The sequence below is a fragment of the Companilactobacillus sp. HBUAS59699 genome, from assembly GCF_036913575.1.
Classification (GTDB): Bacteria; Bacillota; Bacilli; order Lactobacillales; family Lactobacillaceae; genus Companilactobacillus.
This window is the reverse complement of the sequence record NZ_JAYKTV010000002.1, coordinates 173,015-230,685: the sequence shown is the minus strand read 5'-3', so window position 1 is coordinate 230,685 and position 57,671 is coordinate 173,015. Positions and strand designations below refer to the sequence as shown.

The 57,671-nt window shown below is 38.8% G+C and carries 55 protein-coding genes and 5 tRNA genes (2 of these 60 running past the window's edge); 56 read left to right on the top strand and 4 right to left on the bottom strand.

The annotated features are described in order from the left end of the window. The 4 genes from U8519_RS04790 to U8519_RS04775 form a co-directional block, all read left to right on the top strand. Positions 1-1,163, top strand: the 3' portion of a protein-coding gene (locus tag U8519_RS04790) for a CTP synthase (protein WP_334329169.1). The gene continues 451 nt to the left of window position 1, outside the view; only the last 1,163 of its 1,614 coding nucleotides appear in the window; its start codon lies off the left edge, out of view; it ends in the stop codon at positions 1,161-1,163. Between the two features lie 37 nt (positions 1,164-1,200). Next, positions 1,201-2,478, top strand: coding sequence for a UDP-N-acetylglucosamine 1-carboxyvinyltransferase (locus U8519_RS04785; protein WP_334329168.1), 1,278 nt, complete (start codon positions 1,201-1,203; stop codon positions 2,476-2,478). A gap of 264 nt (positions 2,479-2,742) precedes the next feature. Beyond that, complete coding sequence (abc-f, locus tag U8519_RS04780; RefSeq protein ID WP_334329167.1) at positions 2,743-4,236, top strand: ribosomal protection-like ABC-F family protein; 1,494 nt, start codon at positions 2,743-2,745, stop codon at positions 4,234-4,236. 100 nt (positions 4,237-4,336) lie between these two features. After that, entirely contained in the window at positions 4,337-4,585 is a 249-nt protein-coding gene (locus tag U8519_RS04775; RefSeq protein WP_334329166.1) for a type B 50S ribosomal protein L31, read from the top strand. A gap of 14 nt (positions 4,586-4,599) precedes the next feature. On the opposite strand, the gene U8519_RS04770 is transcribed toward U8519_RS04775, so the two are convergent. Then, positions 4,600-5,838 (bottom strand): multidrug efflux MFS transporter, encoded by a 1,239-nt coding sequence (locus U8519_RS04770; RefSeq protein ID WP_334329165.1) that lies wholly within the window; start codon positions 5,836-5,838, stop codon positions 4,600-4,602. Positions 5,839-5,927: 89 nt separating this feature from the next. Between U8519_RS04770 and U8519_RS04765 the strand changes: the two genes are divergently transcribed. From U8519_RS04765 to U8519_RS04740, 6 genes are all read left to right on the top strand, one after another. Continuing rightward, positions 5,928-7,292 (top strand): UDP-N-acetylmuramoyl-tripeptide--D-alanyl-D-alanine ligase, encoded by a 1,365-nt coding sequence (locus U8519_RS04765; protein WP_334329164.1) that lies wholly within the window; start codon positions 5,928-5,930, stop codon positions 7,290-7,292. 81 nt (positions 7,293-7,373) lie between these two features. Next, positions 7,374-8,915, top strand: a complete 1,542-nt coding sequence (locus U8519_RS04760) for a DEAD/DEAH box helicase (RefSeq protein ID WP_334329163.1) — start codon at positions 7,374-7,376, stop codon at positions 8,913-8,915. Between the two features lie 115 nt (positions 8,916-9,030). Next, a complete protein-coding gene (gene acpS / locus U8519_RS04755) occupies positions 9,031-9,399 on the top strand; it encodes a holo-ACP synthase (RefSeq protein ID WP_334329162.1) in 369 nt (122 codons plus the stop codon). Positions 9,400-9,427: 28 nt separating this feature from the next. Continuing rightward, complete coding sequence (gene alr, locus U8519_RS04750; RefSeq protein ID WP_334329161.1) at positions 9,428-10,540, top strand: alanine racemase; 1,113 nt, start codon at positions 9,428-9,430, stop codon at positions 10,538-10,540. Positions 10,541-10,990: 450 nt separating this feature from the next. Beyond that, positions 10,991-12,751: an ABC transporter ATP-binding protein gene (locus U8519_RS04745; protein WP_334329160.1), complete on the top strand. Its 1,761-nt coding sequence runs from the start codon at positions 10,991-10,993 to the stop codon at positions 12,749-12,751. Then, complete coding sequence (locus tag U8519_RS04740) at positions 12,744-14,531, top strand: ABC transporter ATP-binding protein (protein WP_334329159.1); 1,788 nt, start codon at positions 12,744-12,746, stop codon at positions 14,529-14,531. The genes U8519_RS04745 and U8519_RS04740 overlap by 8 nt, the downstream gene beginning before the upstream one ends. A gap of 56 nt (positions 14,532-14,587) precedes the next feature. Here U8519_RS04740 and cbpA read toward each other — a convergent pair whose 3' ends face one another. Continuing rightward, positions 14,588-15,250, bottom strand: coding sequence for a cyclic di-AMP binding protein CbpA (gene cbpA / locus U8519_RS04735; RefSeq protein WP_334329158.1), 663 nt, complete (start codon positions 15,248-15,250; stop codon positions 14,588-14,590). 106 nt (positions 15,251-15,356) lie between these two features. Beyond that, positions 15,357-16,340 carry an L-lactate dehydrogenase gene (locus tag U8519_RS04730; protein WP_334329157.1) on the bottom strand — a complete coding sequence of 328 codons (984 nt, stop codon included), beginning with the start codon at positions 16,338-16,340 and terminating at the stop codon, positions 15,357-15,359. Between the two features lie 145 nt (positions 16,341-16,485). Here U8519_RS04730 and pth point away from each other — a divergent pair, with 145 nt between their 5' ends. The 22 genes from pth to U8519_RS04620 all read left to right on the top strand — a co-directional run bounded on the left by pth (position 16,486) and on the right by U8519_RS04620 (position 44,609). After that, a complete protein-coding gene (pth, locus tag U8519_RS04725) occupies positions 16,486-17,043 on the top strand; it encodes an aminoacyl-tRNA hydrolase (RefSeq protein ID WP_334329156.1) in 558 nt (185 codons plus the stop codon). Between the two features lie 277 nt (positions 17,044-17,320). Further along, the gene (gene mfd, locus U8519_RS04720) at positions 17,321-20,848 is read left to right on the top strand and encodes a transcription-repair coupling factor (protein WP_334329155.1); all 3,528 of its coding nucleotides are present in this window, start codon (positions 17,321-17,323) and stop codon (positions 20,846-20,848) included. Positions 20,849-20,850: 2 nt separating this feature from the next. Continuing rightward, positions 20,851-22,407 (top strand): putative polysaccharide biosynthesis protein, encoded by a 1,557-nt coding sequence (locus U8519_RS04715; RefSeq protein WP_334329154.1) that lies wholly within the window; start codon positions 20,851-20,853, stop codon positions 22,405-22,407. Positions 22,408-22,409: 2 nt separating this feature from the next. Continuing rightward, positions 22,410-22,652, top strand: coding sequence for an RNA-binding S4 domain-containing protein (locus U8519_RS04710; protein ID WP_334329153.1), 243 nt, complete (start codon positions 22,410-22,412; stop codon positions 22,650-22,652). Between the two features lie 94 nt (positions 22,653-22,746). After that, positions 22,747-23,139, top strand: a complete 393-nt coding sequence (locus U8519_RS04705) for an FtsB family cell division protein (RefSeq protein WP_334329152.1) — start codon at positions 22,747-22,749, stop codon at positions 23,137-23,139. 22 nt (positions 23,140-23,161) lie between these two features. Beyond that, a complete protein-coding gene (locus tag U8519_RS04700; protein WP_334329151.1) occupies positions 23,162-23,563 on the top strand; it encodes a S1 domain-containing RNA-binding protein in 402 nt (133 codons plus the stop codon). Between the two features lie 79 nt (positions 23,564-23,642). Then, positions 23,643-24,977, top strand: a complete 1,335-nt coding sequence (gene tilS / locus U8519_RS04695; RefSeq protein ID WP_334329150.1) for a tRNA lysidine(34) synthetase TilS — start codon at positions 23,643-23,645, stop codon at positions 24,975-24,977. Beyond that, the gene (gene hpt, locus U8519_RS04690) at positions 24,974-25,519 is read left to right on the top strand and encodes a hypoxanthine phosphoribosyltransferase (protein ID WP_334329149.1); all 546 of its coding nucleotides are present in this window, start codon (positions 24,974-24,976) and stop codon (positions 25,517-25,519) included. The genes tilS and hpt overlap by 4 nt, the downstream gene beginning before the upstream one ends. A gap of 82 nt (positions 25,520-25,601) precedes the next feature. Then, positions 25,602-27,767: an ATP-dependent zinc metalloprotease FtsH gene (gene ftsH / locus U8519_RS04685; protein WP_334329148.1), complete on the top strand. Its 2,166-nt coding sequence runs from the start codon at positions 25,602-25,604 to the stop codon at positions 27,765-27,767. Positions 27,768-27,834: 67 nt separating this feature from the next. Beyond that, positions 27,835-28,716, top strand: a complete 882-nt coding sequence (gene hslO, locus U8519_RS04680; protein ID WP_334329147.1) for an Hsp33 family molecular chaperone HslO — start codon at positions 27,835-27,837, stop codon at positions 28,714-28,716. Positions 28,717-28,794: 78 nt separating this feature from the next. Beyond that, complete coding sequence (gene dusB, locus U8519_RS04675) at positions 28,795-29,799, top strand: tRNA dihydrouridine synthase DusB (RefSeq protein WP_334329146.1); 1,005 nt, start codon at positions 28,795-28,797, stop codon at positions 29,797-29,799. 49 nt (positions 29,800-29,848) lie between these two features. After that, positions 29,849-31,339, top strand: coding sequence for a lysine--tRNA ligase (gene lysS / locus U8519_RS04670; protein ID WP_334329505.1), 1,491 nt, complete (start codon positions 29,849-29,851; stop codon positions 31,337-31,339). A gap of 611 nt (positions 31,340-31,950) precedes the next feature. Next, a tRNA-Val gene (locus U8519_RS04665) sits at positions 31,951-32,023 on the top strand. 48 nt (positions 32,024-32,071) lie between these two features. After that, positions 32,072-32,154, top strand: a tRNA-Leu gene (locus tag U8519_RS04660). Between the two features lie 50 nt (positions 32,155-32,204). Beyond that, positions 32,205-32,277 (top strand) — tRNA-Thr (locus U8519_RS04655). A 4-nt stretch (positions 32,278-32,281) separates the two neighbouring features. Then, positions 32,282-32,353 (top strand) — tRNA-Gly (locus tag U8519_RS04650). Positions 32,354-32,375: 22 nt separating this feature from the next. Further along, a tRNA-Pro gene (locus U8519_RS04645) sits at positions 32,376-32,449 on the top strand. Between the two features lie 292 nt (positions 32,450-32,741). Then, positions 32,742-35,225, top strand: coding sequence for an ATP-dependent Clp protease ATP-binding subunit (locus tag U8519_RS04640; RefSeq protein ID WP_334329145.1), 2,484 nt, complete (start codon positions 32,742-32,744; stop codon positions 35,223-35,225). A 256-nt stretch (positions 35,226-35,481) separates the two neighbouring features. Further along, a complete protein-coding gene (gene rpoB, locus U8519_RS04635; protein WP_334329144.1) occupies positions 35,482-39,087 on the top strand; it encodes a DNA-directed RNA polymerase subunit beta in 3,606 nt (1,201 codons plus the stop codon). A 29-nt stretch (positions 39,088-39,116) separates the two neighbouring features. Next, positions 39,117-42,785 (top strand): DNA-directed RNA polymerase subunit beta', encoded by a 3,669-nt coding sequence (gene rpoC, locus U8519_RS04630; protein WP_334329143.1) that lies wholly within the window; start codon positions 39,117-39,119, stop codon positions 42,783-42,785. Positions 42,786-42,948: 163 nt separating this feature from the next. Continuing rightward, positions 42,949-43,761 (top strand): alpha/beta hydrolase, encoded by an 813-nt coding sequence (locus U8519_RS04625; RefSeq protein WP_334329142.1) that lies wholly within the window; start codon positions 42,949-42,951, stop codon positions 43,759-43,761. 29 nt (positions 43,762-43,790) lie between these two features. Continuing rightward, positions 43,791-44,609 carry an alpha/beta hydrolase gene (locus U8519_RS04620; RefSeq protein ID WP_334329141.1) on the top strand — a complete coding sequence of 273 codons (819 nt, stop codon included), beginning with the start codon at positions 43,791-43,793 and terminating at the stop codon, positions 44,607-44,609. Between the two features lie 4 nt (positions 44,610-44,613). Here U8519_RS04620 and U8519_RS04615 read toward each other — a convergent pair whose 3' ends face one another. After that, on the bottom strand, positions 44,614-45,282 hold the full coding sequence (locus tag U8519_RS04615) for a prepilin peptidase (RefSeq protein ID WP_334329140.1): 669 nt from the start codon (positions 45,280-45,282) through the stop codon (positions 44,614-44,616). A 223-nt stretch (positions 45,283-45,505) separates the two neighbouring features. Here U8519_RS04615 and rpsL point away from each other — a divergent pair, with 223 nt between their 5' ends. The 24 genes from rpsL to rplO form a co-directional block, all read left to right on the top strand. Further along, positions 45,506-45,919: a 30S ribosomal protein S12 gene (rpsL, locus tag U8519_RS04610; protein WP_025023861.1), complete on the top strand. Its 414-nt coding sequence runs from the start codon at positions 45,506-45,508 to the stop codon at positions 45,917-45,919. Between the two features lie 44 nt (positions 45,920-45,963). After that, positions 45,964-46,431, top strand: coding sequence for a 30S ribosomal protein S7 (gene rpsG, locus U8519_RS04605; protein ID WP_334329139.1), 468 nt, complete (start codon positions 45,964-45,966; stop codon positions 46,429-46,431). Positions 46,432-46,465: 34 nt separating this feature from the next. Then, positions 46,466-48,559, top strand: a complete 2,094-nt coding sequence (gene fusA, locus U8519_RS04600) for an elongation factor G (protein WP_334329138.1) — start codon at positions 46,466-46,468, stop codon at positions 48,557-48,559. A gap of 307 nt (positions 48,560-48,866) precedes the next feature. After that, complete coding sequence (rpsJ, locus tag U8519_RS04595; RefSeq protein ID WP_025023858.1) at positions 48,867-49,175, top strand: 30S ribosomal protein S10; 309 nt, start codon at positions 48,867-48,869, stop codon at positions 49,173-49,175. A gap of 31 nt (positions 49,176-49,206) precedes the next feature. Further along, positions 49,207-49,842 (top strand): 50S ribosomal protein L3, encoded by a 636-nt coding sequence (gene rplC, locus U8519_RS04590; protein ID WP_125568039.1) that lies wholly within the window; start codon positions 49,207-49,209, stop codon positions 49,840-49,842. A gap of 17 nt (positions 49,843-49,859) precedes the next feature. Beyond that, positions 49,860-50,480 (top strand): 50S ribosomal protein L4, encoded by a 621-nt coding sequence (rplD, locus tag U8519_RS04585; RefSeq protein WP_334329137.1) that lies wholly within the window; start codon positions 49,860-49,862, stop codon positions 50,478-50,480. After that, the gene (gene rplW, locus U8519_RS04580) at positions 50,480-50,767 is read left to right on the top strand and encodes a 50S ribosomal protein L23 (protein ID WP_125568042.1); all 288 of its coding nucleotides are present in this window, start codon (positions 50,480-50,482) and stop codon (positions 50,765-50,767) included. Before rplD ends, rplW begins: the two co-directional genes overlap by 1 nt. 16 nt (positions 50,768-50,783) lie before the next feature. Next, entirely contained in the window at positions 50,784-51,617 is an 834-nt protein-coding gene (gene rplB, locus U8519_RS04575) for a 50S ribosomal protein L2 (RefSeq protein ID WP_334329136.1), read from the top strand. Between the two features lie 34 nt (positions 51,618-51,651). Next, entirely contained in the window at positions 51,652-51,930 is a 279-nt protein-coding gene (rpsS, locus tag U8519_RS04570; protein WP_125568046.1) for a 30S ribosomal protein S19, read from the top strand. Positions 51,931-51,950: 20 nt separating this feature from the next. Next, on the top strand, positions 51,951-52,304 hold the full coding sequence (gene rplV, locus U8519_RS04565; RefSeq protein WP_334329135.1) for a 50S ribosomal protein L22: 354 nt from the start codon (positions 51,951-51,953) through the stop codon (positions 52,302-52,304). Between the two features lie 17 nt (positions 52,305-52,321). Then, complete coding sequence (rpsC, locus tag U8519_RS04560; protein ID WP_334329134.1) at positions 52,322-52,993, top strand: 30S ribosomal protein S3; 672 nt, start codon at positions 52,322-52,324, stop codon at positions 52,991-52,993. A 3-nt stretch (positions 52,994-52,996) separates the two neighbouring features. After that, the gene (gene rplP, locus U8519_RS04555; RefSeq protein ID WP_025023850.1) at positions 52,997-53,428 is read left to right on the top strand and encodes a 50S ribosomal protein L16; all 432 of its coding nucleotides are present in this window, start codon (positions 52,997-52,999) and stop codon (positions 53,426-53,428) included. Then, the gene (rpmC, locus tag U8519_RS04550; protein WP_025023849.1) at positions 53,418-53,612 is read left to right on the top strand and encodes a 50S ribosomal protein L29; all 195 of its coding nucleotides are present in this window, start codon (positions 53,418-53,420) and stop codon (positions 53,610-53,612) included. Before rplP ends, rpmC begins: the two co-directional genes overlap by 11 nt. A 23-nt stretch (positions 53,613-53,635) precedes the next feature. Further along, positions 53,636-53,911 (top strand): 30S ribosomal protein S17, encoded by a 276-nt coding sequence (rpsQ, locus tag U8519_RS04545; protein ID WP_334329133.1) that lies wholly within the window; start codon positions 53,636-53,638, stop codon positions 53,909-53,911. 31 nt (positions 53,912-53,942) lie between these two features. Further along, the gene (rplN, locus tag U8519_RS04540) at positions 53,943-54,311 is read left to right on the top strand and encodes a 50S ribosomal protein L14 (RefSeq protein ID WP_125568055.1); all 369 of its coding nucleotides are present in this window, start codon (positions 53,943-53,945) and stop codon (positions 54,309-54,311) included. A gap of 31 nt (positions 54,312-54,342) precedes the next feature. Then, the gene (gene rplX, locus U8519_RS04535) at positions 54,343-54,588 is read left to right on the top strand and encodes a 50S ribosomal protein L24 (protein ID WP_334329132.1); all 246 of its coding nucleotides are present in this window, start codon (positions 54,343-54,345) and stop codon (positions 54,586-54,588) included. A gap of 16 nt (positions 54,589-54,604) precedes the next feature. After that, positions 54,605-55,147, top strand: coding sequence for a 50S ribosomal protein L5 (gene rplE / locus U8519_RS04530; RefSeq protein ID WP_334329131.1), 543 nt, complete (start codon positions 54,605-54,607; stop codon positions 55,145-55,147). 18 nt (positions 55,148-55,165) lie between these two features. Beyond that, positions 55,166-55,351 carry a type Z 30S ribosomal protein S14 gene (locus U8519_RS04525; protein WP_076613683.1) on the top strand — a complete coding sequence of 62 codons (186 nt, stop codon included), beginning with the start codon at positions 55,166-55,168 and terminating at the stop codon, positions 55,349-55,351. 27 nt (positions 55,352-55,378) lie between these two features. After that, positions 55,379-55,777, top strand: a complete 399-nt coding sequence (gene rpsH / locus U8519_RS04520) for a 30S ribosomal protein S8 (protein WP_125587935.1) — start codon at positions 55,379-55,381, stop codon at positions 55,775-55,777. 30 nt (positions 55,778-55,807) lie between these two features. Next, positions 55,808-56,338: a 50S ribosomal protein L6 gene (gene rplF, locus U8519_RS04515; RefSeq protein WP_334329130.1), complete on the top strand. Its 531-nt coding sequence runs from the start codon at positions 55,808-55,810 to the stop codon at positions 56,336-56,338. A 19-nt stretch (positions 56,339-56,357) separates the two neighbouring features. Continuing rightward, a complete protein-coding gene (rplR, locus tag U8519_RS04510) occupies positions 56,358-56,723 on the top strand; it encodes a 50S ribosomal protein L18 (RefSeq protein ID WP_034542556.1) in 366 nt (121 codons plus the stop codon). Positions 56,724-56,741: 18 nt separating this feature from the next. Continuing rightward, positions 56,742-57,242, top strand: coding sequence for a 30S ribosomal protein S5 (rpsE, locus tag U8519_RS04505; protein WP_334329129.1), 501 nt, complete (start codon positions 56,742-56,744; stop codon positions 57,240-57,242). 17 nt (positions 57,243-57,259) lie between these two features. Beyond that, positions 57,260-57,445, top strand: coding sequence for a 50S ribosomal protein L30 (rpmD, locus tag U8519_RS04500; protein WP_057766328.1), 186 nt, complete (start codon positions 57,260-57,262; stop codon positions 57,443-57,445). Between the two features lie 28 nt (positions 57,446-57,473). Next, positions 57,474-57,671, top strand: partial view of a 50S ribosomal protein L15 gene (rplO, locus tag U8519_RS04495; protein WP_125568069.1) — the beginning only. It continues 243 nt past the right edge of the window; 198 of the gene's 441 nt are visible here — the first part of the coding sequence; its start codon is at positions 57,474-57,476; its stop codon lies off the right edge, out of view.

Below are 57,671 nucleotides of genomic sequence, written 5' to 3'. Positions count from 1 at the left end.
CACTTCCATATCTAGAAGCACTTCGTCAAATGAAGTCAGAAGTTGGTTCTGAGAATGTTGTCTACATTCATACTTCACTAGTACCTTACTTGAAGGCTGCTGGCGAAATGAAGACAAAACCAACACAACACAGTGTTAAGGAATTACGTGGAATTGGTATTCAACCAAATATCTTGGTTGTTCGTACAGAAAAACCTATGCCACAAAACATGAAAGACAAAATTGCATCGTTCTGTGATGTTGATTCAGAAGCTGTTATCGAATCACGTGATGCCAAATCATTGTATGATATTCCATTGAACTTACAAGCTCAAAGCTTTGATGATATCGTATGCCGTTACTTACATCTTGATACTCCAGAAGCTGATATGACAGACTGGAACAAGCTAGTTGATCGTGTTAATAACTTGAAGCACACAACAAAGATCACACTTGTTGGTAAGTATACTAAGTTACAAGATGCTTATATTTCTGTTACAGAAGCACTTCATGCTGCAGGTTATGCTTATAATACTGATATTGAATTGAAGAAGATCTCTGCCGACCTTATTACTGAAGACAACGTTGAAGAAATGTTGGGCGATGCTGATGGTATCCTTGTTCCTGGTGGTTTTGGTAGCCGTGGACTTGAAGGTATGATCACAACTATCAAGTATGCTCGTGAACATGACGTGCCATACTTCGGTATTTGTTTAGGTATGCAAATGGCAAGTATTGAATTTGCTAGAAATGTTGCTGGTATCAAAGATGCAACAACTGGTGAAGTTGATCCAGATGCAGAAAACAAGATCATCGATATTATGGCAGATAAGAAGGATGTTGAGGACCGTGGTGGTACACTACGTTTGGGTGCATATCCATGCAAGTTGAAACCAGGTTCAAAGACTGCTGCTGCTTATGGCAATCAATCAGTAATTCAAGAAAGACACAGACACAGATACGAATTCAACAATGAATATCGTAAACAATTCGAAGATTTAGGATTAGTATTCTCTGGTGTTTCTCCAGATAATCATTTGGTTGAGATTATTGAAGTACCAAGCAATAAGTTCCACATTGCTGTTCAATATCACCCAGAGTTCTTATCAAGACCAACAAAACCAGAAGGTCTATTCAAAGCATTTATTGGTGCAGCTTCAGGGTTAGACGAAGACAATATGTAATTTCCTGAAGTAGTCAAAAATAGTTAGGGAAAAGCTTATGCAAAAACTTGTAATCAATGGTGGAAAAAAGTTATCAGGTGAAGTGACGATTGGCGGCGCTAAGAATAGCACTGTGGCGCTAATTCCAGCCGCTATATTATCTGATACACCTGTAGTGTTAGATTCAGTTCCACAAATTAGAGATGTAAAAAATTTACGTTCTATTTTGAAAGATATGAACGTTTCTTCAGAAATGAAGGATGATGTATTAAAGATTGATCCGACAAAGATTCAATTTGCCGAACTACCTAGTGGTAAGGTAAGTAGCTTACGTGCTTCATATTACTTTATGGGAGCCATGCTGGGCCGTTTTGGTAAAGCTGTTGTTGGGTTCCCAGGTGGCGATGACATTGGACCACGTCCAATTGACCAACATATCAAGGGATTCGAAGCGCTAGGTGCACAAGTTGAAAACAAGCACGGTCAGATCATTATCACAACCCCAAATGGCGGTCTAAAGGGAGCAAAAATCTTTTTAGACATGGTTTCAGTTGGGGCTACTATTAATGTTATCTTGGCTGCTGTTAAAGCCAAAGGTACGACCATCATTGAAAATGCGGCTAAGGAACCAGAGATTATTGACTTAGCTACATTCCTTAACAATATGGGAGCTGTTATTCGTGGCGTGGGTACGGAGACGATCCGTATCGAAGGTGTTGATAGTCTGCGTTCTAATAATGCGCACACTATTATCCCTGATCGTATCGAAGCAGGAACATATTTGAGCTTGGCCGCTGCTAATGGTGGCGGAATCTTAGTTAAGAATATTATCAGTGAACATTTGGATGCATTCTTAGCTAAGTTGGATGAAATGGGTGTTAATCTAGAAATCGGTGAAGACAGTATCTATGTCAAGAATTCTCCGAAATTAAAAGCCGTAAATATCAAGACTATGCCATATCCAGGTTTTGCAACTGATCTGCAACAACCGATCACACCGTTGCTGATGAAGGCAGACGGTGAAGCAATGGTGATTGATACGATTTATCCAAAGCGTATTAAGCATATTGCGGAATTGAACAAGATGGGTGCCAACATAACGAGTGAGAATGATTTGATTTTTGTTCGTGGCGGCGCAACTCTTAAAGGTGCGACTGTTTCAGCTGAAGAGATTCGAGCAGGCGCTTGTCTGATGATCGCCGGATTATTGGCAGATGGACAGACAACCATCAACAATGCTGAAAATATCCTTCGTGGATACGATCAAGTTGTTTGGAAGTTGCATTGTCTTGGTGCTGATGTTAAGTTGATCGGTGAAGATGATTTAGTTGAATAATGTGTTGACAGATTGAATATTTGTTGGTAGATTATAAAATAGTTTATAACAAGAAAGGGAGTGCAGCCGTTGAGAAACTAAGTTGAAATTTAAAATTATACAAAATAAGTGTGTAATTTGACTTCGACTTAGTGTGTCTTAATGGTTGTCCCTTAAAAGATAAAAGTGTATAAAACCGTGGTTTTATAACTTATTTAAAGGACGCTATTACAATAGTGTCCTTTTTTTGTTGGGGTCAAAGCACCGAAAATGAGGTGTTTGTTTATGGGAACAATACAAATAGAAAATTTAAGTTTTAAATATGATCAAATGGTGGATAACTTATTCAATTCATTGAATCTGCGAATTGATGAGAGTTGGAAATTAGGATTGATCGGCCGTAATGGGCGTGGCAAAACAACATTGATGAATATTTTGTTAGGAAAATTGCCGTACAGTGGTCAAATCATTACAAATTTGAATTTTTATTATTATCCACAGAGGATAACTAGTAAAAATCGTCCAACTGTGGAAATCGTCAAAGAACTGACCGACTTAGAGGACTATGATCTGTGGAAAATCGAAGTTGAGCTGGATAAATTACAAGTTAAGACAGATATTTTGGATCAGAACTTCTCGACTTTGAGTCCTGGAGAGCAGACTAAGGTATTGCTAGCAATCTTATTCAGCGACGATTATGGTTTTCAGTTGATCGATGAACCTACGAATCATTTGGATATCGGCGGACGTAAAGTAGTCGCCGACTATCTGAAGAGTAAGAAGGGCTTCATTGTTATCAGTCATGATAAGAGCTTCTTGAATCAAGTGATCGATCATGTGATCTCGATCAATCGTCAAGATGTCGATGTTTATAAAGGCAACTTCGATACGTGGGAACGCGAAAAGAATCGTCAGGATCAATCTGAATTAGAAGAGAAGAATCAACTAAAAAAAGATATCAACAGATTACACGAAACAGCTGTGAAAAGAGAAAATTGGTCGCATCAAACTGAGAAGGGAAAGAATAAGACTGGCTTGCAACAAGTTAACCTAGATAAAGGATTTATTGGTCATAAATCAGCTAAAATGATGAAAAAGGCCAAAACTATCGCTAGTCGGGTGGATAGTGAGATAGAAAAGAAACAGAGCCTGTTGAAAAATATTGAGATCGAAGACCCTATCAAACTAAATTACGTAGAATTAAAGCATCCGAAACATTTAATTACTGTGTATAACTTACAGTTGAAGCATGATCAGATCATAACTCCTGAAATCAGCTTCAAATTGCCTGTTAATAAAGTTATTTCTTTGGTTGGTCAGAATGGTATTGGTAAGACGACTGTCTTTAAGCAAATTTTGGGCGTTAAACAGCCGTTTGAGCAAATTGGTGAGTTACACATCGGTAGCAACGTGAAAATCTCTTATTTGGCTCAAGAAGACGAATTAACAGGTAATATTCGGCAAATAGCCGCACAAAAGCAAATAGACCCAGAAATGATCTTCTCTAACTTACGTAAGCTAGGATTTGAACGTGAGTTATTCAATCAACTTGTGGAAAACATGAGTCAAGGACAACAACGAAAAGTTGCCTTGGCGATCAGTCTTTCTGAAGAAGCCAATCTGTATCTGTGGGACGAGCCATTGAATTTCTTGGATGTAATTACACGCCAACAAATTATCGATGCAATCAAAAAGCAGCATCCGACGATGCTGCTGATAGATCACGATCAAGATCTAATAGATGAAGTTTCTGATCAAAAAGTAATCCTTCAAAAATAAAATTGTATTGAATAAAGTAGTAGTTCATGTTAATATTTAATACCGTTAGTAAATTAATCTCTATTTCTGCAAAAGATTTAGGGCAAAGGAGCGACATAGAATGAAAACAGGAATTCATCCAAAATACCAACAAGTTGTATTCATGGACTCATCAACAGGTAAGAAGTTCTTAGCTGGTTCAACAGTTCAATCAAACGAAACAACTGATTATGAAGGTAAAGAATACCCATTAATTCGTGTTGAAATCTCATCTGACTCACATCCTTTCTACACTGGTAAACAAAAGTTTGCTCAAGCAGATGGACGTATCGACCGTTTCAACAAGAAATATGGTTTATCACAAAAATAAAAAGCCATCCTTTATTAGGAGGCTTTTATTTTTTTACCTTTTTTTGATCTTAAATGTGTTGATACCCAAGCTAGGTTAATCGCCGCCAAGCAACTGGTACTTATGAAGACAGCCGAATAACTTAAACTGCTGGAGATGAATGATCCAAGTAAAGGACCACACACATTACCAACTGACTGGAATGACTGGTTGTATCCGAAGACCCTGCCGGTATATTTGGCATCGGTATACTTTGCCAGTAAGGTTTGGACTTGTGGTACTAGGCAGGCGTCAGAGATACCAACAAAGAACCGCAAGATCCCTAGTTGCCAAACGTTATTAACAAATGCTTGGGGAATATAAACTAGAACGGCAAAAATCAGTCCACCAATCAAAATCTTCCCCGTACCGATTCGATCACCAAGTGCGCCAAAACGTGGTGCGGCAATAATATTGGCAATACCAGGCATAGCGGCGATAACCCCGGCAATCAAGGTAACTTTATCGGAACCATGCATTAGTTGCTTAACGTACAAACTAATAATAGGGTTGATAGAGTTGTTTGATGTCTGAATGATCATAGTTGTGACAAACATTGCTAGGATCAAGTTGGGATTCTTTAATTTTTGGAAAATTTCCTTAGTAGAGTCTTCTTCTCCCTTAGCTACTGGCGTGAAGTCTTCTTTGATGAAGATCGTAACTAATATAAATGCCAAAAATAATAGTGATCCAGTAACCATAAATGGAATTCTGTATCCGAGATACTGAGCTATTACACCACCGACTAAAGGTCCTAGTAGAGTACCGGAAATAACTCCGGTATTCAACGTTCCTAGTGCTTTACCACTTTCTGAACGCGGAGCAGTGGAAGCAATCAATGTATTAGCGTTACTTACAAAGCCTGAAAAAACACCTTGCAATAGTCTTAAGACGACGATTTGCCAAGCGGCTGTTACGAAGGCTTGAAGTGTAATGACAATAGACATACCCAGAGCAGCTCGGATAAGCATGAGCTTACGGCCTCTGCGGTCAGCGATTTTACCCCAGATAGGAGAAACGATTGCCATAACTAAAAAGGTCGAAGAAAATGCAATACCATTCCAAACGACAAGTTGGTTTTTTGTGAAATTCCCCAATTGATTAATGTATAATGGCAAAAAGGGTGTTATCATACTAAAGCCAATACCTGTCATAAAAGTACTGAACCAAAGGACAGTTAAGTTACGTTTCCAGTAACTATTTCCTTCAGGTACTTTTGTTGATTTAGATGTCATAGTGCATCAATTCCTTTCTAAGTATAATACTATACTCTTTTTATTTAGGATGGATTAAAATAATTTTTCAGAATTGGGGAAAAATATTCATGAAAATGAAGTTAAAAGAAGTTTATTCTGCTTTAAAAATAAACGTTGACGATGTTCCGGATGTAGATATTACTGGAGTTTGTTTTGATAGTCGCAAAGCAAAAGAAGGAGATTTGTTCTTTCCATTAAAAGGGGAACGCGACGGACATGAATTTATCGACAGTGCAATTTCTAATGGGGTAAGTGCAAGCGTTTGGCAGAGTGATCATGAAATCCCAAATCAAGAGATTCCATATGTTGTCGTTAAGGATGTTTCGAAGGCCTTTGAAACACTGGCTAAGTATTATTTAGCAAAAGTAAATCCTAAAGTGGTCGCAGTTACTGGAAGTAACGGAAAAACAACTACTAAGGATATGATTGCTGCAATTTTGTCTACTGATAATAATGTCGCAAAGACACCAATGAATTTCAACAATGAGATCGGTGTTCCTTTTACTATCTTGAATATGCCGATCAATACGGAAGTCTTAGTAGTAGAAATGGGCATGGATCGTCCTGGTCAAATTGATCATTTGAGCAGTCTGGCTAATCCCGATATCTCTGTCATTACGATGATCGGTGAAGCACACATTGAGTTCTTTGGTACGCGTGATAAAATTGCGGATGCAAAGATGGAGATCGTTGATCATTTGCAAGAAGATGGCAAGTTTATTTATGACGGTGATGAACCATTATTGACCGACCGTGCTCAAAAAGTTGAACAAAAAAAATTGACTTTTGGAAAAAAAGATATGAATACGCTTTACGCTACGTCAATAAAGGCTGGAAAGTCGTCAACTTCCTTCGAAACCAACCTTTGGCCTGACTTAAAGTTTGATATTCCGATGATGGGCGAATATAATGTTAAGAATGCCTTGGCTGCAATTTTAGTTGGTCAAGCCCTTCATGTTAAGCCAGAGGCTATGGCAAAAGCTTTGGCTGACCTATATGTTACCGAGAATAGAACAGAATGGTTAAAAGCAAAAAATGGCGCAGACATTTTAAGTGATGTATACAACTCAAACCCGACTGCTGCAATTGAAGTTCTAGAAAGTCTCAAAAAGATTTCAACCCCTGGACGTAAGATCGTCGTTCTAGGAGACATGCTGGAACTCGGTAGTGCATCAAAACATTTGCACGAATCACTTGCGGACCACATCAATACAAGGGACTTTGCAAAAGTTTATCTTGTAGGGGATGAAATGAAGGCTCTGAAAGCTAAGTTGGATCAAAAATATGCTGATGAAGATTTAACTTGGTATAGCAAGGATCAATTAACGGAATTAACGAATGATTTAGAAAAAGAAGTAAACTCAAGTGACACTGTCTTATTAAAGGCAAGTCATGGCATTCATTTAGAGAACGTATTAAGTAAATTAGTATAAGAGTGTGTTATTTGAGAATGATTGAAGAACGTGTTATAGTTGCCCATTGTGGTTTTAACGCGTAACAACTGGAGGATTTTTGTGAAATTTAGTGAATTAAATTTAGATTCAAAGTTACTACAAGCTGTAGATGAGGCTGGTTTTGAAGAAACAACCCCCATCCAAGCTCAAACTATTCCACTGGTATTAGCCGGTGATGACGTAATTGGACAAGCTCAAACAGGTACTGGTAAAACTGCTGCCTTTGGTCTTCCAATTCTAGATGCCATTGATATGTCATCTACAGATATTCAAGCGCTAATTATCTCACCTACTAGAGAATTAGCTATCCAAACTCAAGAAGAGTTATACAGATTAGGCCGCGACAAAAAAGTCAGAGTTCAATCAGTTTATGGTGGTTCTGACATTAGAAGACAAATTCGTGCCTTAAAGAACCATCCTAATATTGTTGTTGGTACTCCAGGTCGTATGCTCGATCATATCAACAGACACACTCTTAAACTAGGTAACGTCAAAACTGTTGTTTTGGATGAAGCCGATGAAATGCTAGATATGGGATTTGTTGAAGATATCGAAAGTATTCTTTCAAATGTTCCTAACAAACACCAAACTCTATTGTTCTCTGCAACAATGCCTAAGCCTATCATGCGTATTGCTGATAAGTTCATGACAGAACCAAAGATTGTTAAAATCAAGTCAAAGGAATTGACTGCTGATAAGATCGATCAATATTTTGTTAAAGCTCGTGATTTCGAGAAGTTTGACTTAATGACAAGAATTTTTGATGTTCAAGGACCAGAATTAGCCCTGATCTTCGGTAGAACTAAGCGTCGTGTTGATGAATTAACACGTGGTTTGCAAGCGCGTGGATACAATGCTGAAGGACTACATGGTGATTTGTCACAAGACAAACGTACTAGTGTTCTTCGCAAGTTCAAAGCTGGTAAACTAGAATTCCTTGTGGCAACTGATGTTGCTGCTCGTGGATTGGATATTTCAGGTGTATCACACGTTTATAATTATGATATTCCTCAAGACCCTGATAGTTATGTTCACCGTATTGGCCGTACAGGTCGTGCCGGACATTCAGGTGTTTCTGTAACATTTGTTACACCTAACGAAATGGGTTACTTACGTACAATTGAGAACCTAACTAAGAAGCGCATGAAGCCACTTGCTCCACCTACTGATACTGAAGTTCTTAAAGGACAATTGGAAGCAGTTAAGGAAGAAGTTAAGAATACACTTGGTGCTGACAAAAACTTGGATCGTTTCAACGATGCTGTTAAGCAATTGTTAGAAGAATATTCAGCTGAAGACTTAGTTAAGGTATACTTGAGCACAACTATCAAGGATGCTGAAAGTGTTCCGGTTAAGATTGCTCCTGAAAGACCACTTCCTTCACGTAAGGTAAGTCGTAGCCGCTCAGGTCATGGTAGACGTGGACGTTATGGTCATGATCGTAATCGTAATGGTGGTAACCATCATTCAAGAAGACATGATGATCGTCGTGGCAACAACCATGGTGGCAAGTCTGGTGAAAAGCGTCATGACAACCGAAATAATTCTTCCAAATCAAAAGGTCAATCAAAGAAGAGTTTTAAGATCAGAACAAATCTTTAATTTGATGTAGATAATTTGGAAAATCAAACAATTGATTTATAATAATAAGTATTAAAAGACAAGGTGATTAATTTTGCTTTGTCTTTTTTTTCAAAAAAATTTGGAGAGAGATAATATGATTAAAGGACTAGGAGTAGACATCGCGGAAATCGATCGAGTTCGTAAGATCTATGGTCGACATCCTAGATTTGCGGATAAGATTTTGACAAGTGAGGAAATGGCGGTATTCTTAACTAAGAAGACTGAAAAAGCTCAAATGACTTATTTGACAGGACGGTTTTCAGCTAAAGAATCTTTTACCAAAGCAATGGGAACAGGATTAGGTAAGATTGGGTTCCATGATTTGAGTGTCTTGAATTATGAGTCTGGTCAGCCGTATATCAAAACGGATATATTTGAGGGAAACATTCAAATTTCTATTTCAGATACTGATGAGTTAGTAATAACTGAAGTTATTATTGAGGATGTTGATAAGTCTGAATAGTTATTTGTAACTTTTTAGGAGGTATCATATGTCACCATCAATCCATCGCCCCGCATACGTCGAGGTCAACTTAAATAATTTAAAGGAAAATCTGCAAAATGAATTAAAATCTGTGCCAAAGGGTACGGATGTCTTTGCAGTAGTCAAGGCTAACGCTTATGGCCACGGTCTGGTCGCTGTGGCCACGGCTGAATTGGAATATGGAGCTAGCGGATTATGTGTTGCAACTTTGGATGAAGGCCTAGAAATCCGTGAAAGCGGCGTTAAGGCACCAATATTGGTTTTGGGTATAACTGGTGTAAATAATGCTAAGATCGCTGCAGACGCTGATATTTCACTAACTGTGGGCAGTATTGAGTGGTTACAACAAGCTGTCGAAACAAAAGTTCAAGGCTTGAAAGTTCATCTCGGGATCGACAGCGGTATGGGTCGGATCGGGTTCAGAGAAAAAGCTGATTTGATCGCAGCATGTAATTATTTGAAAGACCATGCCGACAATTTCGTTGCTGAAGGATTGTTTACTCATTTTGCGACAGCTGATAATCCGGATGAAAAATATTTCCACAAACAAGTTAGTCGTTTTAAGGAAATGACAACTGACTTACCGGTTGATTTCAAATACGTTCACTGTGCTAATTCTGCTACGGCACTCTGGCATCAGGATTTGGCAGTCAACTTAGTTCGTGATGGTATTGCTCTGTATGGATTGAATCCATCACAAACTGATATTACTAAGCTGCCATACGAATTGAAGCCAGCTTTGAGTTTGTACTCTGAATTGGTCTTTGTTAAACAAATCAACCAGGGTGATAGTGTAGGTTACGGTGCAACTTATACTAGTGATGATACTGAATGGATCGGTACTGTACCAATGGGATATGCTGACGGTTGGTTAAGACGGATGCAAGGCTTCGAAGTCTTGGTTAACGGTCAACGTTGTCCAATTGTCGGACGTGTATGTATGGATCAATTCATGGTAAAACTACCAGAAAAAATGCCAGTTGGAAGTAAGGTTACTTTGATTGGTAAAGATGGCGATGATGAGATCACTGCTACTGATGTTGCTCAATATGCAGGAACGATTAATTATGAAATTCTTTGCTGTTTGAGTGAGAGATTACCTCGTAAGTATGTTAAGTAGTTAGTCCTCCAATCACAAAAAAATCGGCTTAACCTGCTGTTGGACCGGATTGAGCCACTGTCTCAATCCTCGGTTTGAAACTTCATGAAAAATCACATGAATTTTCAAACACGTCTGCTGAGTAAGGACTAAAGTCCTAACTCAGCTTTTACAGCTAGTTAGCCGATTTTTCTGTGCTCCCCGGAGATTATATGTTGAAAAGGTATGTTATTGTTGCAAACCAAAAACTCGCTATAATAATTGTCACGGCGGGATTTTCGATTTTCGACTAATGCAGTCAATATTTAAATATTTTATTAATATAGATAATTATGGCAACCTGTTTCTCTTTAGAGACAGGTTGTTTTTCTTGTCCTTAAATAATAATAAACAAAAATATTGCCCTAGAGTCCACTTGAAGGTGTAAAGTAACTAGTATTGAATTTTTTAATTAATGATAGGTGAAGTAATATGGGGATTTTTTCTAGATTAGGTTGGTTTTTTAAGCATCGCTGGAAGCAGTATTCTTTGGGAGTTATCGCACTGCTTTTGGTTGCTGCTTGTAATGTTATCCCACCACGGATCGTTGGTGTGGTGGTTGATGCGGTTAGTAAGAGGACGATGACGGTCAGATTCTTAATGACTAATTTGTTCTTATTAGTCTTGGTCGCAATTTTGGGATATCTTTTGCGTTTTGTGTGGCAGAAGATGATTTTTGGAAGTTCATACGTCTTGGAACGTGATTTGCGTAATCGATTATTCCGACATTTTATGAAGATGGATACGACTTTTTATCAGAAGTGGCGTACGGGGGACTTGATGGCACACGCTACGAATGATATTGATGCGGTCCGTGAGGTTGCTGGCCCCGGTGTTTTGACATTGGCAGATTCATTGATAACTGGATTGTCGATGATCTTTGCGATGGGGATGTTTGTGGACTGGAAGCTGACATTCTACGCTATCTTGCCATTGATTTTGTTGGCAATTATGGCTAATGTCTTGGGCAATAAAATTCACGATGCTTTTATGAAATCACAGGCGGCTTTTTCAAGTATCAACAATAAGACACAAGAGAGTGTTATTGGTATCAAGGTCATCAAGGCCTTGGGACAAGAAAAACAGGATGAACAAGATTTTGATCGTTACGTTGATAAGAATATTCACGCTAATAAGAAGTCGTATCGATTGGATGCAATGTTTGATCCGCTGACTTCGATAATTATGGGTATTTCATATGTCATAACTATTATTCTAGGTGGATTAGCAGTTATTCATTCTCACATTACGATCGGTGAATTGGTTTCGTTTATAACCTATATGGCTGAACTAACCTGGCCAATGTTTGCCATCGGTAGTTTATTTAATATTTTGGAACGTGGTTCAGCTAGTTATGATCGAATCACTGAACTGTTGGACGAGAAGTCTTCACTGGTTGCACCCAAACATGAGGTGAAGTCTGCGCCAGAAGGCACTTTGGATTTTGAAATCAAGAAGTTTCATTATCCGGATGATCAGGCAATTGCCTTGAATGATGTTAATTTCAAGCTTGAGCCAGGACAGACTTTAGGAATAGTTGGGCCAACTGGTGGTGGCAAGTCGACGATCATCGGTCTATTGATGCGGGACTTTGATCACTATAATGGTCAAATAACAGTTGGTAATCATGATATTCGTGATTTCAAGTTGGATAATTATTTGGATAATATCGGTTATGTGCCACAGACTAACTTCTTATTCTCAACGGATATTCGTGACAATATTAGATTTGCGAATATCGATGCTACACAAGAGCAGGTTGAATCGGCGGCTTATGTAGCTGACTTAGATACGGACATTACTGATATGCCGCTTGGTTATGATACGCAAGTTGGTGAATTGGGAGTCTCGTTATCTGGTGGTCAAAAACAGCGCTTGGCGATTGCTCGAGCTGTTCTGAGTGATCCTGAATTAATGATTCTAGATGATTCGTTATCGGCTGTGGATTCGAAGACGGAACGAAACATTGAGGAACGTATTGCTAAGAATAGAATGAACGGGACAACTATCATAGCTGCTAGTCGTTTGAGCTCGGTTGAATATGCCGATCAAATCTTAGTGATAGATCACGGTACGATTATTGAACATGGTACACATCAAGAGTTGTTAGCCAATAAGGGTTGGTATTACGATACTTTCAACTTACAAGCTAAGAATGCCAAAATCGAAGGGAGGTTGAATCATCGTGGATAAAAAGGAAACCGAAACAATTAACGATATTCAAGCACTCTCCCGGAAGCAACAACGTAGGATTTTAAAGAAGCTATTCAGTTTTGCCTGGGCTTTCAAACGTCAATTTTTGACGGCAATAATCTTTGCAATTGGTTTGAGTGTCATTAATATCATTTTGCCGAGACTGTTGCAATTTTACATGGATCATTATTTGGTTCATCAAGACACTGGCATTCAGATCATCGTGAGCTTTGCGATTGTTTATTTTATTGGAACTATTATCAAAGCAATAGTTCAATTCATTCAGAATTTTGCTTTTTCAATGGGAGCTGAGCGGACACTGGAGAGTATCCGTAGCCAGTTGTTCCATAAATTGCATACGCTGGGGATGGATTATTTTGATAAAACTCCGGCGGGTTCGATCGTTTCTAGAGTTACTAATGATACGAAGACTCTGTATGATTTTTGGACGTTGTTTTTAATGATCTTAGTTGCAGCATTTTCAATTATATCGGCGTTTGTTGCAATGATGTCGGTTAACGTTACATTAGCTGTGGCAACAGGGTTATTTATTATCGCATTGTACTTCTTGGTGTGGTTGTATCAACGTTTGAGTTCCAAAATCTATCAACGCTTACGTGAGTATTTGAGTCAGATCAATACTAAGCTGAATGAGTCGTTGATGGGTATCAGTATTATTCAACAATTTGGACAACAGAAGCGAATGATCCACGAATTTGAGCAACGGAATAATTTGTATTTCACGCAACGAAACAAAATGATCAATGTTAATTCATTCTTGCTCTATCCAACTATCACACTGATGTTCACTTTGGCGGAAGTTATCGCTTTAGGTGGTTTTGGATTGGAAAGTACACATACGATCGTAGCTGCTGGTGTGATATATGCTTTTATTTCTTACCAACAAAACTTCTTTAATCCGCTGTCTAACGTTATGAACTACATGTCGTATTTCCAAGATGGGATGGTTGCTGGTTATCGGATCATGAAGTTATTCGCTAATGAGACGACTAGTCCAGTTCAAAATGAAACTAGTGCAGCGAAGATAGAAGTTGGCAAAATTGAATTTCGACACGTTACTTTTGCCTATGTACCAGGAGAACCGATTTTGAAGGATATTTCCTTCACGGTGGAACCTGGTCAGACGATTGCTTTGGTAGGACATACTGGGAGTGGTAAGAGTTCGATTATTAATATATTGCTGAGATTTTATGAATTTGGTGAAGGTCAAATATTGATCGATGATCATGATATTAGGGATTATTCGACAGCTGAACTACGTAAGAAGCTAGGCTTAGTAATTCAGGAACCATACTTGTTCTATGGCAATATTGCTAATAATATTCGGATGTATGATGATAGTATTTCAGATGAACAAGTTGAGCAAGCGGCTAGGTTTGTAGATGCTGATAGTTTCATTGAGAAGTTACCTGACAAGTATCATGCCAAGGTGATCGAACGTGGAAGTAGTTTTTCCACTGGTCAACGACAATTGATCTCATTTGCCAGAACGATCGTCCGCAATCCGAAGATTTTGATACTAGATGAAGCGACCGCTAATATCGATCCGCAGACAGAGCAGAGTATCACTCGTGGATTGACTAAGATGAGAAATGATCGGACGACGATCGCTATTGCACACAGATTATCGACGGTTCAGGACGCTGATCAGATTCTAGTTCTAAGTCATGGCCGCATCGCTGAAAGAGGCACACATGAGGAATTATTGAGATCTGGCGGATTATATTCCGAGCTTTATGAATTGCAATCGATGGATTAATTTTGAGTATAAAAAAACTTGTTACCAATTATTGGCAACAAGTTTTTATTTTGCAATTAAAGTGTATCACGATTTAAGATCTTACCAGATTTCAAATCATCGATTTCAGCAACGACGAAACTCTTCTTTTCTAGACGCTTGATAATTTCCTTCAAAGTCTCGACGCTAGTACCTGAAGGCAATGTGAATAAGGTTCTGCGAACTACTTCGTTAGACTTGGCATCTAATGTCACACAGGCAGCGATTGAAACATACTTGGAAATAATCTTAGACATTTTTTCAAGATCACCACGATCACCAGATGAACTAACTGTAAGTACGTAACTACTGATCTCAAGATTCCAGGAATCTGATAACATGCTCAATAATCTGGAGTGAGTTAGGATTCCATAGAATAAGTTTGATTCATCAAGGACGGCAATATATGGAAGATCCTTAATGTTGAAGAATACTTTGAAGAAAGGCGAATCGACACTGATCGTCTTAGTAGCATTCTTCATCAATGTTGTAACAGGTAGATTCATATCTCCACCACGTGACTTGTGACGATAAATATGCATTTTGTAAATATTTCCCCTAAATATTTGACCACTTTCATCAAGAATAGGAACACAACGATAACCTGAATCTTCAAGAATCTTCAAAGCTTCCTCAAGAGTGACAGTTTCTTTGACGGTTGTGAGTTTTTCCTTCTTTAGAACTAATGATTTAACTAACATATATCACACATCCAATCTTCTCTAATTGAATCAATGATACAGTAAAAAAGTGAAAAAAAAAAGAGCCGAAACTGTTGTTTCAACTCTTTAAGGTAGGAATTAAGGATTATTGACGACCCTTGATACCTGTAGCTTCAAAACCATCTTTAAGGATTTTTTCAAGTTCTGCAGCTGATTTCTTCATTTGTGCTGATTCTTCATCATTCAATGGAACTTCGATGATTTGTTTTAGACCTTTACGGTTAACGATTGCAGGTGAACCGATATAGATGTCTGAAACGCCATATTGACCAGTCATCATGTTTGATAATGGAAGAACAGTGTTTTCGTCGTTTAGCAAAGCCTTGCAGATTCTTGCAAGAGCAGTACCGATACCGTAGAATGTAGCACCCTTAGTATTGATAATGTCGTAAGCAGCGTTAACAACTTTCTTGTAGATCTTGTCTAGAGTATCTTTAGTGATTTCTGGGTGTTGTTCCATCCATTCTGCCATTGTTACTCCACCGATAGTCAAGTGTGACCATGCAGCAAATTCTGAATCACCGTGTTCACCCATGATGTAACCATGAACTGAACGAGGGTCAAGATCTAATTCTTCACCAACGAATTTTTGTAATCTAGCTGTATCTAGTGATGTACCTGAACCAATTACACGTTCCTTAGGGAAGCCTGAAAGTTTCCAAGTAGCGTATGTCAAGATATCAACAGGGTTAGCAGCAACTACGAAGATACCATTGAATCCTGATTCAACGATTGGGTCAACGATTGTCTTCAAGATGTTCAAGTTCTTGTTAACAAGGTCAAGTCTTGTTTCACCTGGTTTTTGTGGAGCACCGGCTGTGATAACAACGATATCAGCATCCTTAGCATCTGAATATTCACCAGCGTGAATGTTCTTAGGGAATGAGAATGGAATTGCATCAGCAAGGTCCATTGCATCACCCTTAATCTTGTCTTTTGCGATATCACAAATAACTAATTCTTGTGCAATACCTTGAAGTGTCATTGCGTAGGCAAATGTTGAACCTACAGCACCGTCACCAACTAGAAGTACCTTTTGGTGGTTCTTTTCATTTGTTGGAGTTGTCATTTTTTATAATCATCCCTTCGAAAATAATTATGTTTCGTATCCAATTATACAAATAATAACTGAAAATAAACAGGGTGATTGTGAAAAAATTGAAAAAATCGCACTTTTTACATGATATAATTACATGTTGAAATGAGGTATTAATATGAAACTTATCGTTGGATTAGGAAATCCTGGGAAAAAATATGATCGTACAAAGCACAATATGGGCTTCATGACGATCGATAAATTAATGGAAGAATATAATCAAACACAAATGAAAAAGGACTTTGAAGCAGAATATTGCAAGTTCAAAGTCGATGGCGAGACGATTTTTTTAGTTAAACCTTTAACATTTATGAATGAATCCGGACGAGCAGTTAAGTTTTTGACAGGATACTATCAAATCCAACCGGATGAAATAATGGTCATTCAAGATGATCTCGATATGCCGATCGGTAAGATTAGACTACGTGCCAAGGGTTCTGCCGGCGGTCATAATGGAATTAAGAGTATAATTTCATCTATGGGTACAAAAGATTTCAAACGTATAAAGATCGGCATTCAACATCCAGACAAACAAACCGTAGTGAACTGGGTGTTGACACCATTTACCAAAGATCAAGAACCAGTAGCTTTAACAGGAATTGACAATGCCGTTAGTGCCGTTAAAGATTGGATCGATGGAGATACGTTTGACCAGTTGATGAATAAGTATAATTAGAGAGAGTGGAAAAAGCCGGGAGATTCTGAGCACTGCCTAGGATAACGGGAGTGACACGAAGTGGCGCTTTCGTTATTCGTAGCAGGCGCAGGAATCTGGCTTTTGGAACTCGTTTACGCCATACTTATCCAGTTTCCAAAACGAGTTCCGGAGGGACAAACCTCTGCGCTTACTACGGTTAAGGATTGCACCAACTACGTTGGCACTATCCTTAACCTAGGTAATGCTCAAGGTCTGACCGTCCCTCCTCCACTCTCTGACAGAAAGGGGTCAAAACGTGAACTTAATAGACTTCATATCTAATAAACTAAATCTTGGGGAATTTATTGAACAAGTTAAACCTAAAACTAAGAACATGTTGACGGGGTTGATTGGTTCAACGATTTCCCTATTTGCATTACAGACACTTAAACAAAAAAACAAAAAAATATTAATAGTCGAAAATACTAATTTTCACGCTAATCGCCTCTATGATGATTTGAATTTATTAAATAGTGAACAAACACACATCTTTCCAGTGGAAGAAACTATTTCGACTGAGATCGCTACTAGTTCACCAGATGAATTGAGTCAACGATTGGATGCGTTGAGTTTTCTTGTCAGTGACCAACCAGGAATCGTTGTGACTTCAGTTGCAGGTTTGGAATATGCGTTGTCAGCAAAAGAATTATTTGAGTCAGCACAACTTAAGATTGCTATGGACGAAGAGTATGATCTTGAAAATTTGAACTCAACTTTTGTTCAGATGGGCTATAAAAAAGACAAGTTGGTAGCTAAACCAGGTGACTTTGCCATTCGTGGTGATATTGTCGATATTTATCCTTTGAATGTCGATAATCCAGTACGAATCGAGTTCTTTGGTAATCAAGTTGATAAGATCAAGTTCTTTGATACAGAGACACAACGTAGCATGGAGACACTTGATGAAATCGAGATCTTACCAGCTAACGACCGGGTGATCACGTCTGATCAAGTTGCGAATGGTTTAAAGAAACTGCAAAAGAGTTATGAAAAACAACTAGATTCAGCTGATAAGGAAAAAGAAGTTAAGAATAATCTAGAGATGACTTTTGCCCAAATGATCGAAGAATTGTCAGAAGGAATGCGTCCGGATAATCTGGGAAGTATTATTGATTTTCTATTAGATCAACCTAGCAGTTTGTTAGATTATTTGAATTCAGATGATATCGTCATGTTCAATGAGTATTCACGTCTGGTTGAGCAGTCAAATGATAATAAGGCTGATAATCAATCGTGGCTGGCTAGTCAATTAGAGTATGGGAAGGCCTTACCTGAACAAGTAATTCGACAAAGTTTCATTGAAATGATGAAAAAGAATGAAAATCCCCAAGTTTACATGTCAGCTTTTCAACAAGGTATGGGGCACATTCGACTCGATCAATTACACAATGTTCCGGTTAGAAGTATGCAGCAGTTCTTCAGTCAGATGCCGTTATTAAAGTCTGAAGTTGAACGGTGGCAGAAGCAGGGCTATACGATCTTGTTACTGATTAGTAATGAAAAACGGATCTCGGCTATTAACAATACTCTGATTGACTTTGGAATCAAGGCTACGTTGACTACTTCCGATAAGGTGATCGAAGATCAGACCCAAATAATGAATGCCAGTTTGGGACTAGGATTTGAAATGCCTGAGGAAAAAGTCGCCATCATCACTGAAAAAGAATTATTCAATAAGCAACCAAAACGCCGTCGTCATCAGACTTTGGCAAACGCTGAACGATTGAAGAGCTATAACGAACTCAAACCAGGGGACTACGTTGTTCACGTCAATCATGGTATTGGTAAGTTCATCGGCATGCAGACGATGGAAGTCGACGGTAAACATCAAGATTACATTACGATCGAGTATCGTGACGACGGTCGCCTGTTTATTCCTGTTTCACAGTTGGATATGGTTCAAAAATACGTTTCAGCTGAAGGTAAGTCACCAAGGATCAACAAACTTGGTGGTAACGAGTGGCAAAAGACTAAGCGAAAAGTTCAATCTAGTATTGAAGATATCGCCGATGACTTGATTGATCTCTATGCTAAACGAGAAGCGGAGAAGGGCTATCCCTTCCCTAAGGATGACGAGATGCAGCATGACTTCGACAATGCCTTCCCGTATCCAGAAACACCAGACCAGTTGCGCTCGATCGATGAAATCAAACGTGACATGGAGAAACCACATCCAATGGATCGTTTGTTAGTTGGGGATGTTGGTTTTGGTAAGACAGAAGTAGCGTTGCGAGCAGCTTTCAAAGCCGTTGAAGCGGGAAAGCAAGTTGTCTTCTTAGCACCGACAACTTTGCTGGCACAGCAGCACTATGAAACAATGAAGGATCGTTTTGAAGGATTTCCAGTCAATATTGCGGTATTATCAAGATTCCAAACTCGTAAACGCAGCAAGGAGATCATTCAAGAATTAGCTGATGGTCAAGTAGATATTGTCGTCGGAACACATCGTTTATTATCAAAGGATGTTAAGTTTTCAGATATCGGTTTATTGATAATCGATGAGGAACAACGATTCGGAGTTAAGCATAAGGAAAAAATCAAGCAACTCAAAGCTAATGTTGATGTATTAACTCTAACAGCAACACCGATCCCTAGAACATTGAACATGTCCATGCTAGGAGTTCGTGATCTGTCATTGATCGAAACAGCGCCAAGCAATCGTTATCCAGTGCAGACTTACGTGATGGAACAAAATTACGATGTGATCGCTCAAGCTATCAAGCGTGAGATGGAACGTGGCGGCCAGGTCTTCTACTTGCACAACCGTGTTGATGACATGGAGCAGGTAGCGGGTCAATTGCAAGCGCTGGTTCCAGATGCAAGAATTGCAACGGCTCACGGACGAATGACTGAAACCCAGATGGAAGGTGTCATTGCCGATTATTTGGCAGGCGAATATGACGTGTTGGTCACAACTACTATCATTGAAACCGGTGTGGATATGCCTAACACCAACACATTGATTGTTGAGAATGCTGATCGATACGGATTGTCACAGCTTTATCAGATCCGTGGACGTGTGGGTCGTTCTAATCGTGTCGCCTATGCTTATTTGATGTATAAGCCCAACAAGGTTCTAACTGAAGTGGGTGAGCAGCGGCTCGAAGCAATCAAGAACTTTACCGAGCTAGGTTCAGGATTCAAGATTGCGATGCGAGATCTGTCCATTCGTGGTGCTGGTAATTTACTTGGTAAACAACAACACGGCTTCATTGATTCAGTTGGATTCGATCTATACACACAGATGCTGAATGACGCAGTTGCCAAGAAGCGTGGTCATACTAAGGCTGAGAAGACTAATTCAGAGTTGAATTTGGAATTAGATGCTTATATTCCATCTACTTATATTAGTGATGAACGTCAAAAAGTAGAGTTGTACAAACGGATCCGCCAAATCGATTCAGACGAGAATTATCAAGAAGTCAGATCAGAATTGTTGGATCGATTTGGAGAATATCCACAAGAAGTTTCTAACTTGTTGGATGTTAGTTTGCTGAAGACGTCACTAGATGAATCATTAGTTAAGAATGTCATTATGAAGAGCGGCATGATAGTGATCAAGTTCTCTAACAAGGCCAATGATTACTTAACCGGTGATTTGGTTTTCAAATTCTTAGGTAATACAACAATGAAGGCGACAGTACATAATAATAATGATGAATTCAGCATTTCACTGGATTCAGGCAGTGTTAAAAAAGATGAGTGGTTCCCACAATTGCAAAAATTTGCTGTGGAAATGGCAAAAGTGTTCGACAAACTAAAGAAAGAAAAAATTAAAAACTAATAATGAAAAGAGAAGTATCAAGAGCCATCAAAGGTACGTGGATTTTGACGATTGCTTCACTTTTTTCAGAATTGATGAGTGCAATCTATCGAATTCCACTACAAAACATCGTTGGTGATCGGGGATATTTTATTTATCAACAAGTTTATCCAATCTATGGTATTTTTTCAGTTTTATCATTATCGGGATTACCAGTAGTTATTTCTAAGACTTTCGCTCAGCAAGACGGACCAGTTGCTAAAAATAAATTATTAAAGTTAACTTTCTTCGTCTTATTAGCCGGTTGTTTAGCATTGACTATTTTTCTTTGGGGTTCGGCTAGATACTTAGCCATTTTTATGGGAGATCCAAGACTGTATCAGGAAATACGTGCGGTCTCGTTGACCTTTTTACTAGTGCCATTTGAAGCAACTTTCAGAGGCTATTTTCAAAGTGATTTGGAAATGACACCGAGTGCGATTTCACAAATTTTGGAGCAGTTTATTAGAATTATCGTTATTATCGGCTCAGCAATTTTGTTTGGTAAAGGATTCTTTGATCTTTATCAAATGGGCACAATTGCAAATAGCGGTGCCTTTATTGGTGGATTATTCGCCGTCTTGTTGCTGATGGTAACTTTTATCAAGCAACGAGAAGTATTTATAGCAGATGACAAGAACATTAAAGTTAAGATCGAGCGTGGATTGTTACTTGAGATCCTCTTGATCGTCGTCTTTACCGGGATTACGATCTTCTACCAATTCATTGACTCATTTACGATTTTGAGATTGTTATTACACGGTGGGATGCCAGTTGATCGTGCTGAGATATTAAAAGGTGTGTTCGACCGGGCACAGCCACTGATCCAGTTAGGTATCGTTATTTCATTATCGTTTGTTTCAACGATCATGCCGCAGTTGCGCGAAACCAATCAAACCAACGTCAATAAGACGATCATTCAAAAGATGATGCGTGTCTGTCTGTGGTTAGCAGTAGCGGAGACTGCTGGGTTAGTGGCTTTGATGCCAGAAATCAACACGATGTTATTCACTAATGCAGATGGATCACTAGCCTTGGCCATTTACATGATGTCGATCGTGATCGTTTCGTTTATTAATTTGATGGTGGCGATCACTAGTGGTGATGATGAGAAGAATCTCGCCAAATTAGTTTTGTTCGTGGCATCATTGATCGGTAAAATTGCGTTGAATATTATTTTGATTCCACGCTTTAATATTGTTGGTGCAGCTTTAGCCACGATTTTGAGTGAATGTATTATTTTGGTAGGGATGTATTTGATCTACGATAACGGGGTCTTCTTGTTGAGCAGAGATTTCTTGATCAAGGTGATCTCAGTCGGCTTGTTCATGGGTGTCGTAATCAAGATATTAGCCAGTATCAGCACAGATTACTTGTCACTCAGCCGTGGTCACAGTATATTGATCAGTGTTGTGTTGATTCCAATTGGAATAATTATTTATTTGGGATTATCAAAGAAATTAAAGATTTTAAGTAAAAGTGAATGGGAAATTTTGCCTATGGGCGAGTTCATTACAAAATTCATGAAGATTGAGGACTAATTATGAGATTAGATAAGTTTTTAAAGGTAAGCAGAATTATTAAGAGAAGAACTGTTGCTAAGGAGTTCGCTGACAACGGCCGTGCATTGATCAATGATCGTGTGGCTAAGTCATCAACCGAAGTTTCAGTTGGCGACCAACTTGAATTACATTTCGGTGAGAAAACTATGAAAATTAAAGTATTAAATATTAAAGAAACTACTAAAAAGACTGATTCTGCCGATATGTACGAAGAAATTGATTAAAAGATTGCAATTAGATTAAAAAAGGTCAAAATCGGTTCAAAACATTCTCTAAAATTGTTATACTCAAAGTAATAATTTCTAGGGGAGTAGTAGCATGGAAGTACGTAAATTGGCAAATTCCAATGTTTCAGTTCTTGAACCGAAACAACATAAAACTTCTACACAACCTGGTCGCAGTAACTTTGAAAGAAAAGTTCACAAAAGGCGGCTAGTTGCTATTGGCGTTCTTTTCGCTATTGTCTTGTTTATTTTGGGTTCCCAAATCGTCAGTGCTCATATGACGTATACATCTACGGCACAAAAGATCGAAGTTAACCAGAAGAAGCTTGATAAGCAAAAGGCAACACAGAGTGACTTGAAAGTAGAAATAAATCAGCTTAAGGATAAGAATTACTTAGAAAAATATATTCGGGAAAAATATATGTATTCTAAACCTGGTGAATTAGTTTATAATTTGCCAGATAGTGTAAATGCGATTCAAAAATAGGGGAAGGAACTATTATATTTAGATGACAGTTGAAGTAGGATCTAAAACAGAAGGTAAAGTTACTGGAATTACAAATTTTGGGGCATTCGTTGATCTCGGTGAAGGAAAAAGTGGAATGGTACACATCAGTGAAATTGCTGATGGCTATGTAAAAGACATCCATGATGTACTTAAAGTTGGCGATACCGTAAAAGTTTTAGTTCTTAACGAGAAAGATCACAAGATAGCACTTTCGATCAAGCAAGCGACAGACAAACCAAGAAAACCTAAGTATCAAAATCATGAAAGAAAACCACAACATAAGCCAGTTGAGAGTTTTGACGATATGATGTCAGGATTCATGAAGGAAAGTGAAGAACGCATGAGCGTTATTCGCAAGAATACTGAAGGTAAGCGCGGTGGCCGTGGCGGTCGTAGAAGCTAATTTTTTATATAGTAGAATAAATATGAGCTGTGACGGTTGTCTCAGCTTTTTTTATTTTTTGAAGAAGGATGCTAAAAATATGGAATTAGATAAAAAAATCCTGGGCACTGTCAAAAAAACTTTGAAAAAATTCCATGCTAAAAGGGTATTGATAGCCGTTTCTGGTGGAATTGATTCAATGGTATTACTAGATGTTGTTTCTAAAGTACTAGATCATAATTCATTTGCAGTAGTTAACGTTGATCATGATCTACGACCTGAGAGTGCTCAAGAAGTGGAATTCTTGAGAAACTATTGCCAAAACAATAATTATCAATTTTATACAACTAAGTGGACCTCGCAACCTAGTGATGACATTGGGATGGAAGCTGCTGGTAGAAATTTCAGATATAAATATTTTGCCAAGATCATGTATGAAGACAAGTTTGATACTTTATTGACAGCTCATCACGCTAATGACTTGGCAGAGAACATTCTGATGAAGATGATTCGCTCGGGAAATGTCTATGAAGTGACAAGTTTAAAGCAACAGCGTACTTTTGAGAGTGGCCAACTAGTTCGACCACTTTTGGATTTTTCTAAGTTACAATTACGTGAATATGCCAAAAAACATGATATAGATCATGTACAGGATGAGACTAACTTTGAGAACATTACAATGCGCAATCGATTGAGGAATAATATTTTTCCTGAATTACAAAAGGAAAATGGTCAGATGTTATCTCACTTTAGATTGTTTGATCAGCAGTTGACAGCCTTAATAAATATCGCAGTTTCTCAATTTCAGCAGATTCAAAGTGCTATGAAGATAAAAATCACTTCTGACAGAATTGAGGGTAAAATATCACCTTTACAGACATTAGACTCGGATCAGCAGACTTTGTTCTGGGGCGGATTTTTTACACGAAATTTGGATATTCCAGTCAGCAATAAGCAAGTATTACAAATTATTAATGTTGTAGTTAGTGATAACCCCAATGCATCAGTTGATCTAGAAGATGGCTGGAAGTTTGTCAGATCGTATAATGATTTCTTGGTTTCAAGCGACTTGGGCGAGGTTGATTACTGTTACGAGTTAAAAATAAATGAATCACTATTGGTGAATGATCAAAAAATAACTCTGCGTGAATGTGCTAAAGAAGAAGCCAATATCATTGTGGATAAATTACCGACACAAATAATATTGCGGAATCGTCGTAATGGAGATAAGTTGTTGATAAATTCAGGCAGACATCAAAAATTGAGTAAGAGATTCATCAATGAAAAGGTCCCTGAATATCAAAGAAGCAAAATTCCTATATTATTATTCGATAATCAGGTAGTTTGGGTTGAAAAAATTTATAAATTAAGCGATTATTTAAAAAAAGGTAATTATTTTTTGAAAATCGACTTTGAGGATGAGGTAGAAAAATGAATTCGGATATTGAAAAAATATTAGTTTCGGAAGAAGAGATTGCAAAGACAAATGAGCGTCTTGGAAAGGAACTAACTAAGGAATATGCAGGCAAGAATCCTTTATTTGTCTGTATCCTACGTGGAGCAGCGATGTTTATGATGGACTTGATCAAGCATGTTGATATTCCAATGGAATATGATTTCATGGATGTTTCCAGCTATGGTGGTGAGAATACTACTACTACTGGTGATGTCAGAATCATTAAGGATTTGGATACTTCATTAGCAGGCCGTGATGTGGTTATCGTTGAGGATATCATCGATACTGGTTACACATTAGACCGTTTGGTCAAGTTATTTAAGACACGTGAAGCTAACTCTATCAAGCTGGTTTCATTCTTGGATAAACCATCACGTAGAATCAAGCACGTAAAAGTTGATTATATCGGCGTACAGATACCTGATGCCTTTGTCGTGGGGTATGGTATGGACTACAACGAACATTACCGTAACCTGCCATACGTCGGCGTCTTGAAGCCAGATGTTTATAGTACAAAATAATTAAGTTAGCGGTACAATTATTATTGTGTTAATGCTTGTCAATGTTACAATATGTAACGTCTAAGTAATTAGGAGGAAATATATGAAAAATAATCGAAATAGGTTAATCAATAATAGCCTGTTTTATATCTTGCTCTTCGTAGTTTTAGTGCTCGCAGCAAGTTGGTTTGCTGGTGGTCAATCCTCAGACCAATCTAAAACACTTAGCCAAGATCAATTTATTACACAGTTGAAACAAGGAAAAGTTAAGAGCTTTAAGATTGAACCTGTTAGTGGTGCTTACCAAGTTACTGGTCAGTACAAAAAGGCTCAAACAACAGAGACAACACGTTCTGTTTCTATTTTCAATAGAAGCCAAACTACTAGTCAATCTAAAGTAACTCAATTTACTTCGACCGTACTACCCAATAATGATACGCTGAAGAGAATTAATAATGCCGCTTCGGCTGAGAAAGTTAAGACGACTGCAACTGCTAAGTCACAATCATCTCAATGGATCTCAATAATTCTTACTTTAGTATTACCATTTATTCTTTTCTTCTTTATCATCTTTGCGATGATGGGGCGTGGAGGACAAGGTGGCGGTGCAAACCGTGTTATGAACTTTGGTAAGTCCAAAGTCAAACCTGAAGACCCTAAGAAGAATAAAGTTAGATTTTCAGATGTTGCTGGTGCAGAAGAGGAGAAACAAGAACTTGTTGAAGTTGTTGAGTTTTTGAAAGATCCCCGTAAGTATGTTTCTCTAGGTGCAAGAATCCCATCAGGTGTTCTTCTCGAAGGACCTCCTGGTACTGGTAAGACTTTGCTTGCCAAAGCCGTTGCTGGTGAAGCTAAAGTTCCATTCTATTCAATTTCTGGTTCAGATTTCGTTGAAATGTTCGTTGGTGTCGGTGCTTCTCGTGTTCGTGATTTATTCGAGAACGCTAAGAAAGACGCCCCATCAATTATCTTTATCGATGAAATCGATGCCGTTGGTCGCCAACGTGGTTCTGGTACCGGTGGTGGAAATGATGAACGTGAACAAACACTTAACCAATTACTTATTGAAATGGACGGATTTACTGGTAATGAAGGTGTCATCGTTATGGCAGCTACTAACCGTTCAGATGTTTTGGATCCTGCTTTACTTCGTCCAGGACGTTTCGATCGTAAGATCTTAGTCGGTAGACCAGATGTTAAAGGCCGTGAAGCTATCCTTAAAGTTCACGCCAAGAACAAACCATTTACTGATGATGTTGATTTGAAACAATTAGCCCAAACAACTCCAGGATTCGTTGGTGCTGATCTTGAAAACTTACTTAACGAAGCTGCTTTAGTTGCTGCTAGACGTGGTAAGCAAAGAATTGATCCAACTGATATCGATGAAGCTGAAGACCGTGTCATTGCCGGACCAGCTAAGAAGAATCGTGTCATCTCTGATAGAGAACGTCACATGGTTGCATATCATGAGGCTGGACATGCTCTTATCGGATTAGTTCTTAATGACTCTCGTGTTGTTAGAAAAGTTACGATCGTTCCTCGTGGTAAGGCTGGTGGTTATGCCATCATGCTTCCTAAGGATGACCAAAACCTTATAACTAAGAAAGAATTTACAGAACAAATCGCAGGATTACTTGGTGGACGTACTGCTGAAGAGATTATCTTCGGTACACAATCATCAGGTGCCTCAAATGACTTTGAACAAGCAACTCAAATTGCTCGTACAATGGTAACTGAATATGGTATGACTGATCGTCTAGGTACAGTTCAACTTGAAAAAGATGGACAACCATTTAGTAGTGGTGGATACCGTCAAATACCTGCTTATTCAGAAGATACTGCTAAGGCTATTGACCAAGAAGTTAAACGTCTTCTTGATGAAGGTCACGAACAAGCTCGAGAGATCATCGAAAGCCACCGTGAACAACATAAGTTGATTGCTGAAGCTCTATTGAAGTATGAAACACTTAACGAAAAGGAAATTTTGAGTTTGTTCAATGACGGCAAGATGCCTGACAATGATATCAACACAGAATTCCCAAGTGAAAGTGCTGCTACTTTCGAACAAGCTAAACGTGCTGTTGAAGCTAAAGATGCTGCTAAACAAGATGCTAAATCAACTTCAGAAAAGGCTGATGATTCTGATTCAAACGATAATGAAACTGAATTTCCATCAGAAAAATCAACTGATTCTGAACACCAAGATGATGCAGATAATAAGTCAGATTCATCAAATGACGATAATTCTGATAATAATGAAGATAAGTAGTAAAATATGTATCAATCAAAGAAGCGACTCATTCGAGTCGCTTTTTTAACGGAAAGGAATTATAAATATGTCTGATATTTTAACAAAAGCCGTTTCAAAAGACGGAAAATTCAGAGTGTATGTAGTGAATGCTACAGAAACTGTTGCTGAAGCTCAAAAACGACATGACACTTGGAGTAATTCTACTGCTGCTCTCGGCAGAACTATGATCGGTTCGATCTTAGTCGCTACTTCAACTTTAAAGGAAGACGAGGTCTTGACGACACGTCTAGTTGGCGATGGTCCTGCCGGTGCGATTGTGATCGATGCCAATGCTAATGGTGATGTAAAAGGTTATATTCAAAACAATCACGTTAGTTTACCTTTGAATGATAACCATCATATCGATGTCAAAGGTGCCGTTGGTACCCAAGGTACTTTAAGCATTACAAAAGATCTACACTTAAAGGAACCATTTACTGGACAAGTTCCGTTGGTATCTGGTGAGATCGGTGCTGACTTTACGTATTACATGGCTAAGTCAGAACAGATTCCTTCAGCTGTAGGTGTATCGGTTTTTGTTCAACCTAACGAAACTGTTGGTGCTGCTGGGGGCTTCTTGATTCAAACTTTGCCTGGCTCCGGTGATGAAGATATTGACAAGATCGAAAACAACTTGAAGATCATCCCTAATTTATCAACATTACTTAATGAAGGCTTGTCTAATGAAGAAGTTATGAGCAAACTGATGAACGGCATTGAGATGAAGATTCTGGACACGATGACGGTTCAATTCAAATGTGATTGCTCCAAAGATAAATTCAGTAAATCATTGGCAACTTTGTCAACCGATGAATTGCAAGCAATGATCGATGAAAATCACGGTGCCGAAGCTGTCTGCAAATTCTGTAACAATAAATATCAATTTAGCGAAGCAGAATTGCAAGAGATAATTTCAGAAAACAAGTAATGATATTTGCCATTCAATTACAATATTTGTTATCATGACAAGTTGTAAATAAAAACATCTCTATTAGAGGTAAGCATTATGGAATGGAAAATAGGCGACGTTGTTATTCCCAATCAGATCGTTGTAGCACCAATGGCGGGGATCACTAATGCGTCATTCAGATTGACAGCTCGTGAATTCGGAGCTGGATTGGTGGTCTGTGAAATGATCAGCGATAAGGGCATCAAATATCACAATGAAAAAACTTTAGGTATGCTATTCATCGATCCTAAAGAACACCCTGTCAGTATTCAGATCTTCGGTGGTGACAAAGAGTCGTTAGTTAACGCAGCTAGATTCGTGGCTGAGAATACTGCAGCGGATATCATTGATATTAATATGGGATGCCCAGTTAAAAAGGTCGTCAAATACGATGCTGGTTCTCACTGGTTATTAGATCCTGATAAGGTATATGAGGTCGTTCATGCTGTTAGTTCAGCCATTGATAAGCCAGTTACAGTTAAGATGCGAACAGGCTGGGATGATGATCATCTCTATGCCGTTGAAAATGCACTAGCTGCTCAAGAAGCCGGTGCGGCTGCTATTGCTATGCATGGTCGTACTAGAGCACAGTTTTATTCTGGACATTCTAACTGGGAGATTCTCCATGATGTTGCAGAGAAACTGACGATTCCATTCATGGGTAATGGTGATATCAAGACACCGCAAGATGCTAAGTTCATGATCGAAGAAGTTGGTGCTGATGCAGCAATGGTTGGGCGAGCAGTTCTGGGCAATTTGTGGCGACTCAATGCTATGGAACACTATATTGAGTCAGGAGAGATATTACCTGAACCAACTGTTAGAGAAAAAGTGAATATAGCTAAACTTCAACTCGAACGTCTGGTAGACTTAAAGGGTGAGCACGTCGGCGTTCCAGAATTCCGTCAGCAGGCTGCCTATTATTTGAAGGGTATTCCGCATGCCGTTCGAGCACGCGCACAAGTTATGCAAGTCGATACAATGAAAGAAGTATTCGACATATTAGATAATTTCGTTGAAAGTTACGAAAAAAGAGAAGCTAGATCTTCTAGAATTTCATAGAACGGGGGACAAAGTTTTGGGAAACCAAAAGAACAAGCAAGGAAAAGAAATGAACGATCAGTTAAGAGTTCGTCGCGAAAAATTAGCTGAATTATATGATGAAGGTGTAGATCCATACGGTTCACGTTTTGTAAGAACTGATTTGGCACAAACACTACAAGACAAATACAGCGAAGAAGCTAAGGAAGTTCTTGAAGAACAAAATACACCAGTAATTATTGCTGGTCGTATGATGACTAAACGTGGTAAGGGTAAAGTTGGTTTTGCTGATATCAAGGATAGAAGCGGCAAGATCCAAATTTACGTACGTAAAGATGAAGTCGGTGAAGAAAATTACCACATCTTCAAACGTTCAGATATTGGTGATCATCTAGGTATTGAAGGTCATGTTATGAAGACTGACATGGGTGAGTTAACTGTTAAAGCCACTCACGTTACAATGTTGGCTAAGGCATTGCGTCCACTACCTGATAAGTTCCATGGTTTGACAAATGTTGAACAAAAATATCGTCAAAGATATCTTGATTTAATTGCTAACCAAGATAGTTTTGATCGTTTCAAGAAACGTTCAAAGATTATTTCAGCTGTTCGTGAATACTTAGACGGTGAAGGCTTCATGGAAGTTGAAACACCTACATTAAATGCCCAAGCCGGTGGTGCTAATGCTAAGCCATTCATCGCTCACTACAATGCACTTAATGAAGATATGTATTTGAGAATTGCTTTGGAATTACCATTGAAGAGATTGATCGTTGGTGGTTATGAACGTGTCTATGAAATTGGACGTGTCTTCCGTAACGAAGGATTAGATACACAACACAGTCCTGAATTCACATCACTAGAAACATATGCAGCTTACTTTGATTTTAATGATGTTATGGACGAAACAGAAGGTATCATTAGACATGCCGCTAAGAAGGCTCTTGGAACAACTGAGATCACTTATCAAGGTGAAGACGTTGATCTAGGCAAGCCATTCAAGCGTGTATCAATGGTCGATGCTATCAAAGAGAAGACAGGCATTGACTTTACACAAGAAATGACCGTTGATGAAGCTCGTAAATTAGCTGACGACAACAACGTTCACTATGAGAAGTATTGGCAAGTTGGACACATCATCAGTGAATTCTTTGAAACATTTGTTGAAGATGAGATCAAAGAACCTACATTTATCTATGGTTATCCACTAGAAGTATCACCACTTGCTAAGAAGAACAAGAAGGATCCGCGTTTCACTGATAGATTCGAATTGTATATCTTAGGTAATGAATACGGTAATGCCTTTACAGAATTGAATGATCCAATCGATCAACGTAAGAGATTCGAAGCTCAAGTTGCTGAAAGAAACGAAGGTAACGATGAAGCTGAAGGTATCGATGATGATTATGTAGAAGCATTGGAATATGGTATGCCACCAACAGGTGGACTAGGAATCGGTATCGATCGTCTAGTTATGCTATTAACTGATGCTCCAACAATTCGTGATGTTGTTCTCTTCCCAACAATGAAACCAGAAGATAATAGTAATAACGAAGAATAAGCTTTAAGATTTTATTTATGCTTATGCTTCCGGCCAGCAGTAATTCCATCTGTATCAGGACCGATCTGAGCCAAAAAGCGGTCTCAGATCTCGCTTTATTGCTTTGCAAAAAACGCAAATCAATAAAGACGTCCAGTGCTGTAAATGTGGGAAAACCACCCACATTAACACCACTTTTGATACTGATTCCATTACTGCTGACCTCCAGCTAAATTGAATTGATTAATAAGAATAGTAGCTCCTCATGGCAATTTGTCATGAGGAGCTATTTATTTTGCAATAGAAATAGATTATTAAATTTTTACCAAGTGGATACCAAATTTAGAAACTATACAAACTTAGCTGGTGGTGGTCAACAATGTAATCCGCCGTAAAAGTGTTCTTAGCGATTCATCGCTTAGAACACTGGACGACTGGGAAGCCTACAGGCTTCCCAGCGAGGTCGAAGACGATTCTCAGGATGAGACCGGTCCAACGGCAGATGGAATTGTTGACCACCACCAGCGGCACCCACCCCCAATCAACAAATTTTAAAAAAGTTAACAATTTAACGTTGACTTTTTTTATTTGTTTTGGGTATAATAATATAGTTGTTTGTTAAGAGAACACATGGAGGATTAGCTCAGCTGGGAGAGCATCTGCCTTACAAGCAGGAGGTCACAGGTTCGATCCCTGTATCCTCCATTAGACTTTTAAATAAGTTTAATGGTTTTATAGCATCATTGACACTTTGCGGGTGTGGCGGAATTGGCAGACGCGCTAGATTTAGGTTCTAGTGTCCTATGGACATGAAGGTTCAAGTCCTTTCACCCGTATTTCGATATTTGAGATATTGAATTAGTTATATAAAAAGTGTTATACTGATGCCGACTTAGCTCAGTTGGCAGAGCATCTGTCTTGTAAACAGGGGGTCGGAGGTTCGAATCCTCTAGTCGGCATTATGCGGAAGTAGTTCAGTGGTAGAACATCACCTTGCCATGGTGGGGGTCGCGGGTTCGAATCCCGTCTTCCGCTTCATTATTATTACAGAGCTAATCGGGAAGTAGCTCAGCTTGGCAGAGCATCGCGTTCGGGACGCGGGGGTCGCAAGTTCGAATCTTGTTTTCCCGATTCAAAACATTTAAAAGAGATCATCGGCTTCTATACGAAGTGGATGATCTCTTTTCTTTGCGCTCTTTTTGTAATGTTAAAGTGTAGATTGTGGGATAATGGTTGCAAGAGGTTATTTATTTTGAAAATAAGTAACTTTGATACAAAAAAATTTATAATAATGTTAAGATAGAAATCAAACTTTTTTGTGGGATTGGTGGTTTACATTAGTAGATAAGGTTAATCACTTGCATTTTTACACAACAGAATTATACTTTCTACACTAAAGAATTTATAAGTCGAGGTAGTTATCATGGACAAAGTATTTACCGAAAGCGCAAAGAACGCACTTGTTTTGGCCCAAGATCAGGCAAAAACATTTCATCATAATGCTGTTGGTACCGAACACATTCTATTAGGTCTAACAATGGAGAATGATGGTATCGCCGGTATTACTTTAAGAGACTTGGCTGTTAGCGAGAACGATGTTAAGGAAGAAATCGAACATCTGACTGGCTATGGTGATGTCTCATCTAATACCGCCAAAGGAATTTATCTTCCTTATTCTCCTAAGGGACAAACAATTCTTGCTAGTTCCGAAGAAATTTCAAATCAGTACAATACAAGTCGTATTGGAACTGAACATATTTTACTAGCTATCTTAGACGACGCTGACAATTTAGCAAATCGTATTTTATCTAATTTGGGATTAAGTTTAACTAAGACAAAGAGCCTATTACTTAATAAGATGGGAATGTCTAATAAGACAACTCGTCGAGGTATCGGACAATCTCAAAAGAAAAAAGAAGTTGCTGGAACACCAACTCTTGATTCATTAGCACGAGATCTAACAAAGATTGCGGCTGAAAACAAAATCGACCCTGTTATTGGCCGTGAGAAGGAAGTTGAACGTACGATTCAAATCCTTAGCCGTAGAACTAAGAACAATCCAGTGCTAGTTGGTGAACCGGGTGTTGGTAAAACAGCCATTGCAGAAGGTTTAGCTAATGCTATCGTTGCCAAAGATGTGCCACTAGATATGCAAAACAAACGTATCATGATGCTTGATATGGGTTCATTAGTTGCTGGTACTAAGTATCGTGGTGAGTTTGAAGACAGATTAAAGAAGATCATTGAAGAAATCTACAAAGATAAACACGTTATCTTATTTATCGATGAATTGCACACTTTGATCGGTGCCGGTGGTGCCGAAGGTGCTATTGATGCTTCAAATATTCTAAAACCTGCATTAGCTCGTGGAGAATTGCAATTGATCGGTGCAACTACTCTAAATGAATATCAAAAGTACATTGAAAAAGACACAGCTCTAGAACGTCGTTTTGCTCAAGTACACATTGAAGAACCTACCGAAGAAGAGTCAGTTAAGATCCTTGAAGGATTACGTCCGAGATATGAACAACATCACGGTTTGACAATTTCAGACGAAGCAATTGAAGCTGCTGTTAAATTGTCATCACGTTACTTAACTAATCGTTTCTTGCCAGATAAGGCAATTGATTTGATGGACGAAGCTTCAGCTAAAGTTCGTATCCACAATGTTTCTAAGAATAATGACTTAGAGAAATTGACTAATGAATCGATGCAATTGATCAACGATAAGAACGACGCTATCTTGGATCAAGATTTCGAGAAGGCCGCTCAGATCCGTGAGCATGAACAAGATGTTCAAGAGAAGATTGCTAAGATCAAGGATGATCAGACTAATGGTCGTTCTAAGAAGCCAGTTGTTAAGGTAGATGATATTGCTGAAATCATCGCTGAATGGACTGGAGTTCCAGTTAAACAGATCACTCGTAAAGAGAGTGAACGTCTACTCAATCTCGAACGTGAGCTACACAAACGTGTTGTTGGTCAAAATGACGCTATCAGTGCTGTATCGCGTGCCATCCGTCGTGCTAGAAGTGGTATGAAGGATCCAGATCGTCCAATCGGTTCATTTATGTTCTTAGGACCTACTGGTGTTGGTAAGACTGAACTTGCTAAGTCTATCGCTGAAGTAATGTTTGGATCTGAAGATAATTTGATCCGTGTCGACATGTCAGAATACATGGAACAATACAGTACTTCTAAGTTGATCGGTTCAGCTCCTGGTTATGTAGGATTCGATGAAGGTGGTCAATTAACTGAAAAAGTTAGAAATGAACCTTATTCAGTAATCCTACTTGATGAAGTTGAAAAGGCGCATCCTGATGTCTTCAACTTGTTACTACAAGTGTTAGATGATGGTATCTTGACAGATGCTAAGGGTCGCAAGGTCGATTTCAGAAATACGATTATCATCATGACTTCTAACTTGGGTGCTCGTGCACTTCAAGATGACAAGTCAGTTGGATTCGGTGCTAAAGACGTTCACGATGACTTCAAGGAAATGAAAGAACGTATCGATACTGAATTGAAGAAGTTCTTCAGACCTGAATTCTTGAACCGTGTTGATGAAACAATCGTCTTCAAGGCTCTAGATAAAGATCAACTCAAAGCCATTGCTAAGATCATGAGTAATAACTTGAGCAAACGTCTAGCTGAAAGAAATATTAAATTAGTAATTTCTCCATCTGCATACAGTGATCTTGTTAAGGACGGTTACAATCCAGAATATGGAGCTCGTCCAATGAGAAGAACCATTCAACGTGAGATCGAAGATCCTGTGAGTGAACTATTATTGATGAATAAGGTCAATGAAGGTGACACGATCAAAGTTGGTTCTAAACAAGGAAAACTAGCTATCAGTGTTGCTGAGAAGAAGACTAAAAAAGCTGGAAAATCATTAACTCATTAAAAAGGACTTGACTATTGACAATTATAATGATTGCGAGTAATATTCTTTTATGAGATTTAAAGTTCAAAACGTAAGCCGCGATCTATTGTCCGTGGTTATGCCGTATAAGAAAAAAGCAAAAATAGATTCAGTTCTATTTTTGGTTTTTTTTTGCCTAAAAACCGTTTTGTAAACCGTTTTCTTACAATTTGTAACACAATTGTAATATTAGACAAGGCTTTATATTTTGAACAAATTATATGTTGAGGTGAAAAATTTGACTTATCATAACGTTAATTATGGTGCACACCGTGTTCGTCGTAGTTATGCAAAGATCAAGGAAGTACTTCCACTGCCAAATTTAATAGACATCCAAACAAATTCTTATAACTGGTTCTTAGATGAAGGACTAAAAGATATGTTTGATGACATTATGCCTATTGATGATTTTGCCGGAAATCTTTCATTGGAATATGTTGACTACAAATTACTAGAACCTAAATATACAGTTGAAGAAGCAAGACAACATGATGCTAACTATTCAGCACCATTGCATGTCACTTTGAAGTTAACTAACCACGAAACTGGTGAGATCAAGACACAAGATGTCTTCTTCGGTGACTTCCCAATCATGACTGAACAAGGTACTTTCATTATCAATGGTGCCGAGCGTGTTATTGTTTCTCAATTAGTACGTTCACCTGGTATTTATTACAATGCTGATACTGATAAGAACGGTCGTGTCAACTATGGTACAACTGTTATTCCTAACCGTGGCGCATGGCTAGAATTTGAAACAGATGCTAAAGGTCTTGGATACGTAAGAATCGATAGAACTAGAAAGTTACCTATTTCTGAATTGATCAGAGCTTTAGGTTTCGGTGCTGATTCTGAGATCCTTGATATTTTTGGTGAAAATGACACATTGAACCTTACTCTTGAAAAAGATGTTCATAAGGACACAAGTGATTCACGTGTTGAAGAAGCCTTGAAGGATATCTATGAAAGACTCCGTCCTGGTGAACCAAAGACAGCAGATAGTTCTCGTTCATTACTATACGCTAGATTCTTTGACCCACGTAGATATGACATGGCTCCTGTTGGTCGTTACAAAGTCAACAAGAAACTTAACATTAAGACAAGATTATTGAATAAAACATTGGCTGAAACACTTGCTGATCCTGATACAGGTGAAGTTATTTTGGCTAAGGATACAGTTCTAGATCGCGACGCTATGAGCAAGCTTAGCCCATACCTTGATCGTGATGATTTCAAGACTGTTACTCTACAACCATCTGATGAAGGTGTCTTGACAGACCCAATCACTATTCAATCAATTAAGATCTATTCAGAAAATGATAACGAAAAAGTCGTTAACCTTATTGGTAATGGTCACATTGACGAACACGTTCGTACAATTCAACCTGCTGATATTTTAGCTGGAATCAACTACTTCTTGAACCTTAGAGAAGACATTGGTACAACTGATGATATCGATCACTTGGGTAATCGTCGTATTCGTTCAGTCGGTGAATTACTTCAAAACCAATTCCGTATTGGTTTGTCACGTATGGAACGTGTTGTACGTGAAAGAATGTCAATTCAAGACTCATCAACAGTTACACCTCAACAATTGATCAATATTAGACCTGTTGTAGCTTCAATCAAGGAATTCTTTGGTTCATCACAATTGTCACAATTCATGGATCAGACTAACCCACTTGGTGAGCTAGAACACAAGCGTCGTCTATCAGCTCTTGGACCTGGTGGTTTGACTCGTGATCGTGCCGGATATGAAGTTCGTGACGTTCACTATACTCACTACGGTCGTATGTGCCCAATCGAAACTCCCGAAGGTCCTAATATCGGACTTATCAATAACTTGGCTAGTTATGCCATTATTAATAAGTATGGTTTCATCGAAACACCATATCGTCGTGTTTCATGGGATACACATAAGGTTACAGATAAGATCGATTACTTAACAGCTGATGAAGAAGATAACTACATCGTTGCTCAGGCTAATACTCTATTGAATGACGATGGTTCATTCGTTGATAATACAATTTTGGCTCGTCACAAAGATGACAATATTGAAACAACACCTGAAAAAGTCGATTACATGGACGTTTCACCTAAGCAAGTAGTTTCTGTTGCTACTGCATGTATTCCTTTCTTGGAAAACGATGATTCTAACCGTGCCTTGATGGGTGCTAACATGCAACGTCAAGCTGTTCCTTTGATCAATCCACATGCTCCACTTGTTGGTACAAGTATGGAATATATCGCAGCTCATGATTCTGGTGCTGCTTTACTTGCAAAACATGATGGTACGATCGAATATGTTGATGCTAAGAAGATCACTATCAAACGTGATGATGACGGCACAACTGATGAATATAAAGTTACAAAATTCCGTCGTTCAAATAATGGTAAGAGTTACAACCAAAGACCTATTGTACGTAAGGGTGAAGAAGTTAAGACTGGTGATATTATTGCCGATGGTCCAGCAATGGAAAATGGTGAATTAGCACTTGGTCAAAACCCACTTATTGCCTTTATGACATGGAACATGTACAACTATGAAGATGCCATTGTGCTTTCAGAGAAGCTTGTACGTGAAGATGCATATACTTCAATCCATATTGAGGAATACGAATCAGAAGCACGTGATACAAAGCTTGGACCTGAAGAGATCACACGTGAGATTCCTAACGTTGGTGAAGAATCACTTAAGGATCTTGATGAATTTGGTATTATCCGTGTTGGTGCTGAAGTACGTGATGGCGATATCTTAGTTGGTAAGGTTACACCTAAGGGTGTTACAGAATTATCAGCTGAGGAACGTCTATTGCACGCTATCTTCGGTGAAAAAGCCCGTGAAGTACGTGATACTTCACTTCGTGTACCACATGGTGGTGGCGGTATTATCCAAGACGTTAAGGTATTTACTCGTGAAGCCGGCGATGAATTAGACCCAGGTGTTAACATGTTAGTTCGTGTTTACATCGCTCAAAAGCGTAAGATTCAAGTTGGTGACAAGATGGCCGGACGTCATGGTAACAAAGGTACTGTCTCAATCGTTGTTCCACAAGAAGATATGCCATACATGCCTGATGGTACTCCAGTAGATATTCTATTGAACCCAATGGGTGTTCCATCACGTATGAATATCGGACAAGTTCTAGACCTTCACTTAGGAATGGCTGCTAGAAAACTTGGTATCCATGTTGCTACACCTGTTTTCGATGGTGTTCAAGATGATGAATTATGGGATATTGTTAAAGAAGCTGATATGGATTCAGATGGTAAGTCGATCCTTTATGATGGACGTACTGGTGAACCATTCAAGAACCGTGTTGCCGTTGGTGTCATGTACTACATGAAGTTAGCCCACATGGTTGATGATAAGTTGCATGCTCGTTCAATCGGACCATACTCACTAGTTACTCAACAACCACTTGGTGGTAAAGCACAATTTGGTGGACAGAGATTTGGTGAAATGGAAGTTTGGGCACTTGAAGCTTATGGTGCTGCTTATACACTTCAAGAAATCTTGACATACAAGTCAGATGATATCGTTGGTCGTGTGAAGACTTACGAAGCTATCGTCAAAGGTGAAAGTATTCCTAAGCCAGGTGTTCCGGAATCATTCCGTGTTCTGGTCAAAGAATTGCAAGCCTTAGGACTTGATATGAAGGTTCTTGATTCTCATAAGAAAGAAATCGAACTTAGAGATATGGATGAAGATGAAGATACAGTAAGTATTGACGCTCTATCTAAGTTTGCTAAACAACAAGAACAAAAACGTGCTGAAGAAGAAGCTAAGAAGCTTGAAGAACAACAATCAGCCGAATCAACAAGTACTAAATCAGAAAAATAGTAATAATTTAGATTTAGGGAGGTAACCTTTTGATAGACGTTAATAAATTTGAAAGTATGCAAATTGGTTTAGCATCTCCTGACAAGATTCGTAGCTGGTCTTATGGAGAAGTTAAGAAACCTGAAACAATCAACTACCGTACTTTGAAACCAGAAAAAGATGGTCTATTCGATGAAAGAATCTTTGGACCAACTAAAGACTGGGAATGTGCCTGTGGTAAGTACAAACGTATCCGTTATAAGGGTATTGTCTGTGACCGCTGTGGTGTTGAAGTTACACGTTCAAAGGTTCGTCGTGAACGTATGGCTCACATCGAATTAGCTGCACCAGTTACACATATCTGGTATTTCAAGGGTATCCCATCACGTATGGGACTTGTATTGGACATGAGCCCAAGAAACCTTGAAGAAGTAATTTACTTTGCTTCATATGTTGTTATTGATCCAGGTGAAACAGACCTAGAACAAAGACAACTACTTACAGAATCAGAATATCGTAAGAAGCGTGAAGAATTCGGTGATAAATTCGTTGCCAAGATGGGTGCCGAAGGTATCAGAGAACTTCTCAGCAAAGTCGATATGGATGCTGAAGTTAAAGAATTACGTGAAACATTAAAGACTGCACAAGGTCAAAAACGTACACGTGCTATCAGACGTTTGGATATTATCAGTGCTTTCCAAAAATCTGGTAACAAACCTGAATGGATGGTAATGGAAGCTATTCCCGTTATCCCACCAGATCTACGTCCAATGGTTCAACTTGAAGGTGGCCGTTTCGCTACTTCCGACTTGAACGATTTGTATCGTCGTGTAATTAACCGTAATAACCGTTTGAAGAGATTGTTAGATCTACATGCACCTAACATCATCGTTCAAAACGAAAAGAGAATGTTGCAAGAGGCTGTTGATGCCTTGATCGATAATGGTCGTCGTGGCCGTCCTGTTACAGGACCTGGTAACCGTCCATTGAAGTCACTATCACATATGCTTAAAGGTAAGCAAGGACGTTTCCGTCAAAACTTACTTGGTAAACGTGTTGACTATTCTGGTCGTTCAGTTATCGATGTTGGTCCTACATTGAAGTTCTATCAATGTGGACTTCCTCGTGAAATGGCTCTTGAATTGTTCAAGCCATTCGTTATGCACGAATTAGTTAAACGTGAAATTGCTTCTAACGTTAAAAACGCTAGAAGAAAGATCGATCGTCAAGATGATGACATCTGGGATGTACTAGAAGACGTTATTAAAGAACGTCCAGTATTACTTAACCGTGCCCCTACACTTCACAGACTTGGTATTCAAGCCTTTGAACCTGTATTGGTTGATGGTAAGTCAATCCGTCTTCACCCATTGGCTTGTGAAGCTTACAATGCCGATTTCGATGGTGATCAGATGGCCATCCACGTTCCTCTATCAGACGAAGCTCAAGCTGAAGCACGTATGCTTATGCTTGCTGCTCACCATATCCTTGCTCCTAAAGATGGTAAGCCTATCGTTACACCATCACAGGACGTTGTTTTGGGTAACTACTACTTGACAATTGAAACAAGACATATGACTGGTGAAGGTAAGATCTTCAAGGATTCAAACGAAGTTCAAACTGCATTACTCAATGGTGATGTTCACTATCATTCAAGAATTGGTTTGGCTGTATCATCAATGCCAAACAAGCCATTCAAAGATGATCAACGTGATAAGATCATGATGACTAGTGTTGGTAAGGTTATCTTCAACGAAATTCTTCCAGAAGATTTCCCATACTTGAACGAACCAACTGATGATAATTTGGAAAATGGTGTTCCTGACAAGTACTTCTTAGGTAAAGGTGAAGACATTAACAAACGTCTTGATGAAATGGATCTTGTAGACCCAATCAAGAGTGGTTACATGTCAGATATCATTGCCAAAGTATTCAAGGTTTACCGTGTTCAAAGAACATCATCACTTCTTGATGACATGAAGGAATTAGGTTACACAATCTGTACTATCTCTGGATTGACAGTTGGTGTTACTGATGTTCCTAACTTAACTGAAAAACCTGAAATCATTGAAAAAGCCCACAAACAAGTTGCTTCTATTTCTAAGCAATTCCGTCGTGGTCTTATCACTGATGATGAACGACATGATCGTGTTATTAGTGTTTGGAATGACACTAAGGATGAGATCCAACAATTACTAATTGATTCATTCGATCCAACAAACCCTATTTCAATGATGTCGGACTCTGGTGCCCGTGGTAACATCTCAAACTTTACACAGCTAGCCGGTATGCGTGGACTTATGGCTGCCCCTAACGGTGGTATGATGGAAATCCCTGTTATTTCTAACTTCCGTGAAGGACTATCTGTCTTGGAAATGTTCATGTCAACCCACGGTGCTCGTAAAGGTATGACTGATACGGCCTTGAAGACAGCTAACTCAGGTTACTTGACTCGTCGTCTTGTTGATGTTGCTCAAGATGTTATCGTTCGTGAAGAAGATTGTGGTACTGACCGTGGACTTCTAGTAAGTTCAATTATGGAAGGTACAGATATGATCGAACCATTGTATGACCGTCTTGTTGGACGTTATACACAAAAGACTGTTAAAGATCCTGAAACTGGTGAAGTTCTTGCTGCTCGTGGAGTTCTTATGGACGAAAACTTGGCACAAAAGATCGTTGATGCTGGTGTTAAGGAAGTAACAATCCGTTCTGCATTTACTTGTGATACAAAACACGGTGTATGTAAGAAATGTTATGGTCGTAACTTGGCTACTGGCGAAGAAGTTGAAATTGGTGAAGCAGTTGGTACTGTTGCTGCTCAATCGATCGGTGAACCAGGTACACAATTGACTATGCGTAACTTCCATACCGGTGGTGTTGCTGGTGGCGACGATATTACACAAGGACTTCCTCGTGTTCAAGAAATCGTTGAAGCTAGAAACCCTAAAGGTCTTGCAGTTATTTCAGAGGTTGACGGTACTGTTACTGCCATCGATGAAAACCCTGCAGAACATACTAAGGAAATCACTGTTGAAGGTGACATTGATACTAGATCATACAGTGTTCCTTATACATCAAGTGTTGCTGTTGCTGAAGGCGATCACGTTGATCGTGGTGGCAAGTTGACACAAGGTTCAATTGATCCTAAGGAATTGATCAAGGTTACAAACGTTCAAACAACAGAAAACTATCTACTTGCAGAAGTTCAAAAAGTTTACCGTATGCAAGGTGTTGATATTTCTGATAAGCATTTCGAGGTTATGATCAGACAAATGCTTCGTAAGATCAGAATCCTTGATCCAGGTGATACTGATGTATTACCAGGTCAATTAATGGATATTTCTCAATTTACAGATCACAACCGTGAGACATTGTTCAACGGTGGTATCCCTGCTACAGGACGTCCAGTATTGCTTGGTATTACTAAGGCATCTCTTGAAACTAACAGTTTCTTGTCAGCTGCTTCCTTCCAGGAAACAACAAGAGTTCTTACTGATGCATCTATCAGAGGTAAGAATGATCCACTTCTTGGACTTAAGGAAAATGTTATTATTGGTAAGCTTATCCCTGCTGGTACAGGTATGGCTAAGTACAACCACATGGAACCTAAGAAAACAGGTCCTATGGCTGATAACTCACTTAATGGTGCTTACACAATTTCAGACATCGAAGCTCAAATGAAAGCTGAAGATGCTGCAAAAGAAGAAAAACACTAATTAGTTAAAACTATCCCGTCACAATTGAGTGACGGGATTTTTTTTATTCTAAAAATGATTACAAATTGTATATGATTTAATTATTATTAATTATTGAATACAATGTACAAATAAATAATTAAGTTTAAAATAGATGTATAAACAGGTTGTTAAGAGGGAGCACATGGAGAAACAGAAATTATCGTATAAAGACCATATTTTTGAATTAGATACTTATTGGTTAGACCCTATCAAGGATTTTAAAGTCGCAGTTAACCATCCAATAGCGATTATTTATCCTGGTGGGAGATTTACTTTCCAAACCGATCGTGAAGCACAACCAATTGCTTTGAAATTTGCAGCAGAAGGTTTTCATGCCATTGTCTTACACTATCAACTAATTGCAGACAATACGCCGGTATATCCACTAGCATTACAAGAGACTGCCGTTACCTTGAACTGGCTAGAGACTCAAACCGAGATCCATCAAATCGATTTAAACCGAGTCGTTTTGGTTGGTTTTTCTGCCGGTGGACACGTAGTTGCTAATTTCAATTCCATTATGACTGATCCTAATTTGAGAAAAAAAATTATTCCTGAATCATTAGATGTATTACCAGCAGCTAATTTCTTGTGTTATCCAGTAATTGATTTAACTGCTGGATATCCCAAAACACCAGAACATAGATCAGCCGTCACTGAAGATAAATTTTATTGGCAATCACAGGAACACTTAACTAGTAAGGCCAAACCAACGTTTATCTGGCAGACAGTCGATGACATGACAGTACCAGTGAAAAATTCTTTGTTGTACGCTCAAAAGATGGAACAGTTAGGATTACCATTTGAACTTCATTTATTTACTTCTGGCAAACATGGTTTGTCATTAGGAACACGTGTGACTCAACAACCTGGGAATGATTTACATTTAAATGAAGCTGTTTCCGTATGGTGGAAGTTAGGAATGAATTGGCTGAGGTTGATCGGTATTTTGTAGTTGAATCGATTTCCGAGGAGATGTTTTTTATGAATACACAAAAATTGTCATATAAAAATATTGAATTTATTATTGATACTTATTGGCTAGACCCAATCAGTGATTTTACTTCGGAAGTAAAACATCCTTTAGTAATAATTTTTCCGGGTGGAGGTTTCACTTTTCATTCCGATCGTGAATCACAACCGATTGCTCTCAAGTTTGCAGCAGAAGGAGTTCATGCAATTGTTTTGCATTATAAGTTGATCAATGATGGCAAACCGGTCTATCCGTTATCTCTACAAGAGACAGCAGTTACTTTGAATTGGATCAAAACCCAAGCCCAAATACATCAGATTGACTTGAATAAGATTTTTTTGATTGGCTTTTCCGCTGGTGGACATGTTGTAGCGAATTACAATTCTTTGATGACGGATCCAGAGACTAGTAAAGATATCTTTGATGAACCAATTGAAGTACAACCTTGTGTTACGATTTTGAGTTATTCTGTCATTGATCTGACAATGGGATTTCCAGACAACAATGATTTTGCAATGAAGATCAGTCCAGATATTTTTTATTGGCAAACGCAAGAACACTTAACCAAGCATTCTAAGCCAACTTTTATTTGGCAAACTGTTAGTGATGAGACGGTCCCAGTTATGAATTCTATCGTCTATGCTCAAAAAATGGATCTTCTAGGCTTGTCGTATGAATTGCATTTGTTTGCGACTGGACGCCATGGCTTGTCCTTAGCGACGCATATTACCGAAGATCCGGGTGAAGGATCATACGTGAATTATTCAGATGCAAAGTGGTGGAGCATGTGTATGAATTGGCTGAAGTTACAACGAGTTTTACCAGTTTGATAAATTAAGAGATCAGATAGACTATTCCGGTAGCAATCGTAAGATAAGGAATAAATCTAAATGATCTCTTTTTGTCTGTCATGAATTTGAGAATACATAATAGACAGGCAAGCAAAATTATTTTCAGAATATTTTCCAGACCGAAGATAACGGCCAATAACCCCAGTAGTTCAACATCTCCTAAGCCAATGTTCTGATAGACTCGGTTAAGTACTAGTAGAGAGGTGTATACGAGTAATCCGGCTATAAAATGAAGCGGATAGTGGTTAAGAAGGGCGTATATAAAAGCAGGTAGGCTTAATAAGTACAAAATGGAATAGATGTATCCGTAATAGTGATCCATAAAACCCAACAAGATCATCATTAGCGTTATCGGTACGGCAATATACAGGTCTTTATCTTGAATTAGTAGGATCAAAAAGAATAATCCGCCAAGTGATTCGGTAAGTGGATAGACGATTGGTATTTTAGTCAGGCAGCTTTTGCAAGTTCCGCTGGTTAAAATAAATCCCAAGATAGGTACTAATTCGTACCATTTCAAGATTTTATGACAGTGATCGCAAGAAGATCTGCGATTTATTGAAATTTTTGGGAAATCATGTGCCATAACGGTTAGAAATGAGACTATACTAGAACCTAGGGTAAATACTATTAAATAAAATAAATATGTCATTTTATCACCTCAAACTAAATTACGTGTTTTATTTGTATCTTTTCTCTGATACTTCATTGACATGTACTTTTTAAGATGATATTCTAATAGACGTGCTTTTATTAGCAGAGTAGTAGTTTGTTTAAGTATAAGCTCAGATCGTATGCCACTCAGGTGGTTTATTATTTTGCAAAATTATGAACCACCTGGATGTGTGTACTTAAATTTTTAGGAGGAACCTTGAATGCCTACAATTAATCAATTAGTACGTAAAGGCCGCAAGTCACAAGGGTCAAAATCAAATGCCCCTGCATTGAACTACGGTTACAACAGTATGAAGAAAGTTGCTACAAAGAACCCAGCACCACAAAAACGTGGTGTAGCAACTCGTGTCGGAACAATGACACCAAAGAAGCCTAACTCAGCCCTACGTAAGTATGCCCGTGTTAGACTATCAAACCTTATCGAAGTTACAGCATATATCCCAGGTGTTGGCCACAACTTGCAAGAGCATAGTGTTGTCCTTGTCCGTGGTGGACGTGTAAAGGATCTACCTGGTGTTCGTTATCACGTTGTTCGTGGTGCTTTAGATACTGCCGGTGTTGATGGACGTATGCAAAGTCGTTCAAAATATGGTGCTAAGAAGCCTAAGAAATAATTAAATCACAAACAAAGAAATAAGTAATAACGGAGGAATTTAATATGCGTAAAGGTAGCGCTCCAAAACGTGATGTTTTACCAGATCCAATGTACAACTCAAAATTAGTTACACGTTTGATCAATCATTTAATGTACGATGGTAAGAGAGGAACTGCTTCAACAATTCTCTACCGTGCATTTGATATTATTAAAGACAAGACTGGCAACGAACCATTGGATGTCTTCGAAGAAGCCATGAACAATGTTATGCCTGTTCTTGAAGTTAAGGCTCGCCGTATCGGTGGTTCTAACTACCAAATCCCTATCGAAGTACGTCCAGATCGTCGTACAACATTAGGTCTTCGCTGGATCGTTAGCTATGCTCGTCTACGTGGTGAACATACTATGGACCAACGTCTTGCAAATGAAATTATGGATGCAGCTAACAACACAGGTGCAGCTGTTAAGAAACGTGAAGATACACATAAGATGGCTGATGCTAACCGTGCATTCGCTCATTATCGTTGGTAATTAAATAGTAAATTGAGAGGAGAAACAAAGTCTAATGGCTAATAAACGTGAATTTCCACTAGAAGAAACTCGTAATATTGGTATCATGGCCCATATCGATGCTGGTAAGACTACAACTACAGAACGTATCTTGTACTATACTGGTAAGATCCACAAGATTGGTGAAACACATGATGGTGCTTCACAAATGGACTGGATGGCCCAAGAACAAGAACGTGGTATTACTATTACATCTGCTGCTACAACAGCTGAATGGAAAGGTAACCGTATCAACATCATCGATACCCCAGGACACGTTGACTTCACAATCGAAGTTGAACGTTCACTACGTGTTCTAGATGGTGCTATTACAGTTCTTGATGCTCAATCTGGTGTTGAACCACAAACTGAAAATGTTTGGCGTCAAGCTTCAACATACGGTGTTCCACGTATCGTCTTTGTTAACAAGATGGATAAAATCGGTGCTAACTTTGACTACTCAGTAGAAACACTTCATGAAAGACTAGATGCTAATGCCCATGCTATCCAAATGCCAATCGGTGCTGAGGATCAATTCGAGGGTGTTATCGACTTGATCGAAATGAAAGCTGATCTTTATGATGAAGATGAACTAGGTACAAAGTGGGATACAGTTGATGTTCCTGACGAATACTTAGAAACAGCTAAAGAAAAACGTGCTGAATTAGTTGAATCAGTTGCTGATGTTGATGACGACATCATGGATAAATATCTAAATGGTGACGAAATCAGCAATGATGAATTGCGTAAGGCAATCAGAAAAGCTACTATCGACTTGAAATTCTTCCCTGTACTTGCAGGTTCTGCCTTCAAGAACAAGGGTGTTCAAATGTTGATGGATGCTGTTGTTGATTACTTACCATCACCACTTGATGTTCGTCCTTACAATGCTACAAATCCTAAGGATGACAGCCAAGTTGAATTGATTGCTGATGATAGCAAGCCATTTGCTGGTCTTGCATTTAAGATCGCTACTGATCCATTCGTTGGACGTCTAACATACATCCGTGTATATAGAGGTTCACTAGAATCAGGTTCATACGTTCTTAATGCTACAAAAGACAAGCGTGAACGTGTTGGTCGTTTGCTACAAATGCATTCTAACCACCGTAAGGAAATCCCAGAAGTATTCTCAGGTGATATCGCTGCTGTTATCGGTTTGAAGAATACTACAACTGGTGACTCACTTACGGATCCTGACGAACCATTGATTCTTGAATCATTGGATATTCCAGATCCAGTTATCCAAGTTTCTATCGAACCTGATTCAAAGGAAGATAGAGATAAGATGGATCTAGCTATCCAAAAACTATCTGAAGAAGATCCTACTTTCCAAGCTGAAACAAATCCTGAAACTGGTGAAACATTGATTGCCGGAATGGGTGAATTACACTTGGATATCATGGTTGACCGTATGAAACGTGAATTCAAGGTCGCATGTAAAGTTGGTGAACCACAAGTTGCTTACCGTGAAACATTCACTAAGCAAACAAGTGCTCAAGGTAAGTTCGTTCGTCAATCTGGTGGTAAAGGTCAATATGGTGATGTTTGGGTTGAATTTACACCAAACGAAGAAGGAAAAGGTTTCGAATTCGAAGATGCCATCGTCGGTGGTGTTGTTCCTCGTGAATACATTCCTTCAGTTGAACAAGGCTTGAAAGAATCAATGGAAAATGGTGTTCTTGCTGGATACCCATTGATCGATGTTAAGGCTAAGTTGTATGATGGTTCATACCACGAAGTCGATTCATCAGAAGCTGCCTTCAAGATCGCCGCTTCACTTGCATTGCGTAATGCTGCTAAGAATGCTGGTGCCGTAATTCTTGAACCTATTATGAAGGTTGAAATTGTTACTCCAGAAGATTACTTAGGTGATGTTATGGGACAAGTAACAGCTCGTCGTGGACGTGTTGAAGGAATGGAAGCTCGTGGTAATGCACAACTTATCAATTCATTCGTTCCACTTTCAGAAATGTTCGGTTACGCTACAACACTTCGTTCAGCAACACAAGGCCGTGGTACTTTCACAATGACATTTGATCATTACGAGAAGGTTCCTAAGTCAATCCAAGCTGACATTATTAAAAAGAACGGCGGAGACGCTGAATAATTTTTAAAATTGCAAACCCAGTCGGGTTTGCTTTTTTTTTACAATTTTTTGAGTGTTTCTTCTATAATAAGAAAACGTATTTCAAATTCAAAAAAAACATGAAAACTCTTGAAATATGGTGAGACCGCGTGTATTATTATAAGAGTGCTTATTTCCAGGAGAAGTATGTGCTTAGAGGTATTTAAAATAAATATCGACGGTTTAGAAGTGAGAGGTTGCGACACACCCGGCCGCTTTGCCACGGCAGGGCTGGCGGATATTTTCACGGAGCCGGTCATCTTGAAAGAGACAAAAAGGAGGTAACCCCATGGCAAGTCAAAAAATTCGCATTCGTTTGAAGGCTTATGAACATCGTATTCTAGATCAATCAGCTGACAAAATTGTGGAAACAGCAAAAAGAACTGGTGCTAAGATTTCAGGTCCAATTCCTTTGCCAACAGAACGTTCATTATATACAGTGTTGAGTTCACCACATAAGCATAAGGATTCTAGAGAACAATTCGAAATGCGTACACATAAGAGACTTATTGACATCGTTAATCCATCACCAAAGACGGTTGATTCATTAATGAAGCTAGATCTACCATCAGGCGTAGATATTGAAATTAAATTATAATTATTAAAAATAAATTATTGGAGGTGCAAACATGGCCAGAAAAGGAATTCTTGGTAAAAAAGTCGGAATGACTCAAGTTTTTACTGACAACGGTGAATTAATTCCCGTAACAGTTGTAGAAGCAACACCAAATGTTGTTATGCAAGTTAAAACAGTAGAAACTGACGGTTATGAGGCCGTTCAACTAGGTTTTGAAGATAGACGTGAAGTTCTATCAAACAAACCTGCCAAAGGTCATGCAGATAAGGCAAACACAGCTCCTAAACATTACATTCGCGAATTCCGCGATGTTGAAATGGGAGATTATGAATTAGGTGGAGAAGTTACAGTAGATACATTTAATTCAGGTGATGTTGTCGACGTTACAGGTATTACAAAGGGACATGGAATGCAAGGTAACATTAAGAGATTTGGACAAGCTCGTGGTCCTGAAACTCACGGTTCTAGATATCACCGTGTTGCAGGTTCAATGGGTGCCATCATTAACCGTGTATTCAAAGGTAAGATGCTTCCCGGACGTATGGGTAACAATCGCGTAACTACACAAAACTTAACTATTGTTAAGGTTGATGCAGATCGTAATGTAATTATGATCAAGGGTAATGTACCTGGCGCAACAAAATCATTAGTTAAAATTCAAACAGCTATTAAAGCTAATCAAAAATAGGAAGGAGGAAATGAGTTATGACAAAAATCACAGCTTACAAAGATAGCGGTGCTGAGAACGGTACTGTTGAAGTAAATGATGCAATTTTTGGTATCGAACCAAACAACAACGTGATCACAGATGCAGTTATCATGCAACGTGCCTCATTAAGACAAGGTACACATGATGTTAAGAACCGCTCTGAAGTACGTGGTGGTGGAAAGAAGCCATGGCGTCAAAAGGGTACAGGTCGTGCTCGTCAAGGTTCAATCAGATCACCTCAATGGGTAGGTGGTGGTGTCGTATTTGGCCCAACACCTAGATCTTATTCATACCACCTTCCTAAGAAGGTTGGCCGTTTGGCATTGAAGTCTGTACTTTCACAAAAAGCTGCTGACGGTAACCTAATCGTTATTGACTCAATTTCATACGACAAACCAAGTACAAAGAGTTTTGCACAATTGCTTAACAAGTTAGGCGCAGACAAGGCTCTTGTAGTTGTTGAAGATGGTAATGACAACGTTGCTTTATCAGCTAGAAACATTGATAAAGTTACAGTTGTTGCACCAGAAGGTGTTAACGTTCTTGACGTTATTAACGCTAAGAAGTTAGTTGTTACACAAGCAGCACTTTCTAAGATTGAGGAGGTGCTTGGATAATGAGCGCAAGAGACGTAATTATTCGCCCAGTTATCACTGAAAGCTCAATGGATGCTATGAGCGACAAGAAATATACTTTTGATGTTGCACTTGATGCAAACAAAGTACTTGTTCGTCAATCAATTGAAGAAGTTTTCGGTGTTAAAGTTAAAAAAGTAAACATCATGAATGTTGCTGGTAAGAAGAAGCGCCAAGGCCGTTATGTTGGTACAACAGCAAAACGTCGTAAGGCAATTGTTACACTTACAGCAGATTCAGATGAAATCAAAATTTTTGATGAAGAATAAATAAGGAGGTCAAATAATGGCGATTATCAAGTATAAGCCAACCACAAATGGTCGTCGTAATATGACAGGTTCTGACTTTTCAGAGATCACAAAGACAACTCCTGAAAAGACACTTCTAGAATCACAAAGCCATACAGCCGGTCGTAACTCTTACGGTCATATTACAGTTCGTCACCGTGGCGGTGGTCACAAACAAAAATACCGTGTTATTGATTTCAAACGATTAAAAGACGGTGTCAAAGCTACAGTTAAATCTATTGAATACGATCCTAACCGTACAGCTAACATTGCATTACTACACTACTCAGATGGTGTTAAGTCATACATTTTAGCTCCTAAGGGTCTTGAAGTTGGACAAGTTGTTGAATCAGGTGTTGATGCAGATATCAAACCCGGTAACGCACTTCCACTAGAAAACATTCCAGTTGGTACAATTCTACACAACGTAGAAATGAAACCTGGTAAAGGTGGTCAACTAGGACGTTCTGCTGGTACTTCAATTCAATTGCTTGGTAGAGATGGTAAGTACTCATTGTTACGTTTACCTTCAGGTGAAGTACGTATGGTACTTTCAAAATGCCGTGCAACAGTTGGTGCTATTGGTAATGAACAACATGAATTAATTAAGATTGGTAAAGCTGGACGTAAACGTTGGCAAGGATTTAGACCAACAGTTCGTGGATCAGTTATGAACCCTAACGATCACCCACATGGTGGTGGTGAAGGTAAAGCTCCTATCGGTCATCCATCACCAATGTCACCATGGGGTAAGAAGACCTTGGGTAAGAAGACTCGTTCATCACATGCCAAATCTGAAAAACTTATCGTTCGTCATAGAAAAGGTAAGTAGTTATTTCGTTAGAATAATATAAGGAGGACATAAGATGAGTCGTAGTTTAAAAAAAGGACCATTCGCTGACGCACATCTTTTAAAGAAGGTTGAAGCTCAAGCAGATTCTGATAAAAAATCAGTTATCAAAACATGGTCAAGACGTTCAACAATTTTTCCTAGTTTCGTAGGATACACAATCGCAGTTCATGATGGTCGTAAGCATGTTCCAGTTTATATTCAAGAAGATATGGTTGGACATAAGTTAGGTGAATTCGTACCTACACGTACTTTCCATGGTCATGGTACTGACGACAAGAAGACAGCTAAGTAATAAGAAGGGAGACTTAAAAGATGGCAGAACAAGAAATTACATCTGCAACAGCCAGAGTAAAGAATGTTCGTATTGCACCTCGCAAAGCTCGCCTTGTTATTGATTTAATAAGAGGCAAGAACGCTGCTGAGGCACTTGCAATGTTGCAATTCACACCAAGAGCAGGCTCTCCAATTATTGCCAAAGCTCTTAAGTCAGCAATTGCAAACGCAGAACATAACTTTGATTTAGATGCACAAAACTTAATCGTTAGCGAAGCATTCGTTGACGAAGGACCAACTCTAAAACGTTTCCGTCCTAGAGCTAAAGGTTCAGCATCACCAATTAACAAGAGAACAAGTCACATTACAGTTGTTGTAAGTGAAAAAGAATAGTATTGGAGGTAACTTGAGTGGGTCAAAAGATTAATCCAGTAGGATTTCGTGTCGGCGTTATTCGTGACTGGGATGCCAAATGGTATGCAGAAAAAGACTTTTCAACATTTTTACACGAAGACCTTAAAATTCGTAAGTATATTGAAGACAAGCTTTCAAATGCTTCCGTATCAAGAATTGAAATCGAACGTACTGCAAAGAACGTAACAGTTTCAATTCATACCGCTAAACCAGGTATGGTCATCGGTAAAGGTGGATCAGAAGTTGAAAAATTACGTAATGAACTAAATAAATTAGTTAACAGAAACATTCATATTAATATTATCGAAATTAAGAAACCTGATTTGGATGCTAAACTTGTTGGTGAGAACATTGCTCGTCAACTAGAAGCTCGTATCGCATTCAGACGTGCACAACGTCAAGCTGTTCAACGCTCAAGACGTGCAGGTGCTAAGGGTATCAAAGTTCAAATTTCTGGTCGTTTAAACGGTGCCGATATGGCTCGTAGAGAATGGCATACAGAAGGAACTGTTCCTCTACACACATTGCGTGCAGATATCGATTATGCTTGGGTTGAAGCAGCCACAACATATGGTAATTTAGGTGTTAAGACTTGGATTTACCGTGGTGAAATTCTTCCTGACAAGCCAAATCATAACCAAGAAAAAAATGAAGGGAAAGGAGAATAATCTATGCTAGTACCAAAACGTGTAAAACACCGTCGTGAATTCCGTGGTAAGATGCGCGGAGAAGCTAAGGGTGGTAAGAATGTTGATTTTGGTGATTACGGTTTGAAGTCACTTGACTCAAGTTGGATCTCAAATAGACAAATTGAAGCAGCCCGTGTCGCAATGACTCGTTACATGAAGCGTGGTGGTAAGGTTTGGATTAAAATCTTCCCTCATAAATCATACACTGCAAAAGGTGTCGGAGTTCGTATGGGTAATGGTAAAGGTGCACCTGCTGGTTGGGTAGCTCCTGTAAAGCGTGAAAAAGTCTTATTCGAAATCGGTGGCGTTCCTGAAGAAGTAGCCCGCGAAGCATTGAGACTTGCATCTCACAAATTACCAGTTAGAACTAAGTTCGTAAAACGTGAGGAAGTAGGTGGCGCTGATGAAGGCTAGTGAAATCAAAGAGCTAACTGCTGCTCAATTGCAAGACAAAGTTAACGAATATAAAGAAGAATTATTCAACTTGCGTTTCCAACAAGCCACAGGCCAATTGGAAAACACAGCTCGTCTTAAAGCTGTAAGAAAGAACATTGCAAGATTAAGAACAGTTCAAAATCAAAAGAATAACGAAAACTAATAAACAGGAAGGGAGATCTCAAGTTGAGCGAAACACAAGAAAGCCGTAATAGCCGTAAGGTATACCAAGGCCGCGTTGTATCAGACAAGATGGACAAAACTATCGTAGTTGTTGTTGAAACATACAAGAACCACCCTGTATACAAGAAGCGTGTTAAGTATTCAAAGAAGTTCTACGTTCAAGATGAAAAGAACGAAGCAAAGATTGGCGATGTTGTACGTATCATGGAAACTCGACCTTTGTCAAAGACAAAGCGCTTCCGTTTATTAGAAATCGTCGAAAAAGCAGTCATTATCTAGAAACAATTACTGATGAGAGGAGGACCAAGAAGTGATTCAACAAGAAAGTCGTCTAAAAGTTGCAGATAACTCTGGAGCTCGTGAAATTCTAACTATTAAAGTTCTTGGTGGTTCAAGCCGTAAGACAGCTAATATCGGAGACGTTATTGTTGCTACAGTTAAACAAGCAACACCAGGTGGCGTTGTTAAAAAGGGTGACGTTGTTAAGGCCGTTATCGTAAGAACAGTGTCCGGTGCTCACCGTACAGATGGTTCTTACATCAGATTTGACGAAAACGCTGCGGTTATTATTAACGCTGACAAGACACCTAGAGGAACTCGTATCTTCGGACCCGTTGCTCGTGAACTACGTGATAACGATTTTATGAAGATCGTCTCATTAGCACCAGAAGTGCTATAAAAAGATCAATTAACTCAGGAGGTGCTGAATAGTGTTTGTAAAAACTGGAGACAACGTTAAAATTATTTCTGGTGATAGCAAGGGCAAGGAAGGCGTAGTTAAAAAAGCTATTCCTTCAGCTAACAAAGTTATCGTCGAAGGCGTAAATGTTGTTAAGAAACACTCGAAGCCAACTAATACACAACCTCAAGGTGGAATCATCGACGTTGAGAGACCTATTAGTGCAACTAACGTAAAAGTAGTAAGTAAATCATCTGATAAAAAAGAAGACAAATAAGAAAGGAGAAAACTAAATGGCTAATGCATTAAAAGAAATGTATGTAAAAGAAATTACACCATCAATGATGGAAAAATTCAATTACACATCAGTTATGCAAACACCAAAGATCGAAAAGATCGTTTTGAACATGGGTGTTGGTGACGCAATTGCTAACTCAAAGAATCTTGACGAAGCAGTTGAAGAATTAGGCCAAATTGCTGGTCAAAAACCTTTAATTACAAAGGCTAAGAAATCAATCGCTGGTTTTAGACTTCGTGAAGGTATGTCAATCGGTGCTAAAGTTACTCTTCGTGGTGACCGCATGTATGACTTCCTTGACAAGTTGATCAACATTGCATTACCTCGTGTTCGTGATTTCCGTGGTGTAAGTACACGCTCATTTGATGGCCGTGGTAACTATACACTAGGTATCAAGGAACAATTGGTTTTCCCAGAAATTGATTACGATAAGGTTAACAAGATTCGCGGATTGGACGTTGTTATTGTAACAACAGCCAACACTGATGAAGAATCACGTGAACTATTAACACAAATCGGAATGCCATTCACAAAATAATTAAGGAGGTCAAATTCATTGGCTAAGACATCTCAAATTGTACGGAATCATAGACCTGCTAAGTTCTCATCACAAGCATACACACGTTGCGAACGTTGTGGACGTCCACATTCTGTATATCGTAAATTCAAGCTTTGCCGTATTTGCCTTCGCGATTTGGCTCATAAAGGTCAAATTCCTGGCATGAGAAAAGCTAGTTGGTAGAAAACAACCTATAAGGAGGTAAATTTAATGGTCATGACAGATCCTATTGCGGATTACCTAACACGTATTCGTAACGCTAATATGGTTAAACATGAATCTCTAGAAGTTCCTGCTTCAAACATCAAGAAGAGTATTTCAGAGATTTTGAAGAATGAAGGATTTATCAAGGATTACGAAGTTATCGAAGATAACAAACAAGGTGTACTTCGTATTTTCCTTAAGTATGGTAAAGATCAACAACGCGTCATCACTGGTTTGAAACGTATTTCAAGACCAGGTCTACGTAGTTACGTTGATTCAGATAACGTACCAAAGGTTCTTAATGGATTAGGTATCGCTATTCTTTCAACATCAAAAGGTGTTATTACTGATAAAGAAGCCCGCGCACAACACGTTGGTGGCGAAGTAATTGCTTATATTTGGTAAAATTTTTAAAAGACAAGGAGGTGCACTAATTTGAGTCGTATCGGTTATAAGGTAATTGAAGTACCAGAAGGTGTAACAATTACTCAAAAAGACGAAAATATCACTGTTAAAGGCCCTAAGGGTGAATTAACAAGACATTTCAATTCAAAAATCAAGTTAACTCTTGAAGGAAACGAAGCTAAGTTTGATCGTGAAAGCGAAAATGACAAAGCTCTTCATGGTACAATGCGTGCCAACCTTAACAACATGGTCGAAGGTGTAACAAAAGGTTTCGAAAAGAAGCTTGAACTACGAGGTGTTGGTTACCGTGCACAAGTTAAAGGTGACACACTAACACTTTCAGTTGGTTACTCACATCCTGTTGTTATGGATGCACCAAAAGGTATTAAGATCGAATCTCCTTCAAATACTGAAATCAACATTTCAGGTATTAGTAAGCAAAAGGTTGGACAATTTGCTGCTGAGATTCGCGACGTACGTCCCCCAGAACCATATAAGGGTAAAGGTATTCGTTATGTTGACGAATATGTACGTCGTAAAGAAGGTAAGACTGGTAAATAGTTCTAAATAATTCTATGAGGTGAATATTGTGATTTCAAAACCAGATAAAAACAAAGCACGTCAAAAGCGTCAAAAACGTGTTCGTGGTAAAATCTCTGGTACTGCTGAGCGCCCACGCTTAAATGTATTCCGTTCGAACAAAAACATTTACGCTCAAGTAATTGATGACGTAAAGGGTGTAACGCTAGCAAGTGCCTCAACTCTTGATAAAGAAGTCAAAGACGGTTCAAAAGTTGAACAAGCTAAAGCTGTTGGTGCATTAGTTGCACAAAGAGCAAATGAAGCTAAAATTAGTAATGTTGTATTTGATCGTGGAGGATACCTATACCATGGTCGTGTACAAAGTCTTGCTGAAGCAGCTCGTGAAAATGGGCTAAAATTCTAGAAGGAGGAAACCAAATTTATGACATATATCGATCCATCTCAATTCGAACTAGAAGATCGCGTTGTCTCAATCAACCGTGTTACTAAGGTTGTTAAAGGTGGACGCCGTCTACGTTTTGCTGCTATCGTAATCGTTGGTGACAAGAATGGTCACGTCGGTTTTGGTACAGGTAAAGCTCAAGAAGTTCCTGAAGCCATTCGTAAAGCTGTTGAAGATGCTAAAAAGAACTTAATTAATGTTCCTATGGTAGGTTCAACAATTCCTCACGAAGTTATCGGTAGATATGGTGCAGGTAAGATCATGTTGAAGCCAGCCGTTGAAGGTTCTGGTATCGCTGCTGGTGGTGCCGTTCGTGCCGTTCTCGAATTAGCCGGTGTTGGTGATATTACAAGTAAGTCACTTGGTAGAAATACACCAATCAACGTAATTCGTGCTACAATCGAAGGTCTAAAAGAAATCAAGACTGCTGAAAGTGTTGCAGAAATGCGCGGAATCTCAGCTCAAAACTTGCTTAACTAGAAGAAAGGTGTGTAATAATGGCTAAACTTAAGATTACTCTTATTAGAAGTGCAGCTCACCGCCTTCCTGCTCAACGTACAATTGTTAAAGAACTAGGACTCGGAAGAGTTAATAGTTCTGTTGTTAAGCCGGATGATCCTGCTATTCGTGGTGCTGTATTAAAAATCGCTCACTTAGTAAGTGTCGAAGAAGTTAAAGATTAATAATTTTTAAAGATTAGGAGGTGCAATAATGGAACTAAACGAACTTAAACCAAGTACAGGCTCAAGACATTCAAGAAAACGTCTAGGTCGTGGTACTTCAAGTGGCCAAGGTAAAACTGCTGGTCGTGGACAAAAAGGTCAATTAGCTAGATCAGGTGGTAAAACACGTATTGGTTTTGAAGGTGGACAAATGCCATTGTTCCGTCGTATGCCAAAACGTGGTTTC

What these genes read in the sequence shown, in the direction of transcription:
- abc-f (WP_334329167.1), top strand. Translation starts at nt 2,743, where the DNA reads ATGGGAACAATACAAATAGAAAATTTAAGTTTTAAATATGATCAAATG.
- U8519_RS04730 (WP_334329157.1), bottom strand. Translation starts at nt 16,340, where the DNA reads ATGACAACTCCAACAAATGAAAAGAACCACCAAAAGGTACTTCTAGTT.
- cbpA (WP_334329158.1), bottom strand. Translation starts at nt 15,250, where the DNA reads ATGTTAGTTAAATCATTAGTTCTAAAGAAGGAAAAACTCACAACCGTC.
- rplP (WP_025023850.1), top strand. Translation starts at nt 52,997, where the DNA reads ATGCTAGTACCAAAACGTGTAAAACACCGTCGTGAATTCCGTGGTAAG.
- lysS (WP_334329505.1), top strand. Translation starts at nt 29,849, where the DNA reads ATGAACGATCAGTTAAGAGTTCGTCGCGAAAAATTAGCTGAATTATAT.
- ftsH (WP_334329148.1), top strand. Translation starts at nt 25,602, where the DNA reads ATGAAAAATAATCGAAATAGGTTAATCAATAATAGCCTGTTTTATATC.
- U8519_RS04745 (WP_334329160.1), top strand. Translation starts at nt 10,991, where the DNA reads ATGGGGATTTTTTCTAGATTAGGTTGGTTTTTTAAGCATCGCTGGAAG.
- hpt (WP_334329149.1), top strand. Translation starts at nt 24,974, where the DNA reads ATGAATTCGGATATTGAAAAAATATTAGTTTCGGAAGAAGAGATTGCA.
- rpsH (WP_125587935.1), top strand. Translation starts at nt 55,379, where the DNA reads ATGGTCATGACAGATCCTATTGCGGATTACCTAACACGTATTCGTAAC.
- rplW (WP_125568042.1), top strand. Translation starts at nt 50,480, where the DNA reads ATGAGCGCAAGAGACGTAATTATTCGCCCAGTTATCACTGAAAGCTCA.
- rpsG (WP_334329139.1), top strand. Translation starts at nt 45,964, where the DNA reads ATGCGTAAAGGTAGCGCTCCAAAACGTGATGTTTTACCAGATCCAATG.
- fusA (WP_334329138.1), top strand. Translation starts at nt 46,466, where the DNA reads ATGGCTAATAAACGTGAATTTCCACTAGAAGAAACTCGTAATATTGGT.
- U8519_RS04770 (WP_334329165.1), bottom strand. Translation starts at nt 5,838, where the DNA reads ATGACATCTAAATCAACAAAAGTACCTGAAGGAAATAGTTACTGGAAA.
- rpmC (WP_025023849.1), top strand. Translation starts at nt 53,418, where the DNA reads ATGAAGGCTAGTGAAATCAAAGAGCTAACTGCTGCTCAATTGCAAGAC.
- rplE (WP_334329131.1), top strand. Translation starts at nt 54,605, where the DNA reads ATGGCTAATGCATTAAAAGAAATGTATGTAAAAGAAATTACACCATCA.
- rplV (WP_334329135.1), top strand. Translation starts at nt 51,951, where the DNA reads ATGGCAGAACAAGAAATTACATCTGCAACAGCCAGAGTAAAGAATGTT.
- hslO (WP_334329147.1), top strand. Translation starts at nt 27,835, where the DNA reads ATGTCTGATATTTTAACAAAAGCCGTTTCAAAAGACGGAAAATTCAGA.
- rpsS (WP_125568046.1), top strand. Translation starts at nt 51,652, where the DNA reads ATGAGTCGTAGTTTAAAAAAAGGACCATTCGCTGACGCACATCTTTTA.
- U8519_RS04710 (WP_334329153.1), top strand. Translation starts at nt 22,410, where the DNA reads ATGAGATTAGATAAGTTTTTAAAGGTAAGCAGAATTATTAAGAGAAGA.
- rpsE (WP_334329129.1), top strand. Translation starts at nt 56,742, where the DNA reads ATGACATATATCGATCCATCTCAATTCGAACTAGAAGATCGCGTTGTC.
- alr (WP_334329161.1), top strand. Translation starts at nt 9,428, where the DNA reads ATGTCACCATCAATCCATCGCCCCGCATACGTCGAGGTCAACTTAAAT.
- rpmD (WP_057766328.1), top strand. Translation starts at nt 57,260, where the DNA reads ATGGCTAAACTTAAGATTACTCTTATTAGAAGTGCAGCTCACCGCCTT.
- rplC (WP_125568039.1), top strand. Translation starts at nt 49,207, where the DNA reads ATGGCCAGAAAAGGAATTCTTGGTAAAAAAGTCGGAATGACTCAAGTT.
- rpsL (WP_025023861.1), top strand. Translation starts at nt 45,506, where the DNA reads ATGCCTACAATTAATCAATTAGTACGTAAAGGCCGCAAGTCACAAGGG.
- U8519_RS04625 (WP_334329142.1), top strand. Translation starts at nt 42,949, where the DNA reads ATGGAGAAACAGAAATTATCGTATAAAGACCATATTTTTGAATTAGAT.
- U8519_RS04615 (WP_334329140.1), bottom strand. Translation starts at nt 45,282, where the DNA reads ATGACATATTTATTTTATTTAATAGTATTTACCCTAGGTTCTAGTATA.
- U8519_RS04715 (WP_334329154.1), top strand. Translation starts at nt 20,851, where the DNA reads ATGAAAAGAGAAGTATCAAGAGCCATCAAAGGTACGTGGATTTTGACG.
- U8519_RS04705 (WP_334329152.1), top strand. Translation starts at nt 22,747, where the DNA reads ATGGAAGTACGTAAATTGGCAAATTCCAATGTTTCAGTTCTTGAACCG.
- U8519_RS04620 (WP_334329141.1), top strand. Translation starts at nt 43,791, where the DNA reads ATGAATACACAAAAATTGTCATATAAAAATATTGAATTTATTATTGAT.
- U8519_RS04775 (WP_334329166.1), top strand. Translation starts at nt 4,337, where the DNA reads ATGAAAACAGGAATTCATCCAAAATACCAACAAGTTGTATTCATGGAC.
- rplB (WP_334329136.1), top strand. Translation starts at nt 50,784, where the DNA reads ATGGCGATTATCAAGTATAAGCCAACCACAAATGGTCGTCGTAATATG.
- U8519_RS04765 (WP_334329164.1), top strand. Translation starts at nt 5,928, where the DNA reads ATGAAAATGAAGTTAAAAGAAGTTTATTCTGCTTTAAAAATAAACGTT.
- rplD (WP_334329137.1), top strand. Translation starts at nt 49,860, where the DNA reads ATGACAAAAATCACAGCTTACAAAGATAGCGGTGCTGAGAACGGTACT.
- tilS (WP_334329150.1), top strand. Translation starts at nt 23,643, where the DNA reads ATGGAATTAGATAAAAAAATCCTGGGCACTGTCAAAAAAACTTTGAAA.
- dusB (WP_334329146.1), top strand. Translation starts at nt 28,795, where the DNA reads ATGGAATGGAAAATAGGCGACGTTGTTATTCCCAATCAGATCGTTGTA.
- U8519_RS04640 (WP_334329145.1), top strand. Translation starts at nt 32,742, where the DNA reads ATGGACAAAGTATTTACCGAAAGCGCAAAGAACGCACTTGTTTTGGCC.
- U8519_RS04785 (WP_334329168.1), top strand. Translation starts at nt 1,201, where the DNA reads ATGCAAAAACTTGTAATCAATGGTGGAAAAAAGTTATCAGGTGAAGTG.
- acpS (WP_334329162.1), top strand. Translation starts at nt 9,031, where the DNA reads ATGATTAAAGGACTAGGAGTAGACATCGCGGAAATCGATCGAGTTCGT.
- U8519_RS04700 (WP_334329151.1), top strand. Translation starts at nt 23,162, where the DNA reads ATGACAGTTGAAGTAGGATCTAAAACAGAAGGTAAAGTTACTGGAATT.
- rpsJ (WP_025023858.1), top strand. Translation starts at nt 48,867, where the DNA reads ATGGCAAGTCAAAAAATTCGCATTCGTTTGAAGGCTTATGAACATCGT.
- pth (WP_334329156.1), top strand. Translation starts at nt 16,486, where the DNA reads ATGAAACTTATCGTTGGATTAGGAAATCCTGGGAAAAAATATGATCGT.